The sequence below is a fragment of the Sorangium sp. So ce406 genome (assembly GCF_051474675.1).
Taxonomy (GTDB): Bacteria; Myxococcota_A; Polyangia; order Polyangiales; family Polyangiaceae; genus Sorangium; species Sorangium cellulosum_G.
This window is the reverse complement of the sequence record NZ_CP150340.1, coordinates 10,305,172-10,362,842: the sequence shown is the minus strand read 5'-3', so window position 1 is coordinate 10,362,842 and position 57,671 is coordinate 10,305,172. Positions and strand designations below refer to the sequence as shown.

The 57,671-nt window shown below is 73.6% G+C and carries 36 protein-coding genes (2 of these 36 only partly in view); 21 read left to right on the top strand and 15 right to left on the bottom strand.

The genetic code is table 11. The features are described 5' to 3' along the window. Nucleotides 1-169: the 3' end of a peptide-methionine (R)-S-oxide reductase MsrB gene (msrB, locus tag WME96_RS38805; RefSeq protein WP_437286599.1), read on the top strand. 230 nt of this gene lie to the left of the window's left edge; only the last 169 of its 399 coding nucleotides appear in the window; its start codon lies beyond the left edge, outside the window; it ends in the stop codon at nt 167-169. 204 nt (nt 170-373) lie between these two features. Here the strand turns inward: msrB and WME96_RS38800 are convergent, their stop codons facing one another. Both WME96_RS38800 and WME96_RS38795 read right to left on the bottom strand, forming a co-directional pair. Further along, nucleotides 374-967, bottom strand: a complete 594-nt coding sequence (locus WME96_RS38800; RefSeq protein ID WP_437286598.1) for an HdeD family acid-resistance protein — start codon at nt 965-967, stop codon at nt 374-376. Nucleotides 968-1,147: 180 nt separating this feature from the next. After that, entirely contained in the window at nt 1,148-1,834 is a 687-nt protein-coding gene (locus tag WME96_RS38795) for a hypothetical protein (protein WP_437286597.1), read from the bottom strand. Nucleotides 1,835-2,222: 388 nt separating this feature from the next. On the opposite strand from WME96_RS38795, the gene WME96_RS38790 reads away from it, so the two are divergent. Next, the gene (locus tag WME96_RS38790; RefSeq protein ID WP_437286596.1) at nt 2,223-3,773 is read left to right on the top strand and encodes a DUF4832 domain-containing protein; all 1,551 of its coding nucleotides are present in this window, start codon (nt 2,223-2,225) and stop codon (nt 3,771-3,773) included. 24 nt (nt 3,774-3,797) lie between these two features. On the opposite strand, the gene WME96_RS38785 is transcribed toward WME96_RS38790, so the two are convergent. Then, nucleotides 3,798-6,245 carry a hypothetical protein gene (locus tag WME96_RS38785; protein WP_437286595.1) on the bottom strand — a complete coding sequence of 816 codons (2,448 nt, stop codon included), beginning with the start codon at nt 6,243-6,245 and terminating at the stop codon, nt 3,798-3,800. A 544-nt stretch (nt 6,246-6,789) separates the two neighbouring features. On the opposite strand from WME96_RS38785, the gene WME96_RS38780 reads away from it, so the two are divergent. The 3 genes from WME96_RS38780 to WME96_RS38770 all read left to right on the top strand — a co-directional run bounded on the left by WME96_RS38780 (nt 6,790) and on the right by WME96_RS38770 (nt 14,918). After that, nucleotides 6,790-8,535, top strand: a complete 1,746-nt coding sequence (locus tag WME96_RS38780) for a S53 family peptidase (protein WP_437286594.1) — start codon at nt 6,790-6,792, stop codon at nt 8,533-8,535. Nucleotides 8,536-8,625: 90 nt separating this feature from the next. Then, entirely contained in the window at nt 8,626-12,186 is a 3,561-nt protein-coding gene (locus tag WME96_RS38775) for a poly-gamma-glutamate biosynthesis protein PgsC/CapC (RefSeq protein ID WP_437286593.1), read from the top strand. Further along, entirely contained in the window at nt 12,183-14,918 is a 2,736-nt protein-coding gene (locus WME96_RS38770) for a hypothetical protein (protein ID WP_437286592.1), read from the top strand. The genes WME96_RS38775 and WME96_RS38770 overlap by 4 nt, the downstream gene beginning before the upstream one ends. A gap of 42 nt (nt 14,919-14,960) precedes the next feature. Here the strand turns inward: WME96_RS38770 and WME96_RS38765 are convergent, their stop codons facing one another. Beyond that, nucleotides 14,961-20,333: a trifunctional serine/threonine-protein kinase/ATP-binding protein/sensor histidine kinase gene (locus tag WME96_RS38765; protein ID WP_437286591.1), complete on the bottom strand. Its 5,373-nt coding sequence runs from the start codon at nt 20,331-20,333 to the stop codon at nt 14,961-14,963. A gap of 481 nt (nt 20,334-20,814) precedes the next feature. Here WME96_RS38765 and WME96_RS38760 point away from each other — a divergent pair, with 481 nt between their 5' ends. From WME96_RS38760 to WME96_RS38745, 4 genes are all read left to right on the top strand, one after another. After that, nucleotides 20,815-22,104, top strand: coding sequence for a PAS domain-containing protein (locus WME96_RS38760; RefSeq protein ID WP_437286590.1), 1,290 nt, complete (start codon nt 20,815-20,817; stop codon nt 22,102-22,104). A gap of 265 nt (nt 22,105-22,369) precedes the next feature. Then, a complete protein-coding gene (locus tag WME96_RS38755; RefSeq protein WP_437286589.1) occupies nt 22,370-23,374 on the top strand; it encodes a PEGA domain-containing protein in 1,005 nt (334 codons plus the stop codon). 17 nt (nt 23,375-23,391) lie between these two features. After that, a complete protein-coding gene (locus WME96_RS38750; protein WP_437286588.1) occupies nt 23,392-24,321 on the top strand; it encodes a formylglycine-generating enzyme family protein in 930 nt (309 codons plus the stop codon). 116 nt (nt 24,322-24,437) lie between these two features. Continuing rightward, nucleotides 24,438-25,997 carry a protein kinase domain-containing protein gene (locus tag WME96_RS38745; protein ID WP_437286587.1) on the top strand — a complete coding sequence of 520 codons (1,560 nt, stop codon included), beginning with the start codon at nt 24,438-24,440 and terminating at the stop codon, nt 25,995-25,997. A 150-nt stretch (nt 25,998-26,147) separates the two neighbouring features. Here WME96_RS38745 and WME96_RS38740 read toward each other — a convergent pair whose 3' ends face one another. Beyond that, nucleotides 26,148-26,585 carry a type II toxin-antitoxin system death-on-curing family toxin gene (locus tag WME96_RS38740; RefSeq protein ID WP_437286586.1) on the bottom strand — a complete coding sequence of 146 codons (438 nt, stop codon included), beginning with the start codon at nt 26,583-26,585 and terminating at the stop codon, nt 26,148-26,150. Continuing rightward, the gene (locus tag WME96_RS38735; RefSeq protein ID WP_437286585.1) at nt 26,582-27,385 is read right to left on the bottom strand and encodes a hypothetical protein; all 804 of its coding nucleotides are present in this window, start codon (nt 27,383-27,385) and stop codon (nt 26,582-26,584) included. The genes WME96_RS38740 and WME96_RS38735 overlap by 4 nt, the downstream gene beginning before the upstream one ends. Before the next feature lie 692 nt (nt 27,386-28,077). On the opposite strand from WME96_RS38735, the gene WME96_RS38730 reads away from it, so the two are divergent. Both WME96_RS38730 and WME96_RS38725 read left to right on the top strand, forming a co-directional pair. Continuing rightward, nucleotides 28,078-28,983 (top strand): hypothetical protein, encoded by a 906-nt coding sequence (locus tag WME96_RS38730; protein ID WP_437286584.1) that lies wholly within the window; start codon nt 28,078-28,080, stop codon nt 28,981-28,983. Nucleotides 28,984-29,147: 164 nt separating this feature from the next. Beyond that, on the top strand, nt 29,148-34,571 hold the full coding sequence (locus WME96_RS38725) for a hypothetical protein (protein ID WP_437286583.1): 5,424 nt from the start codon (nt 29,148-29,150) through the stop codon (nt 34,569-34,571). Between the two features lie 273 nt (nt 34,572-34,844). Here the strand turns inward: WME96_RS38725 and WME96_RS38720 are convergent, their stop codons facing one another. Continuing rightward, nucleotides 34,845-35,993, bottom strand: coding sequence for a serine hydrolase domain-containing protein (locus WME96_RS38720; RefSeq protein WP_437286582.1), 1,149 nt, complete (start codon nt 35,991-35,993; stop codon nt 34,845-34,847). A gap of 104 nt (nt 35,994-36,097) precedes the next feature. Between WME96_RS38720 and WME96_RS38715 the strand changes: the two genes are divergently transcribed. Next, nucleotides 36,098-37,105, top strand: a complete 1,008-nt coding sequence (locus WME96_RS38715; protein ID WP_437286581.1) for a LysR family transcriptional regulator — start codon at nt 36,098-36,100, stop codon at nt 37,103-37,105. Nucleotides 37,106-37,181: 76 nt separating this feature from the next. Further along, on the top strand, nt 37,182-37,643 hold the full coding sequence (locus WME96_RS38710) for a macro domain-containing protein (protein WP_437286580.1): 462 nt from the start codon (nt 37,182-37,184) through the stop codon (nt 37,641-37,643). Here WME96_RS38710 and WME96_RS38705 read toward each other — a convergent pair. Further along, nucleotides 37,610-38,536, bottom strand: coding sequence for a LysR family transcriptional regulator (locus WME96_RS38705; RefSeq protein ID WP_437286579.1), 927 nt, complete (start codon nt 38,534-38,536; stop codon nt 37,610-37,612). The genes WME96_RS38710 and WME96_RS38705 overlap by 34 nt on opposite strands. A gap of 95 nt (nt 38,537-38,631) precedes the next feature. Here WME96_RS38705 and WME96_RS38700 point away from each other — a divergent pair, with 95 nt between their 5' ends. Then, nucleotides 38,632-39,513: an aldo/keto reductase family oxidoreductase gene (locus WME96_RS38700; RefSeq protein WP_437286578.1), complete on the top strand. Its 882-nt coding sequence runs from the start codon at nt 38,632-38,634 to the stop codon at nt 39,511-39,513. Nucleotides 39,514-39,590: 77 nt separating this feature from the next. On the opposite strand, the gene WME96_RS38695 is transcribed toward WME96_RS38700, so the two are convergent. Both WME96_RS38695 and WME96_RS38690 read right to left on the bottom strand, forming a co-directional pair. After that, nucleotides 39,591-39,956, bottom strand: coding sequence for a hypothetical protein (locus WME96_RS38695; protein WP_433929923.1), 366 nt, complete (start codon nt 39,954-39,956; stop codon nt 39,591-39,593). A gap of 360 nt (nt 39,957-40,316) precedes the next feature. Then, nucleotides 40,317-42,497 carry a hypothetical protein gene (locus WME96_RS38690; RefSeq protein ID WP_437286577.1) on the bottom strand — a complete coding sequence of 727 codons (2,181 nt, stop codon included), beginning with the start codon at nt 42,495-42,497 and terminating at the stop codon, nt 40,317-40,319. Nucleotides 42,498-42,634: 137 nt separating this feature from the next. On the opposite strand from WME96_RS38690, the gene WME96_RS38685 reads away from it, so the two are divergent. Beyond that, a complete protein-coding gene (locus WME96_RS38685) occupies nt 42,635-43,336 on the top strand; it encodes a tRNA-uridine aminocarboxypropyltransferase (RefSeq protein WP_437286576.1) in 702 nt (233 codons plus the stop codon). A gap of 16 nt (nt 43,337-43,352) precedes the next feature. Here the strand turns inward: WME96_RS38685 and WME96_RS38680 are convergent, their stop codons facing one another. The 4 genes from WME96_RS38680 to WME96_RS38665 form a co-directional block, all read right to left on the bottom strand. Next, the gene (locus WME96_RS38680; protein WP_437286575.1) at nt 43,353-44,207 is read right to left on the bottom strand and encodes a CAP domain-containing protein; all 855 of its coding nucleotides are present in this window, start codon (nt 44,205-44,207) and stop codon (nt 43,353-43,355) included. A 594-nt stretch (nt 44,208-44,801) separates the two neighbouring features. Continuing rightward, on the bottom strand, nt 44,802-45,242 hold the full coding sequence (locus WME96_RS38675; protein ID WP_437286574.1) for a hypothetical protein: 441 nt from the start codon (nt 45,240-45,242) through the stop codon (nt 44,802-44,804). 196 nt (nt 45,243-45,438) lie between these two features. Further along, a complete protein-coding gene (locus tag WME96_RS38670; RefSeq protein ID WP_437286573.1) occupies nt 45,439-45,954 on the bottom strand; it encodes a hemerythrin domain-containing protein in 516 nt (171 codons plus the stop codon). 219 nt (nt 45,955-46,173) lie between these two features. After that, nucleotides 46,174-46,383 (bottom strand): hypothetical protein, encoded by a 210-nt coding sequence (locus WME96_RS38665; protein WP_437286572.1) that lies wholly within the window; start codon nt 46,381-46,383, stop codon nt 46,174-46,176. A gap of 340 nt (nt 46,384-46,723) precedes the next feature. Here WME96_RS38665 and WME96_RS38660 point away from each other — a divergent pair, with 340 nt between their 5' ends. Next, a complete protein-coding gene (locus tag WME96_RS38660; RefSeq protein ID WP_437286571.1) occupies nt 46,724-48,010 on the top strand; it encodes a hypothetical protein in 1,287 nt (428 codons plus the stop codon). Between the two features lie 264 nt (nt 48,011-48,274). Then, nucleotides 48,275-49,240: a hypothetical protein gene (locus WME96_RS38655; protein WP_437286570.1), complete on the top strand. Its 966-nt coding sequence runs from the start codon at nt 48,275-48,277 to the stop codon at nt 49,238-49,240. A gap of 135 nt (nt 49,241-49,375) precedes the next feature. On the opposite strand, the gene WME96_RS38650 is transcribed toward WME96_RS38655, so the two are convergent. Further along, the gene (locus tag WME96_RS38650) at nt 49,376-52,156 is read right to left on the bottom strand and encodes a hypothetical protein (protein WP_437286569.1); all 2,781 of its coding nucleotides are present in this window, start codon (nt 52,154-52,156) and stop codon (nt 49,376-49,378) included. 305 nt (nt 52,157-52,461) lie between these two features. Here WME96_RS38650 and WME96_RS38645 point away from each other — a divergent pair, with 305 nt between their 5' ends. The 4 genes from WME96_RS38645 to WME96_RS38630 all read left to right on the top strand — a co-directional run. Continuing rightward, complete coding sequence (locus WME96_RS38645; RefSeq protein ID WP_437286568.1) at nt 52,462-54,300, top strand: SLC13 family permease; 1,839 nt, start codon at nt 52,462-52,464, stop codon at nt 54,298-54,300. A 310-nt stretch (nt 54,301-54,610) separates the two neighbouring features. Beyond that, nucleotides 54,611-56,137, top strand: a complete 1,527-nt coding sequence (locus tag WME96_RS38640; RefSeq protein ID WP_437286567.1) for a cation:proton antiporter — start codon at nt 54,611-54,613, stop codon at nt 56,135-56,137. Then, nucleotides 56,121-56,843: a potassium channel family protein gene (locus WME96_RS38635; RefSeq protein WP_437286566.1), complete on the top strand. Its 723-nt coding sequence runs from the start codon at nt 56,121-56,123 to the stop codon at nt 56,841-56,843. The genes WME96_RS38640 and WME96_RS38635 overlap by 17 nt, the downstream gene beginning before the upstream one ends. 78 nt (nt 56,844-56,921) lie before the next feature. Continuing rightward, a protein-coding gene (locus tag WME96_RS38630) for a monooxygenase (RefSeq protein ID WP_437286565.1) crosses the window boundary here: on the top strand, nt 56,922-57,671 show its 5' portion. It continues 582 nt past the right edge of the window; the window shows 750 of its 1,332 coding nt (coding positions 1-750); it begins with the start codon at nt 56,922-56,924; its stop codon lies beyond the right edge, outside the window.

The window sequence follows — 57,671 nt, the reverse complement described above, 5'->3', positions numbered from 1 at the left end:
CGAGAATCGGATCGGGCGTCGGGCCGACCGGAAGCATGGTCTCGATCGGGTGGAGGTCGTATGCGCCCGCTGTGACGGACATCTGGGGCACGTCTTCGACGACGGTCCAGAGCCGACGGGCCAGCGCTTCTGCATCAATTCCGCCTGCCTCGAGTTCGAGAGCGAATGACGCGCGAGGCGGAGAACGTCACGTCGACTGACGGGTTCTGACCGGCGGCGTCCCGCCGGAAAGCCTTGCCGCCCAAAGAGGGATTGCAGCGGGGGGCGCCCTCGCGTGCGCTCGGCAGTCCACCGCTCAATCCAGGCCGTTGGGCGGCGGCCGCAGCCGCGTGCTCTACAGGGGGCGGGGGCGCGCCCGCGGACGCCGCCTCCTTCACGGTCGCATGTGGAGCACGCGAGCGGCGCCCAGCGCGATCAGGATCATCGACATGCCGCCGGTCACAAGGCTGATCCCGACGAGCAAGCCGAGCACCTTCGCGGCGGCGGTGACGCCGCCCGTGACGATAAGAATCCCGAGCGCCAGCGTCAGGATGCCGTCGATCACGAGCCATCCCGCGCCCGGCAGCCCGCGGTGCTGAGAGGCGCGGACGAGCTTGAGCGCGCCCTCGGCGGCGAAGTACGCCGAGGCCATCACCATCAGCGCGAGCTTGCCGGTCAGCGGGAAGACCACAAGGAGAAGCCCGAACGCCACCTGCACCAGGGCGCTCACGAGCTCCCAGCCGGCACCGGCCCAGCCGCGGCTCTGGATGGCGTGCCACCCCTCGGCCACGCCGGCGAGCACGATCAACCAGCCGAGGACGATGGCCGTGACCCGGGAGGCGACGAAGGGCAGGACGATCGCGACCACCCCGAGCACCATCGAGACCACGCCGATCGCGAGGAACCGACCGCGCTTGTCCCGCACGGTGTCGATGTCGACCGGCGTGAAGCGCAGAGGCTTCGGGGACTCTTCGAGCGGATCGACCATGGGCACCCCTCCGGTTCGTGGAGCACGCGTGTCCCGCCCGTCACCCGCCGCGCGCGGACGGGGTGGCCGGGACCACGTCCGCTTTCAGGCATCGTCCGTACCAGCGCGCCGGCGGGAACATCGTGCCTGGCGCTCATGGGAGGCGTCACGGCCGAGGGCGGTCAGCAGCGCACCGCCTGATCAGCGGGCGGTCGCCTTCGCGGCCCTGGTGCTCGGAGCGGTCGCCTGCCGGACCTCGCGTCGCCGGAGCTTCGAGTCCTGCTTCGCGCGATTGGCGCTCTTGCGCGTCGACTTGCGCGACGGGCGGTCGCGCGCCGAGTCCTCCAGCGTCGCCGTGGCCTTCCGTGTCCTCCGCATCGTGTTGCGCCGCGCCGTCGAGCCGCCGCCCGCCTTCCGGTCGGTCGCGCTCCGCCCCGGAGCGGCCGTGTCGACAGGAAAGTCGCGCCGCGACTTCTCGGGCCGCTCCAGCGCGCGCTCGAGGTTCTCCTTGCTGCGCCCCACGCGCCGCCCGATGAGGCTGCCCTCGGGCGACGGATGTTCGAGCCGCGCCGGAGCCGCCGCGCCGCGCTTCACCGCCCGCGCCGTGCGCTTCGGGGCGCGCGCCGGCGCGCGAGATGCGGCGCGCGGCGCGCGCGCGAGGGCGCTCTGCACCGCCCGTACGATCCCCGGGACGGCTCTGTCGATCGCCTCGCGCGGCTCTCGACCTTGCATCTGGTAGACGACGCTGGGGCGCCCGCTCAGGACGACCTTCACGTCGCACGCGACGTCGACGCCGCCGCGTGGCCCGTTCACGTCCGTGAAGCGCACCGTGAGCCGCTCGATGCGCGGCGCGAACCGCCCGAGCTTCGCCGCGAGGGTCGTGCGCACGTGCGCCCTCGTCGCCTCGTCGACCCCGACGCCGAAGGTCCGCACAGCCAGCGGAGTCCGCTCCGTCGGTGTGCGCCCGGCGCGCGCCCGGACCGGTCGTGGCACGGTGGAGGGGAACTGCGGACGTCGCCCGGTGGATGGTCGCCCCATGGGCGCTACATCGAGACCGGCCCCCCATCGTCAAGCGCCGCGGCCCCCGGCCAGGTCGCGCCGCTGTACCCCGCCGAGGTCCTGGGCGAGGCCACCGACCGGCCGCGGCGTCGACGTGGGCGGGCACCGCACGGCGCGTGAGGTCGTCCTCGCCTGCGTATCATCGTACAACGGACGACGCGCCGGCGAGCGCGGGCAGCCCAGCTTCATGGATCCACGAAGGGATAGGAAATTGCTCATGCTTCACGAGAGCAGCCGGTCGTTGCGCCATGTCCCGTCACGCCTCCTGCACGGCGGCGGCGTTTGCTGCCTCTCCTTGGCGCTCGTGTTGGCGCTCGTGGCGGCGTGCGGCACCGAGGGCAGCGACGACAGCCCGGGCGACTCGCTCGCGTCCAGCGTCGGCGGCGGCGGCAGCAACGGTGGCGGCAACAGCAGCACCGGCGGCACCGGCGGCGATGGCAGCGGCGGCAGCACGGGCCTCCCGCCCGGCAGCTGCGGATGGCGCGGCGCCACGGTGGAGCGCTCCTACGCGCCCAGGCTGTTCGCCGCGGGCGACGATCCCTCGGGAGATGTCGAGTGCCGGGGCGTGCTCAACCCCGAGCGCGGCATCTTTCGCTTCACGGATCTCCGGAGCCTCGACCCGGTCTCGGACCTCCGGGACGAGGGATACACGCTGATCTACGGCAAGGTGCTCATCGACGACTACCGGGCGCAGGACATCGATCAGAGCCTCATCGATCAGCTCGACGAGAGCTTCTCCGCCGCGCGCTCGGCCGGGCTGAAGGTGCTCCCCCGGATCTACTACGCGACGGACATCGGCGAGCCGGACGCGCCGCTCAGCCGCGTGCTGGCCCACATCGAGCAGCTCAGGCCCGTGCTCGAGGACAACGCCGACGTCATCGCCGTGCTGAACCCCGGCTTCGTCGGCGCCTGGGGAGAATGGCACTCCTCGACGAACGATCTCACCGAGCCGAGCAACCGCGAGCAGATCCTCGACGCGCTGCTCGAGGCGCTGCCGAGCAGCCGGATGACCCTCGTGCGCCGCCCCTCTCACAAGCAGGAGGCGTACGGCGGCCCGCTCACCGAGGAGACGGCGTTCTCCGGGGCGCCGCTGGCGCGCGTCGGCCACCAGAACGACTGCTTCCTCGCGAGCGACGACGACGCCGGCACCTACCTGCTCCCCGGCGAGAGGGAGTACGCCATCGAGGACTCCGCGTTCGTGCCCGTCGGGGGCGAGACGTGCGCCGTCAACCCGCCACGCAGCCAGTGCGCCTCGGCGCTCGCCGAGCTCTCCCTGCATCACTGGAGCTTCCTCCACACCGACTATCACCCCGACGTGATCGCGGACTGGAAGGCCGAGGGCTGCTTCGAGACCGTCGCCTGCCGCCTCGGCTACCGGTTCGTCGTGATGGGTCACGAGTCCCCCGAGCAGGTCGCCCGCGGGCAGTCGCTGCCCCTCCGGCTACATGTGTTCAACGACGGGTATGCCCGGGCCTACAATCCGCGCCCGGTCCACCTCGTGCTCCAGCAGGGCACCACGCGGCGCGTCCTCGAGGTCGACGCCGATCCGCGCCGCTGGGCGCCGGGCGCCGAGAGCGATCTCTGCCTGCAAGCGCAGATCCCGGCCGATCTCCCCCCGGGCGACTATCAGCTGGGCCTGTGGCTCCCGGACGGGTCCGAGCGCCTGCGCGACGATCCCCGCTACGCGATCCGGCTCTCGAGCGGCGCGACGTGGGACAGCGCGAGCGGCGTCAACCTGCTCGACGCCACGGTCCAGGTGGTCGAGTGACCTCTCTGCCCGCGGGGCGCACGTCTACTTCGGGCTCGCCCGCCCGATCGCGATGACGTTCTGCTGCGCGGCCGGCTTGCCGCCCTCGTGCGGGGCCACGCCGACGCGCGGGTGCGCCTTGAGGAGCGTCACCGTGAGCGTGATCCCCCAGCCGTCGTTCGTCTTGAGCTCCGCGTGGCCATGGCTGTCCTCCACGGCCAGGATCAGCCGGCCGAGCGGCTCGAGCCCGGCCGGGGCCGCGCCGGGCGCTGTCAGCACGCGCTGGAGCGCCGACTCCGGCAGCCCGAGCCCGAAGCCGACGTCCAGGATCGAGAGCTGCACGCCGTGCGTCGCCTCGCGCACCGAGACCACCGGGCCGTGGCCAGGCAGCCCGCGGCCCGCGACGTCGGTCAGGAACGCCTCGAGCACCTGCGCGAGCTCGCCGCGGTGCCCGAGCGCGTGCGTCGCGCCGCGGATCGGCTCGAGCCGCACCGCGCGGCCCGTCGCGCGCGCGGCGCTCGCGACGGCGTCGGCCACGACGTCGCCGAGCTGGAAGGCGCAGAGCGGATCGGTCGCGTCCCGCGCGGCGAGCGGCCGCACGTTGCCGGACACGGGGGCCGGCTGCTTCACCGGGATGAGCGCGGCGACGTAGCCCGCGATCCACGACGAGCCGTCGGACTCGCGGCGCAGCGGGCGCACCGAGAGCACCGCGGGCTCGGGCGCGCTGACGCTGAGCTCGATGCCGTCGTCGCTCGCCATCACGCTGGAGAGCGACACCGCGGCGCTGCCCGCCGACGTGGCGCCGAGCACGTCGCCGAGCGTGAGCGAGCCGGGCGGGAGCGCCGAGCTCGCGCTCTCCGCCGGGACCGTGACGTCGCGCGCGCGCAGCCACCGCGCGAACTCCGGCGCGACGAAGCGGACGTCGCCGAACGCGTCCGCGTAGAGGAGCCCGACCGGCGCGTTGCGCAGCATCGACCCGAAGAGCTGGAGGTCGTCGAGCGCGACGCGCGCGCCCTCGACCAGATCGTCCGTCGGCGCGTGCCCGGCGCGCGACTCGCCGCCGCTCGCCTCCGCGGTGCGCGCGAGGCGCTTCCTGCGCAGGAGCAGCGCGAGCTCGCGGCCGACGTGCTCGGCCCGCTCCGGCTCGCGCGAGTACGTCGCCTCCGCGACAGGGCCGCAGAAGAACACGTAGCCCTCGATCTCGCCGAACGCGATGAGCGGGACGACGACCGCCGGCATGTCCTGCTTCGTGAGGAAGCGGCGCGCCAGGCGGATCGCCGGCACGCCCTGCTCGCTGCTGTACGGCGGGCGGCGGACGTCGTGGCGCCGCTCGGCGACGAGGCCCTCGCCGCCGCGGTGATCGTTCCAGAACCTGAGGTGCCAGCTCCCCGCGGGCAGCTCCGCCACGAGCACGAGATCGGCCGGGTGCGCCTGCTCCGCGAGGCGCGCCACGCGCGGCCAGAACTCCTCGTCCGGCAGCGTGTGCACCCCCTGCATGCGGAACAGCGCGGCGCGCTGGATGAGCTCGGCGGCGCGATCCACGGCGCGCTGGACGCCGATGCCGCGGAGGATCATGACGCCCGCGAACGCGACGGCGAGGCCGAACAGGGTGCTCGGCAGCGGCAGGAGGCTCGCCTCCGCGCGCGCGGCGAGCGCGCTCTGGCCCGCGGCGAGCGCGAACGTGGCGAGGAAGAGCGCGGCGGTGGCGACAAGGCTGCCGTGACGGCGGCGCGCGGCCCACACGAACCCGCCCGCGAGCAGGACGAACAGCGCCGGCACCCAGGCCGGGGCCGAGGCGCGCCGCCCGCCGTCGAGCAGCCCGCCGAGCACCGCGGCGACGCCCTTCGCGGGCGGCAGCGCCGACGTCGCGACGGCCTGCGGCGGGACGCCGCCCGAGCCCACCCCGACGACCGCGACGCGGCCCGCGAGCGCGCTCGCGGGGACCTCTCCCTCGGCGAGGGCGCTCAGGCTGACCGCGGGCACGCTCTGCGGCGCCTTCTTGATGACCCACGGCGCCGCCGAGACGCCGAGCGCGGCGAGCTCCGCCGCGCGCTCCTCGCCGGCCAGCGGCGAGAAGCCGACGACCTCGCCCGCGCTCAGGCGCAGCAGCCCGGGCGGCATGCGGACGCGGGGCGCGGCGCGCTCACCGTCGAGCGCGCGGTCACCGTTGAGCGCGCGCTCGACGGCGACCGCGGGGCCGGCGCAGAACGCGTCCGCGGGCGGGATCAGCAGCGCGCCGCGCGCGCGGCCGCGCTCGAGCAGGCCGGGGAGCGCGCGCTCGCACAGCCCGTCGCGCAGCGCCTCGGGCGAGGCGGTGACGAGCAGCACCTGCGCGGAGGGCGCGGCGTCGGCGAGCGACGACGCGGTGAGGCCGCGCGCGACGTAGTCGAACCGCTCGAGCGGCGCGACGGCGGCGAGCAGCGCGCCCGCGGCGATCGCGAGCGCGTCGGGCCTGAGCCACCCGAAGCGCGCCGCCTCGCCGGGCGAGGTCATCGGTCGCGGGATGCGAAAGGGCTTGGGGATCCGCGGACGGTAAGTCTTCGCCATAATCGCTGAAGAACGCAGCGCACCAGGGGTCGCGAAACGCCCAGGGAGACCGAGCGTCGCATCGAGGTCGCTCCAATACAATTGTCTACCGGGGCGCGCCGCGCCAAAAACATGTGTCTTCGAAGAAGAAGGACGCGCCCTACAGCCGCTCGCTCAGCGCTGCCGCCCGCGCTCATCTCGTCCCGCGCGGAGCCTCCAGCGCGAGGCGAGCGGCTCCGCCGCGGCGCAGCAGCGGATTCTGTTCGAGACAAGGTGCGACGTGGTGCTCCGCACGCCCCGCGGAGGCACGTTGTGTTGCGGGCGGCGTGCGTGTCATGCGACGTCGGCGGGCGGTGACGATTGGGCTGGATCGGCCTGTCGGAAGGGGTTTGAATCGCTCTTGCGTATGCGTCGTACTTCATCGGTTCTTCGGGTCGCTCCGGTCCTCGGGTTGTTCGTTCTGGCGAACAGCGTCGCCTTCTCGGCCTCGAGCTGTGGCTGCGAGTCGGATGTGCAGCTCGCAAATCCGACCGGCAGCGGCGGCGCGGGCGGCGCCGGCGGCGGCGGCGGCGGCGGCGCCACCGCGAGCGGCGGCGCCGGGGGCGCGGCGGAGGGCGGCGGCGGCGCCGGGGGCGCGGCGGAGGGCGGCGGCGGCGCCGGCGGGGAGGCGCCGGAGGCGCTGCCGGACGAGCTGCCCGACTTCACCGAGGAGGAGCTCGAGCCCACCGAGGCGACCGACGGCATCCCGAGCCCGCTGCCGGGCGTGTACACCGACAAGGGCACCGCGGAGGACGACGCGGTGGTCCGCGCGCTGATGGGCTTCCCCATCCGCAACTCGGGGCGCCTCGCGCCGCTCATTGAGGAGATGTACGACCCGGCGAGCCCGCGGTTCCGCCAGTACCTCACCGCGGAGCAGTGGATCGCGCAGTTCGCGCCGCGGGAGCTCGACGTGCACCTCGTGAAGCTCTGGCTCGAGGATCAGGGGTTCCAGGTGAACTTCACGGCCGCGAACCGGCTGCTCGTCCAGTTCACCGGCACGGTCGCCCAGTTCAACGCGGCCTTCCAGACGGAGCTCAGGGTCTTCGAGCGGGAGAACCCGCAGGCGGGGAACCCGCCGTTCGACGTCTTCGGCTCGCTCGAGCAGCTCACCGTGCCGACGTGGGTGGACGATCGGACGACCGGCATCATCACCGCGGATCTCGCGGCGAGCACCAAGCCGCTGCCCGCCGAGGGCGGGGCGATCGACGAGGAGGGGCCGGCCGACGTCAGCGACGGGATCACCCTCGCGCAGATCGCGGGCGCGTACGATCTCGACGAGCTCTACGCGCTCGGGTTCACGGGCCAGGGCGGGAAGCTCGGCGTCACGGTCGGCGCGGCCTTCAAGGTCAAGGACCTCCAGTCGTTCTGGCGGTCGCTCGGCGTGCAGCGGTCGAACCCGCGGGTCATCCAGACCATGGAGCCGCCCGCGACGCGCTACGTGGAGTCGACGCTCGACGTCCAGTGGTCCGGGGGCCTCGCCCCGGGCGCGGAGCTCGTCGTGTACCAGGGGCCCGACGCGCGGAACACGTCGATGGTCTACACCTTCAACGAGGCGATCGGCCGCGGCGAGGTGTCGATCATCACGGACTCGTTCGCGCACCGCGAGGACTCCGAGCCGACGGCCGTGCGGCTCCAGTACCACTACGCGGCGCAGATGGCCGCGGCGCTCGGGATCACGGTGGTCGCGGCGACCGGCGACTCCGCGCAGACCGACACGCCCTCGGCGAGCCCGTACGTCACCGGGGTCGGCGGCACGTCGCTCTGGGTCACCGAGGACGGCGAGGTCGAGAGCGAGACCGCCTGGTCGCGCTCCGGCTCCGGCCCGACGCTCTCGTTCGACATCCCCTCGTGGCAGGTCGGGATCGTGGAGGGATCGGGCGGCAAGCGCGCGGTCGCGGACGTCGCGATGCACGCCTCGACCTCGCCGGTCCCGTACTGGGTCTACTACCTCGGCGAGTGGCAGCGCTACGGCGGGACGTCGTTCTCCGCGCCCGCGTTCGCGGGGATCGTCGCCGCGGTGAACAGCTACCGCGCCGCGCAGGGGCTGCCGCGCGTCGGGTTCCTCAACTCGATCCTCTACACGACCCCGGCCGTGCAGGCGACGTTCCGCGACGTCGTGAGCGGCTCGACGGAGTTCTTTGCCGCCGGGCCGGGCTGGGATTACCCGACGGGCTGGGGCGCGCCGAGCGCGATCGGCCTGGCCACCACGCTGCCGTAGCGGCGCGGGCTCGCCGGGCCGGGCGTCGGCGCGCGCCGCCCCGATCCGGCGGACCCGTGCCGTCCCACCGCCGCCCCGCCGCACCGTCGCATGCTCGAGAACCTGCCGCTCTTCCCACCGAACGGGCTGGATCGCAGCCTCCACACCGCGGTCCTGATCGGGCTCGTCTTCGGGACGCTGTTCACCGAGACGCTCGGCTGGACGTACGCGGGGCTCGTCGTGCCCGGCTACCTCGCGACGGTGTTCTTCGCGGCGCCGGTCACCGCGGTGTTCATCATCGCCGAGTCGGTGGTGACGTACCTGTTCGTCGCGCTGATCGGCCGCTGGATCACCCGGACGGGCGCGTGGTCGACGGCGTTCGGGCGCGAGCGGTTCTACCTGTTCATCGTCGGCGCGGTGATCGTGCGGCTGTTCGTCGAGGGCTTCGTCGTCCCCGAGGTCTCGGCGCGCTACGACTTCGCGCACTCGCGGGAGCTCTACAGCATCGGGCTCGTGCTCGTCCCGCTCATCGCCAACGCGTTCTGGAACAGCGGCTTCTTGCGGGCGGCGCCGCGGCTCGCGGTCGTCACGGCGCTGACGGCGCTCGTGCTCGGCGTGCTGCTCCGCACGACGAACCTCTCGGTCTCGCGCTTCCAGGTCCTCAACGAGAGCCTGTCGCTCGAGTTCCTCGAGCTGCCGAAGGCCCACATCATCCTCGTCATCGGCGCGCTGCTCGGCGCCCGCAACAACGTCCGCTACGGGTGGGACTACAACGGCATCCTCGTGCCCGGCCTGCTCGCGGTGGCCTGGTACGAGCCGACGAAGCTGCTCACGACCACGATCGAGGCGCTGGTCGTCTTCTACCTGTCGCGCTGGATCACCTCGGTCCGCCCGTTCTCGCGGATGCTGCTCGTCGGGCCGCGGCGCATGATCTTCGTGTACGTGCTCGGCTTCATCGTGAAGATGGCGATCGGCTTCGCCATGGTGCGGTTCGCGCCGGGGCTGCAGATGATCGACTACTTCGGCTTCGGGTACCTCTTGCCGAGCCTCCTCGCCGTGAAGATGTGGAACAAGGAGCACGTCGGCATCGTGATCATGCCGACGCTCCAGGTGTCGCTCACGGCGTTCCTCGCGGGCAACGCGGTCGGCTACGCGCTCGTCGCGCTCGGCTGGGGGAGCGCGCCGCCGACGCCGGCGGCCGAGGCGAGGCCGCCGCCGCGGGTCGAGAGCGCGGCGCTGTCGCTCGTGCTCGCGGACACGGTGCCGCGGCCGGGCCCGCGCCCGAGGGCGGCCGCGATCGCCGCCGACATCGAGGCGCGGCGCGTCGCCTACCGGCTCGCGCGGAGCGTGCTGCGCGACGGCCGGCCGGCGGGCGAGCTGCTCGGCGTGGCGGAGCGCGCGCGGCTGTCGGTGGTGCAGGAGGGCGACGGGGACCGGCCCTGGTACGTGATGACCGCGCGGTTCGAGGACCCGGAGGACGCGCCGAGCGCGCCGCGGGCGGCGTTCCGCAAGCGCCTCGGCCGCAGCCCGACGTCCGCGCCCGAGTGGCTGGTGCTGGCGGCGCCCGCGCAGATCGGCTCGGCGCTGCCCGCGGTGGCGCTCCGGGCGGCGGAGATCCTCGACGCGGCGGCCGTCGTGCTGCTGTCGCGCCACGGCGCGATCCGGCGCCACGACGAGGCGTTCGCGGCCGCGATGATCGAGGCGATGGAGGACCCCCACGTGCTGATCGTCGAGCCGGGCGGCGGCGACGGGCCGGAGCTCAGCGTGGTGGGCTCGCCGGCGGGGCTGCCGGTCGTGTCGATCGGCCAGGGGCTCGGCGCCGAGGCGACGATGACGTTCCGCCCGGCGGCCGAGCCGTCGACGCTCCTCGCCGACGCGCCGCGCCTCCGGGTGCCGCTCCACGTCGCGGAGGCGGTGGGCGCGCGCATGCTCGGGGTGCCCGAGATCGTGCGCTGGACCGGGACGCTGGAGGAGGAGCTCTCGAAGCGGATGGTGACGCTGACCGAGGTCCAGCCGGGCCGGTTCCGGCCGCCGTCGATCGAGGAGCTGCGGCTGTTCGACAGCGTCGTTGCGCCGCGGCTGATCGTGGCGGCGACGCGGCCCGGCGGCGCGGCCGGCGCGCCGCCGCCGACCGCGTGGGAGCGGGCGATCCTCGGGCGGCTCGGCTTCCGCGAGGTGCGCATCGGCGGCACCGACGCGGCGCCGGCGGCGTGGGGCATCGCGGAGCCGGGGCCATCCGAGGGCGGCCCGGAGCGCCGCGGGAACCCGGCGTGGCTCGTGCTGTCGCACCCGCCCGCGCCGCCGCCGGCCGCGCCGGCGCAGCGCCGCGCGGGGCCCGCGGCGTCCATCACCGGGATCTTGCCGTCGCCGTCGCCCGAGCCGATGCGGTCGGCGCTCACGGGGGCGATGCTCGTCGAGGTGCCGGCGCCGCGGTGGCAGATCGGGGTGTTCGGCGCGGGGCTCGCGCTCGCCGACGCGCTCTCGGCGCAGTCGCTGCTGCTCGCGGGGGCCGTGCCCACGGCGGAGCCGAGCGGCGCGGCCGACGTGCGGCGCGCCGAGGGGCTGCGCAGCTTCTTCCAGCGGACGCACGAGGTCTGGGTCGGCGACGGCGGGAGCGCGCTGTCGGTGCAGGCGATCGAGGCGGAGCGGAGCCACGAGCGGGACGCGGTGATCTCGTTCGGCTACGAGGTCGTGCGGCCGGAGCACGTGCCCACCTTCGCGGGGCCGCTGCTGGAGACGCTGCGCGATCTCGAGCTGCGCGTCGGGATCTTCGACGGCACGCGGGAGCAGGTGTCGTTCAGCGGGGCGACGGACATGGCGATGGCCTACGCGAAGCGGTTCGCCGAGGGGCGGTTCGCGATCGTCTACCTGGGCAGCGCGATCCGGCGCTTCTTCGAGCTGCGGCGCTTCGCGGCGCCGGGGCAGGGGGAGACGCGCCTGGAGGCGCGGCTCACGCGGCTCGGCGTGGCGCCCGAGCCGATCGACGTGGCCGAGCGCGCGCGGGCGCTCGCGTCGTGCGCGACGGCGGGCGCGGGCGCGAGCGGGGACGTGGCGTGCCCGACCCGGGGCGTGCCGGCGGAGTGCGACCTCGCGGCGGCGATGGAGGTGTTCCGGCGCTACACGACGGAGCGGAACCCGTACTACCTGAAGGCGCATTTCGCGGCGCAGGCGGCTGCGGCGGGGAGCGCGCAGGCGGCGGCGGCGGGGGGCGCGCGGGCGGCGCCAGGCGGCGTCCAGGCGGCAGGGGGAGCGCAGGCGGGCGCGCCGCGCGCCGGGGCCGCGGCGGCGCCGCGGGCCGAGGTGGCGCCGCGGCCCGAGGCGCGGTGCCACGTGGAGCTCGGGCGCGACGTGATCACGGGGCGCCCGTGGGTCATCGCGGCCCGGCCGGGCGAGGCGCAGATCCTGCCGATCGACGGCGCGCTCGTCGCGATCCCGGGCGCGGCCGTGCCCGGCGAGCTGCGGCTGCGGCGCGCGGTCACCGTCGGCACGAGCGCGCTCAGGTTCCAGGCGGCCGCCGCGGGCGCGCCGGGGTCCGCGTCGCCCGGCGCGGCGCCTGTGCCGGGGTCCGCGTCGCCCGGCGCGGCGCCTGCGCCCGGGTCCGCGTCGCCCGGCGCGGCGCCTGCGCCCGGGTCCGCGTCGCCCGGCGCGGCCCCGCAGGAGGCGGCCCCGTGAGCGCCCCGGCGAAGCGCCGCGAGCCGTCGATCCACGAGGCGCCCGCGCCGCAGCGCCCCGCGCGGCCGCGCCAGTCGACGCGGGCGCGCCAGGCGACGGGGGGCTTCGTCGCGCGGCCGAGCGCGCCGCGCAAGGGGCTGAACCCGCGCTGGCTGATCGCGATGTCGCTGCTCGGGCTGACGGCGTTCGCGCTGTCGCTCCTGCCGAGCGCGCCGCCGCTCGGCAGCTCGCTGCCCGCCGAGGACGAGATCCTCGCCTACCACATCGAGCCGCAGCGGGACCTCGTGATCAAGATCCCGGCAGAGATCGACGCCGTCGAGGTGACCACCTGGGGCAGCGTGAAGGCCGAGGCCTGCGACTCGGCGCGGCGCTATCCGTACGGGTTCGTCGCGGCGTTCGTGAACGAGCGGGGCGCGGAGGTCGCGCGGCACGTCTACGACCTGGAGAGCCGCGTGAGCTGCGATCCGGATCGCCCGCTCGGCGAGGGCGAGTACGCGGCGCGGCTCGCCGGCGGCGGGGGCGCGGTGACGGATCCGCGCTCGACGCTGCTCATCACGCACGACGTGCTCCCGCAGGGCGGGCAGGTGCGGCTCCGCGCGAAGCCCGCGGTGGGGGCCGACGGCGTCCCGATCGACCTGACGATCCTGTCGCGCCTGGAAGGGCGCTACGAGCGCAGCGAGACGTCGCGCGCGCTGTTCGAGCAGAGCCTCGACGCGGAGGAGCGGCGGCAGATGGGGCGCCGGGTGTCGGCGCTCGGGTTCGCCGACCTGCCGGAGCCGGCGCGGAAGGAGCTCCTCCAGGGCTGGGCGCGGCGGCTCGAGGCCGGGGGCCGCCAGGGGCTCGACTACGAGATGTCGCGGCTCTTGCTGCGCCGGTTCCGGATGCCGTACCCGCGGGCCGAGGGCCGCGGCGCGTCCGAGTTCGTGGTCGGCGAGCGCCACGCGGCCGCGTTGAACTTCCGCGGCCCGCTGTCGCTCGACATCGAGGGCCCGCCGGGCCGCACGGTGCGGGTCGCGGACGGCGCGGGCGCGGCCGCGGGCGTGGAGCTCGGCCCGCTCGGGCGGGCGACGGTGCGGCTGTCGCGCGAGGACATCCGGACGGTGGTGATCGACGGCGTCGGCCCCGATTTCGGCGTGCGTTTCGGCGCGCCGGAGGCGCAGGCGATGCAGCAGGTCGGCGAGATCGTCCACCCGGCGATGCCGCCGTCCGCGGCCGCGGAGGGCCCCGGCGCGGGGCCGGCGGCGGCCCCCGGCGCCACGGCACCGGCCGCCGACGCCCCCGGCGCAGCCGCGGCGCCGGCCGCGCCGGTGCGGCTCCAGACGCCGCCGGACGTGCGCATCGTGCGCTACCTCGCGCTGGATCCGGCCGACCCGGTGATCGCGCGGATGGCGCCCGGGCAGGAGCTCCTCGGGCTGCTGATCCGCGCCGAGATCGAGGCGACCGGCGGCGCGAACCAGGGCGACGCGACGGTGGTGGCGCGGTGGGGCCCGGGGCCGTCCGATCGGGCGGAGCTCAAGGTGACGCTCCCGCGATCGCGCTTCGAGTGGTGGAACGACGGGTTCGACGCGTCCGAGCCGCGGCTCGCGATCCTCCGTCCGCCGCCGGGGGTGGAGCGGATCGAGATCACGGGCGACGCGAGGACGCGCGTGCGGCTGCGCACGATCGAGCCCGGCGTGAACGAGACGCTGTACCGGCTGCCGTACCGGGTCGAGCTGGCCGAGGACGAGACGTGGCGCTACGCGCCGTTCGACGTGAGCACGTGGACCGACGTGCGCCCGGTCAACCTCGACGATCTCGAGCGCAAGGAGCGCTTCTCGGACCTGCGCGAGCAGGTGCGGATCGAGCGCGCGGGCGAGGGCGCGAGGTCGGACGCGGATCGGCCGGAGCGCATCCTCGTCCCCGAGCACGCGCCGGTGCGCCGGCGGCTCTTGATGCCGGCGTGGCAGTCGGCGGGGGAGCCGTCGCCGGGCGACGCGTGGACGCCGCTGCTCGTGGCGAAGGACGTGCGCGTGGACGCCGAGGGGGCCGGCGCGGGCCGGCTTTCGGTCGTCTACCGGGCCGCGCGCGCGTCGCTCGGCAAGGAGGTCGCGGTGCGCGTGGACGGCGAGGTGGCGCTGCGCGAGCCGATCGTGGCGCTGTCGGGCGCGCTGCGCGTGGCGGCGCCGCCGGGCGTGCGTCGCGTCGAGGTCGAGGGGCTCGGCGAGGCGGGGGTCGCGTACACGGAGGCGCCGCCGGCGAACGGCGGGGCGATCGTGCGCCGGCGCGACGTGTTCGAGCTGACGCGCGGCCGGCCGATGACGTACCGGTTCCGGCAGGAGGCGGGCGAGACGCTGCACCTCGTGCTGTTCGTGGTGACGCCCGGGGAGAACGCAGACTACCGCGTCCGTTACCGGGTCGAGGGGGCGAAGCCCGCGTCGCGCGAGGCGGCGTTCTTCCGGCGGGTGACGATCCCGGACGGCGTGCTGGCGGGCCGGGGCGGCGATCTCACGCGCGCGACGCTGTGGGAAGCGGCGACCGACAGGCGCGGCGCGGACGGGGTAGGGCGCTCGGTGATCCGGCTGGGCGACGACCTCGCGCCGGGCGAGCGCGTGGTGCGGCTGTCGCTGCTCGGGCCGCAGGCGGGCGACGCGGGGGAGACGGCGAAGGAGGTCTGGGTGGGCGCGGTGCTGGTCGGGCAGAAGGCGCCGGGGCGGGACAACGGGCCGAGGCTGTGGGTGGAGGACGATCCGTGAGGGGGGCCGAGCGCATCGAGGCTCGGAACCCCGGCCCCCGCGTCACGGCGCCAGCTCGCTCGTGCGGCTCCTGGTCTCCGCTCCCCTGGTCGGCTCGACCGCCGGTCCCGCGATCGGGATCTCCAGCGTGGCCGTCGCTCCCTTGCCGGGTCCCTCGCTCTTCAGCGTGAGCGAGCCCCCGAGGACCCTGGCGGCCAGCGCGCTCGAGTGCAGGCCGAAGCCGTTTCCGCCCTTGCGCGTGGTGTAGCCGTGCGCGAAGAGCCGGGGCAGCACCTCCTGCGCGATCCCCACGCCGCTGTCGACCACCTGGATGCGCGCCGCCTGCCCCTCGCGCCGGAGCCGCACGACGAGGCGCCGATCGCCCTCGGGCATCCCGGCCACGGCCTCCGCCGCGTTCGCCAGCAGGTTCACCAGGATCTGCAGCACCTTGTGCCTGTCCACCGGCAGCGCCGGCAGCGCGTCGAGCTCACGCGTCACGGCGACGCGGTGGCGGCGGAGCGCTGTCTCCTGGATGCGCAGCGCGTTCTCGACCACCTCGCCGAGGGAGCACTCCTCCACGAAGAGCGCGCTCTTCGCGTAGAGCTGCTGCACCTGGATGATCGTGCGGATGTGCTCGATGTGCTGCTGCATGTAGCTCAGGCTGCCGAGCAGCGCCTCCTGCTGTCCGGCGAGCTCGCCCGCGACGGCGTGCAGGTACTCGGCCAGCCGGCTCCCCCGCGGGTCGCTGGTGAGGAAGCTGGCGAGATCCCCGCGGTGTTCCTGGAGCATCGCCGCGATCTGCTTCACCCGGCCGACGCGCGAGCCGGCCAGCGACTCCTGCATCATCTGCGCGTCCGCGGTGATGCTCGTCAGGACGTTGCCCACGTTGTGCAGCACGTTCGCCGCGACCTCGGCCATGCCCGCCGCGCGCGCCGACTCCGCGATCTGGGACTGCGCCTGCTTGAGCTCCCGCGTCCGCTCCTCCACGCGCTTCTCGAGCTCGTCGTTGGCGTGGCGCAAGGCGACCTCGGCCCGCTGGACCTCCGCGTAGAGCCGCGCGTTCTCGATCGAGATGGCCGCCTGAGAGGCGATGTGCTCGAGCAGCGCGATGCGGTCCGGCGTGAACGCCTGGGAGGCGAGCCCGTTCTCCAGGTACAGCACCCCGTGGAACTCCCCCTTGCGGAGGAGCGGCAAACACAGCACCGATTTCGCCCGGCCGCTCGCGAGGTAGGCGTCCGACGAGAACGGGTGGGGCTCGAGCGCATCGCCGATGAGCACGTGCTCGTGCGTGCGCCTGATATAAGCGACGATGCTCCACGGCAGCTCCTGGCCGGCGTCGCCCGAGGCGACGACCACGTCCCCTTGCCCTCGATGGGCGTCGGCCACGGCCTCGACGACGAGCTTGTCGCCCTTCGGGAGCAGCAGGGCGCCGCGCTGCGCCCCCGCGTTCTCGATGGCGACCTTCATCAGCGTGCTCACCAGCCGCTCGATCACGATCTCACCGGAGACGGCCTGCTGCGCCTTCACCACGGCGAGCGCGTCGATGTGCGTCACGCTCGTGTCGCACGTGGCGTCCGCGGCCAGGGGGACCGCGGGTGAGGCGAGCTGAGGCCACTGGGCCGCGAGGTGCCTCACCTTGCCGTCGGCCCCCCACTGCCGGTACGCGTCCTGCGCCTCGCGCGCATACGCGGCGGAGATGAACGGGAGCTTCCGCTCGCGCCAGAAGCGCGCCGCGAGCTCGTTCGCCAGGCCGACGTACTGGATGAAGCCGTCCTCGCGCGCCGCCTGGATCGCCTCGTCGTACAGGTGCATCGCCTCGTCCGGCCTGCCGCTGACGCGCGCGATCTCCGCGCCCACCATCCGCGCGGCCGCGCGGAAGTTCTCCGGACAGTGGCTCGCCCACTCCTCGAGCTGCCGCTGGCTCTGCCGCATCGCCTCGAGGTGCTCCCGCTGCTCCTCGGGCGCCCTGTCGTGGAAGCACGCCGCGAGGGTCAGGGGACGATAGAGGTGGTAATCCAGGAGCTGGATGTGGCTGAGAGAAGCCCAGATGAGCTCCGTCGCCCTCGCCTCCGCGCGCAGCGCCTCCTCGTGAGCGCCGGCCATGTACCTCGATTGCATCTTGAGGATCCAGTACCAGCACCGCATGGTGCTCATCCGGTCCGGCGTCAGCGCGGCCTCGAACGCCGCCTCATCGAAGCCGTCGCCGTCCAGCGTGTCGCCGTCCAGCGTGTCAAACGCCCGCGTGAGCCCGCGCATCTGCTGCACGAACCGCTGCGCCGGGAGCGTGATGTCCTGCACGTCCCGGAACCCGGCCTTGCGCTGGAAATCGAGGCGCGCCACCGACTCGCGGTACACGTCGGCCAGGTCGTGCCCGAGGCTGATGCGGTCCGTGATGATGTGATTGCAGCAGTAACAGGCGACCTGGAAATCGCCGGACAGGACCGCGTGGTGGAAGGCGCTCCGGGCCAGATCGAGCGAGATAGAGATGGGCCGAGTCCAGTAATTGATGATCTCCATGCTGTAGAGGACCTTGCCCCGGCACGCGGAGAAGTTGTATCGCTCGACGAGATCGCAGGCGAGCTTGCCGAAGGCATAGCCCTGCTGGTAATTCCGGAAGACGGCGCCGGCCATGACGCCGTACCAGACGTATCCCTGCGCGGCTGCGTCGGTGTTCCCGTGGCGGAGGGCGAGAGAGACCATCCGGCAGAGGTGGAGCACGAGCAGGTTGCCGTCCGTGAAGAACGCCGGCGCGAAGAGCGCCGCGAGGAGGTCCATCGCCGCCTTCTCGTCGGTGTCGGCCATGAGCGGCAGATCGACGAGGCTCTCGACGGGGCGGTCGCCGAGGAGCGCCATCACCTCCTCGTTCGCTGCCGCGACGTCGTCCCACGAGGGGCGGGGCGGCATGTGCATGCCAAACAGGTCGAGGCCCGCCAGGATGCTCGCGACGGCCGCCTCGTTCTCGCTGGAGGCCACGTGGATGTCGCTCTTGAGGCGGTACACCGCGGCCTTGTCCACGCGCGTGCGCGCCCGCTCGAGGAGCTCGTCGGCGAGCCGGCGCGCCTCGGCGGCGCGGCCGAGCATGAACTCGCTGCTCGCGCGATCGAGGCGCAGCTTGAAGGCGAGCTCGTGGTCCGTCTCCCAGGGGTCGCCGCTGATGAGCGAGAAGGCCGCGGTGAGGTAGGAGATGGCCGAGCGGTGCGCCGCCGACGCCTTGGCCTTCCAGCCCGCCTCGGCGTTCAGGCGCGCCGCGCGGCGGCGCTCGGCGCCGTCGTCCATCAGCTCGGCCGCTGCGTTGAGCTGATTCACCACGTCGAACAGCCGCTCCCGGACCTCCTCCGGCGTCAGGCTCTCGAGCAGCAGGCGGCCGATGCGCAGGTGCGCGGCCTTGCGCTCGTCCTCCGGGGTGAGGACGTAAGCCGCCTGGTGGATGCGGTCGTGGAGGAACCGGTACTGGTCCGCCGCGCTGCGCACGAGCATCCCTTCCTGGAGCGCGGGATCGAGGTGCCGCTCCACCTCGCCCAGGTCCTGGCCAGAGATGATGGCCAGCGTCTGCAGCGAGAACGTGTTGGCCACGCACGCCGCGAGCCGCAGGAGGTGCAGCGTCTCGACCGGCAGCAGGCGCAACCTCCCCGCCATGAAGTCGACGACGTTGTCGGAGTAGTCCTTTGCCTTCACCCCCTCTGCGTCCCATCGCCAACCCCCGTCGGGCGCGCGGCGGAGGAGCCCATCCCGGTGGAGCGTGGGCAGCATCTGGACGAGGAAGAACGGGTTACCGCCGGTCTTCTCGTGCACGAGCGTCGAGAGCGGGGCGACCACGGCCCGGTCCGCGCCCGGGAGCGCGTCGGCGACGAGCTCCCGGGTCTGCGCGGGGCTCAGCGGGCCGAGCTGCACCTCGCTCACCCGCGCGCCCGCCTTGCGTATCTCGTCGAGCGCCAGCATGAGCGGGTGTGACGGCCCGACCTCGTTGTCGCGGTAGGCGCCGATCAGCAGCACCGGCGGGCTGTCCGGGTGGGTGGTGAGGTGCTGGACGAGCTTGAGGGTGGCCAGGTCGCTCCACTGGAGGTCGTCGAGGAAGATGACGAGCGGGTGCTCGGTGGTGGCGAAGACGCCGAGGAACCGCTGGAACACCAGGTTGAAGCGGTTCTGGGCCTCGGCGGCCGGCAGCTCCTGGACCTTCGGCTGCTCGCCCACGACGAGCGCGAGCTGCGGCACCAGGTCCACCATGACCTGCCCGTTGTCTCCCCACGCCTCGCGCAGGCGCTGGCGAAAGCGGCCGAGCTTCTCGTCGGTCTCCGCCAGGAGGTGCTGCACGAGCTCGCGGATGGCCTGCGCCATCGTGGCGTAGGGGACATCTCGCTGGAACTGGTCGAACTTGCCGCTCAGGAAGAACCCGCGCCGCTCCAGGACCGGCCGGTGCAGCTCGTGGACGACAGAGGACTTCCCGATGCCCGAATAGCCGCTGACCAGGAGGAGCTCCGGCCGTCCGCCGCGCGCCGTGCGGCCCCACGCCTCCAGCAGGGTGGCGACCGTGGACTCGCGCCCGTAGAGCCGCTGCGGCATCTGCAGGCAGGTGGAGACGTCGCGCGCGCCGGGCTGAAAATCCTCGATGGCCCCGCGGCGCAGGCCTTCCCGGCACCGCTCCAGGTCCGCCTTCAGGCCCTCGGCGCTCTGGTAGCGCTCGTCGGCGGTCTTGGAGAGGAGCTTCATCACGATGGCGGAGAGCGCGGGCGCGAGGCCGGGCACGAGCTCGTGCGGGGGCCTCGGGACCTGCGCCATGTGGGCGTGGAACCACTCCAGGGCGTCGCGCCCCTGGTAGGGCAAGGTGCCAGTCAGGAGCTCATAGAGGGTGACGCCCAGCGAGTAGAGGTCCGTGCGGTAGTCGATGACGCGGTTCATGCGCCCGGTCTGCTCGGGGGACATGTACGCCGGCGTGCCCTCGATGATGTGGGTCGGCATCGCGTCCACGTGTTCCACCTTCTGGGAGGCAGCGATGCGGAAATCGATGAGCCAGGGCTCGCCCGACGGCGAGACAACGATGTTGCCCGGCTTGATGTCCTTGTGGATCACGCCGTGGCAATGAATCTCCGCCACGGTCGCGGTCAGAGAGATGGCCAGATCGAGGAACCGACCGACGTCGAGCGGCGCGCCCGCGCGCTCTTGCAGGGGCCGCCCCTCGACGCGCTCCAGGACGAGCGCCGGGCGCTCCTGCGCTAGCTCGCACGCGAGCACGCCGATCACCCCGCGCGCGCCGCGGAGCCGCTGCAACGTGCTGTGCTCCCGGCGGTAGCGCTCGCGCTCGCGCGGCCCGGGGTGCAGCGCCGCCGGCGTCTTGACGAGGACGGGCAGCCCATCCGCGCGGCGCACTGCCCTGTACACCACGTCGGCGTCGGTCGCCTTGATGGCGTCGAGAAGCGTGTATCCATGAATCTCGAGCATGGCGCTGGTCTCGTTCTCTGTTGGCCGGAACACGTGCTGTGGATCGGCGCGTCGCCACCGCATCGGGCGGCCGCGTCAGGGCGAGCGGACGACGCGCGCACCGGCCGGCTCGGCGCTCTGCCGCGGCGTGCCGCATCGAGCTCATTGGAGCCAGTTCGTGGGTGCCTTGCAACAGCAAACCGAGTTGTCAGGGTGCGAGCACGGCGGGCCGGAGGCGCCGCGTCGCTCGTTCACAGTCGCCTACCTGGCGGCGCGCGGACCCATCGAGGAGGCGGGCGCCGGTCGCTCGCGCGCAGTTTCCCCGCTGCGCGCGCGGCATGTTGTAGGGTAGGCTCCCTCCGAGCTGGCGAGCGGGCTGGCGCCAGCCCGACATGGGGTTTCAGGTACTCTCAGGGGCGCGTCGGTGGGAGCCTGCCACGGTGGAAGAACATTGAGCACAGAGGTCGATGATGTGTGGTCGCTCGCAGGGGGCCCTGAGCCGATGAACGGAGCCAGCGCGAAGAACAGGAGAGTCCTCGTCGTCGACGACACCGAGAGCATCCACAGGACATTTCGAGACGTCCTGGCCCCCGCCGGGAGCTCCGCCGGGCTCGACGCGCTGGACGAGCTGCTCTTCGGCGGTCAGGGCGGAGCGCCTCGGGGGCCGAGCTTCGAGCTGACGTCTGCCTACCAGGGCGAGGTGGCGCTGGAGGCGGTGCGCAGGTCCGTGCAGGTCGGCGCCCCGTTCGCCGTGGCGTTCGTGGACGTCCGCATGCCGCCGGGGTGGGACGGCGTGGAGACGCTCTCTCGGCTGTGGGAGGAAGATCCTCTCCTTCAGGGCGTGATCTGCACCGCCTACTCGGATTGCTGCTGGGAAGACGTGATGGCGCGGTTCGGCCAGACCGATCGCCTGCTCATCCTCAAGAAGCCGTTCGATGTCGTCGAGGTCCGGCAGATCGCCTGTGCGCTCACGGAGAAGTGGAACCGTGAGCGCGAGCTCGAGGAGGCGGTCGCCCGGAGCTCGGCTCAGGACGAGAAGCACCGCCGGCTGATTCAGTCGCTGCCGGACATGGTGCTCCGCGTGGACAGGGACGGCAGGTGCCTGGAGGTCAAGCCGCCGCGCGGGCTCGCGCTGGCCCTCCAGCCCGGGTTCTCGCGAGACATGCCTGTCGGCGACGCCTTGCCGGACGACGTCGCACGGCGCCTCCTGGACGACCTCCGCCGGGTCCTCGCCGACGACACGACGCAGGTCCTCGAGTTCGAGCTGCTGGTAGGTGGGGAGCTTCGCCACCACGAGGCCCGGATCGTCGGGCTCGACGCGGCCGAGGCGCTGGTGTTGATCCGCGATATCACCGAGCGCCGGCGGGCCGAGGCGGCGGCTGCCGAGCAGCGGGCGCAGCAGGAGATCATCCGGGAGCAGGCGCGGGCGCTCGAGGCGCTCTCCATGCCGCTCATCCCGATCACCGACGACATCACCGTGATGCCGCTCATCGGGCACATGGATCGGTATCGGATGCAGCAGGTACAGACCACCCTGACCGCGGGTATCTCTGCCCGGAATACCCGTGTCGCGATCGTCGACCTCACGGGCGTTCCGAGCCTGGGTCCGGACGCCGCCGACGAGATCGTCAAGCTGGCGCAGGCCGCGCGGCTGCTCGGTACGGAGGTCGTCCTGACCGGGATCGGTCCCCACATCGCGCAGGAGCTCACGCGCGTTGGACGCGACCTGGGCGGCGTGACGACGCGCCTGACGCTGCAGAGCGGTGTCGCCTTCGCGATGATGAAGCGATGAGCGCCGGGCGGCGCGCGTTCCTGCGCTCAGCACGTCAGACAGGGGAGGGGGCTCTCGCTGTCGAGCGCGGCTCGCGCGATCGTCGACAGGCTGGTCGTCCGGATGTTTTTGTGTAGAGTTCCCCCGCGCGCCCCTCGGGCTCGCCGCAGCGGAACGAGCACCCATGGTGGAATCGACAACGAGCCCGCTCGGGAAACACCTTCCTCGCGCGGCGCCGCGCATTCACCTCGCCCGCGCCCGCCGCGGCGCTGCTTCCATGCCGGGCATGCGCGCCACGCTCGCGCTCGCGGCGGGGGCGGCGATCGCGCTCGGCGGCGCGACGGGGCGCGCGCAGCAGCCCGCGCGCGACCCGGTGGCCGCGGAGGCGCTGTTCAAGGCCGCGCGCGCGCTCGTCGACAAGGGCGACCACGCCGCGGGGTGCCCGAAGTTCGAGGCCAGCCTCGAGCTGAACCCCTCCGCGAGCACCATGATCAACATCGCGCGGTGCCACGAGCACGAGGGCAAGCTCGCGACCGCCTGGCACGATTACCATCGGGCCCTCGTCCTGAACCGCGAGACGGCGGGGGAGCAGCGGCGGCGGGGCCTCGAGGAGCTCGCGCAGAAGGGGATCGCGGCGCTCGAGCCGCGCGTGCCGAAGCTCCGCGTCGTGGTCGAGGCCGCGCCCCCCGGCGTGGAGGTGCAGCGCGACGGCACGCCGCTCCCGGCGGCGGCGCTGGGCGACGCGCTGCCGATCGATCCGGGCCCGCACGAGATCCGCGCGAGCGCCCCCGGGCACCAGGCGGAGACCCGCTCGGTCACGCTCAAGGAGGGCGAGACGGCGACCGTCGAGCTCTCGTTGCGACCCGCGGCCGCCGCGCCTTCCGCGAGCGCGCCCGCGGCGGCGGCGGAGGCGAAGGGAGCGCCGGGCGGGGGCGTCCCGACCTGGGCGTGGATCTCGGGGGCCGCCGGCATCGCCCTCGTCGGCGCGTCGGTCGGGTTCCTGGTCGACGACCTGTCCGCGATCGACGCCCTGAGAGAGAATTGCCGTGATGCCCCGGGCGGGACGTACTGCAACCCCGGATACGACTTCGCGGCGGACAACGCGCGCAAGAACCGCGATCTGCCGCTCTTCATCGGCCTCGGCGGCGCAGGGCTCGTCGCGCTCGGGGTGGCCACCTTCGGGATCGTCCGAGCGGGCAGCGAGGATCGGGCTGCGCCGGCGCAGGCGGCTGTCGTGACGCCCTGGATCGCGCCTTCCCTCGCCGGCGCCAGCATCTCCGGGAGCTTCTGATGCGCACAGGTGATCGCGTGTCCCTGCATTCCCTCGGAGCGCTCGCCGCGCTCGCGCTCTTGCCGGCGTTCGGGAGCGCGTGCATCCCCGACGTCGAGCCCGACGTCTTCTCGCTGCCGCGCTGCGATCAGGTGGCGCCGACCTGCGGCCCGGCGTCCAATGAGAGCTGCTGCGCGGCGGAAGAGGTGGTGGGCGGCACGTTCAATCGCCTCAACAACGCGGCGTATCCGGCGACGGTCGCCGATTTTCACCTCGATCGCTTCGAGGTCACGGTGGGTCGTTTCCGGCAGTTCGTCGCGAGCTATCCGGCGATCAAGCCGGCGGCGGGCGCGGGCGCGCACCCGCTCATCGACGGCAGCGGCTGGGACGCGGCCTGGGACTCCGAGCTGCCCGCGAGCCGGGACGAGCTGATCGATGAGCTGCAGTGCGACGCGAACTTCAGGACGTGGACCGACGAGCCGTCCGGCAATGAAACGGCGCCCATCAACTGCGTGAGCTGGTATGTCGCGTCCGCCTTCTGCGCCTGGGACGGGGGCCGGCTGCCCACCGACGCCGAGTGGAACTACGCGGCTGCCGGCGGGAACGAGCACCGCGCGTACCCGTGGGGCGCAGAGGCCCCGAGCGACGAGCTGGCCGTGTTCGGCTGCGAGACCACGACCACGGTGTGTCCGGTCCCGAGCGTCGGATCGCGATCCCCGGCCGGCGACGGCAAGTGGAAGCAGGCCGACCTGGCCGGCAGCCTGTATGAGTGGGTCTTCGATTATCACAACGAGCCCGTCCCGCCCTGCGACAACTGCGCGTCCCTGATCGAGGGGGAGTTCGGCAGGGCGGCCCACGGCGGAGCGTTCTCCCACGGTGAAGAGACGCTGAGCACGACCGAGCGCATCGGCGAGCAGCCCGAGCTGCGCTATTCGTTCTTCGGGTTCCGCTGCGCGCGCGACGAGTAGAGGGCGCGGGCCGAGACGGCTGCCGGGCCTGGGCGTCGCGCCGCGCCGCCGGCCGTTGTCCCCGGTGATCTGCCTCGCCGGTGGACCGGGCACGACGCCTCCACTATGCTCTCCCTGTGCTCGAGATCGCGCCAGGCATCACCATTGCAGGCCGTTACCGTGTCGAGCGCGAGCTGGCGCGGGGCGCCATGGGCAGCGTGTGGGTGGGCCGGCACCTGCAGCTCGGCGTGGATATCGCGATCAAGTTCATGGCGCCGCAATTCGCCACGTCCGCCGAGCTGCGGGCGCGCTTCGAGCGCGAGGCGAGGGCCGCGGCCGTGCTCAAGAGCGCGCACGCCGTGCAGATCTACGATTACGGCATCGAGGACGAGACGCCCTACATCGTGATGGAGCTGCTCGAGGGCGAGGACCTCGCGGCGCGCCTCGCGCGGGAGCGGCGCCTCGGGCTCCCGGTCACGCTGGCCATTCTCGATCACGTCGGCAGGGCCCTGCGCCGGGCGCACGAGCTCGGCCTGGTCCACCGCGATCTCAAGCCCAGCAACATCTTCCTTTCCCTCCAGGACGGCGAGCTGGTCGCCAAGGTCGTCGATTTCGGCGTCGCGAAGGTGACCGTCGTCGAGAGCGCCGGGGCGACGCGCTCGGGATCGCTGCTCGGCTCGCCGAGCTACATGAGCCCGGAGCAGGTGCGGAGCAGCAGCAAGGTCGATCACCGCTCCGATCTCTGGTCTCTCGGGGTGATCGCGTTCCAGTGCGTCACCGGCCAGCTCCCGTTTCCGGGCCAGGAGCTCGGCGACGTGCTCGTCGAGATCTGCACGGCGCCCATCCCGCTCCCCTCGGAGGTGGCGCCCGGCCTCGGCCCGGAGGTGGACGCCTTCTGCAAGCGCGCGCTCGAGCGCGATCCGGCGCGGCGGTTCCAGAGCGCGACCGAGCTCGTCGAGGCCTTCGCGGCGCTGCCCGGGGCGCGCGATCCCGGGGCGGGCGCGCCGTGGGGCGCTGTGCATGCAGCCGCGGCGCAGCCGGCAGCCGCGGCGGAGACGGCGAGGCTCTCCGCGGCGGAGGCGGCGAGGATCGCCGCAGGGCAGGCGGCGGCGATGTCGTCGACGGAGCCGGTGCCGGCGCGGATCTCCGCGACGGAGCCGGCGAGGATCTCGGCGACGGAGCCGGCGCGGGTCTCCGCGACGGAGCCGGCGATCCCCCCGGCCGGTCTGCTCCAGCCGACAGCCACGTTCTCCCCCTCGTCGCAGACCCAGGCTGATGTGACGCTGCCACAGAGGCGAGGGCGCACAGGGATCGTGATCGGGGCGGCGGTGGGGCTCGCGGTGGTGCTCGGCGGGGTTTTGCTCGTGCGCTCTGTGATCTCCGGTCCCCCGGACGTCGCCGACGCGGCGGCGCCGGCGGCGAGCCCCGTCGACGTGGCGCCGGCGGCGAGCCTTGGTGGATCGGCGCCGGCGGCGAGCACCGGCGGAGCGGCGCCGGACGCGTCGTCGGCCGGAGCGACGCCTGCTGACTCCGCGTCCGACCGCAGCGCGGCGCCACTGCTGGATGCGGGGCCGTCCGCGGATGTGCCGCCGAGCGACTCGGCGGCCCCCACGCCGCCTTCCAGAACGCGCGCTCCAGGGAAGTCCGGCGGCAGAGCACCCTTGAACAAGGGTGATGATCTTCTGAAGGACATGTGACATCCGCCGCCGCTCTGGCCTCTATCCGGGCGTGGGCATGTGTAGGAAGTTATGGCTTCGGGCCCCCTGCGCGTCTGCGGCACGACGCCATCCAACTCTGGAGACCAGAGTTCGCCACGCAGCATTCGCAATATCCCGCTGATGAACGGCTCAGATGGTATTTGCCCACCCAGGAGCGGCCGTGATCCGGTTCGGTGACGATAGCCAGTTCAAGACCCCGTGCGCATCGACGACGCCGCTGGCTACGTCGTTGACCAGCTTCGCTGCGTCATCCTGCTCCGCTACGATTCGGATGCCGTTGGCATCCAAGACACGTAACAAGGCGCTCCAGGCGACACGCTTATTCCCATCGGTAAAACAGTGGTTTTTGGCGAGGTACACGAGCAGATAGGCCACAGCTACGAGTAGATCGGGCTCTCCGTCTTCCGCTACGTACATGGAAGCGGTAACTGCGCTTCCGATGCTTCCTTCAACACATCCAGCCTTGGGGACCAGGGATTGGTCTCCGCCGTACTGGCTGACGGCGGCCGCGTGCAACTGAAGCACGTCTTCGATTTCAACGAAGGCCCAGCTCAAATCCTCGTTCATTGGGCGAGGATCCCCATTGTCTCCGCCCAGTCCGTGCGCAGATAGTCTATGGTGCTCTCGATCGGGACGCGAGGCGGTGGGGTCGCCGCATCGAGGATCCAGACCAGGGACGGCTTCTGCCCGTCGAGCACAGCGGCGACCACTTCCTTGTGACGCAGCGGAAGCGCGCGCTCCACCTGCTCGGATGATGCTGCGCACCGCACAGTTCGGCTGCTCGTCCTGATGGCGACGTAGCTCGACCCAGGGTCGAACCCGGCGCTGACGATCCGGCCACGCAGCCTGACGAGCCGAGCCACTGGGACTGGAGCCGACGGCAGCGCGAGTTCACCGAACTGCACGTCGGCGATCAGGTTGCCGTCAGCATACGCGCTGTAGCGCTGGACGCGCACCCCGGCCGGCAGCGACCGGAGGTACTTCCGCGCGGATCCGTTCACCGGCTTGCCTTGGCGCTCAGCGTCCAGATCTTGGACTAAACGCAATACAGCCTGTTCGCCGAGAACGTCGAAGTCAGGGATGCGCAGTTGCGGTCCAGGTCGCGCCGTGCAGACGAAGGTAGGCGCAGCGGAACCTGTCTCGAGCGAAGCGAGCTCAAGGTCCAGCAGCTTGGCGTCCGAGGCCAGTCTACCCCCTTGGGTGCCGTAATCCGCATCGTCCAGCGCGGAAGCAAGGATACCCGACGCGGTCCGCTGCAGCGCGTCCAGCAGGAGCTTGAGCGGCTCCCCGAACGACGAGAGGCTCAGGCGGTGCTGTGCCAGCCCGGGCTCGTCCCCCTCGAAGGTGACCTTCAGCTCGACGCCCATAGGATGTACGCTGGTCGAGCGTGCACCGGGCGTCAAGCCGGGCGTCCCTTCGGGCTGGGCGTGGCGACGTGCCCTTGCGGCCGAACTTGCGCGGCGAGGTTCCTCGTAGCCACGCAGCGCAGGCCAGATTGAGCACTGCGGTTACAAGTCTAGCATTTATCGGACGGACCGTTCTTCGGGGCCGGTTCGGTGTCTGGAAGCCGGTCGAACCGGGACTACTGACACTGTATCCGGTGCGCAGAAGGTGATCGGGCTGTCCCTCGAGACCGTTTCCGGTGTTTGGAGGCAGGTTGAAGCGGTACCCTTACGCCGTTTCCGGTCTGCTGAGGGCCGCCGGACCGGTAGCTCGGGACGTCGAACCGACCCCTTGGCACCGCATCCGGTGCGCAGAGGGCGGTCGAACCGGCCCTCGGCACCGTTTCCGATGCGCGGAGGGCGGTCGAACCGGTCCCTCGGCACCGTTTCCGATGCGTAGAGGGCGGTCGAACCGGTCGCTCGGCACCGTTTCCGATGCGCAGAGGGCGGTCGAACCGGTCGCTCGGCACCGTTTCCGATGTGCAGAGGGCGGTCGAACCGGTCCCGAGAGGACCGAGCCGCGGCGGGCGAAATCCCTCCACGGCCGCCAGCACGCCGCCGATCCCACCCGACGGCGAATCCGTGACCAGGCTTCCTGCGCGCCCGGAATCCACTGCATGCGACCCAGATACCCCGTGCAGGCTCCAGAGCTCCTCGTCTCTCCAACCGACCCCGCACCGATTCCGGCCCCCGCGCCGGACCATCCCGATCCCGCGCCCGCCACATCGCCTCCGCCTCTCCCGGACGCCACCCCGGCCAGCCACCTCGACCCCGACCAGCGCGGGCCCTTCCGCGCCGATCAGGCCCGGCCAGGCGACCCGTACGAGCTGTCCCACGGGCACCCGATCGTCTGCCTGCCCCTCGGCGGGCGCGCTTCGGCCGCCCTCCTCCTCGGCGGCGCCGTCGTCGCGTGGGATCCCGCCGTCTCCGAGGCCGGCGTCGGCACGGGCTACACCCCCGCGCCGGGGCTGCTGCGCGCGCCGCACGTGGCCGTCGGCAACGCGCCCGACTCCCCGGGCTGGGTGCCGGGCGCCCCGGCGCTGGCCATCGAGTACGCCGACGTCGGCGAGGACGAGGCGCGCCTCTCCCGGAAGATCGACGATCTGCTCGGCGCAGGGACGCGATGGGTCTGGGTCGTGCGCCTCGCAGCGCCGCCGCACGTCGAGGTGCACGCGCCCGGCGAGCCGCGACGGCTCGCGCTCCCGGGAGAGCTGCTGCGCGCGCCCGGCGTGCTGCAGAACCCGGTGCAGGTCGAGGCGCTCCACGATCGCGCCGCCGCGCAGCGGGCCCTCCTCACCAATCTGCTCCAGCGCGAAGGGCACTCCAGCCTCGAGTCCCTCCGCGACAGAGGGCTCCGCGAGGGACGCAACGAGGGTCTCCAGCAGGCCGTGCGGGACGTGTGCGACGCGCTCGAGCTCGCGCTGTCGCCCGAGGACGATGCGTCGCTCGTCGAGATGGACGGGACGGCGCTCGCCGCGCTGCTCGAGCGGCTGAAGCGCGAGCGGCGCTGGCCGCTCCCGTAAGCGCTGACGATCCGCCCCTACAGCGGCTGCGGCGCGCCCTGTCCTCGCGAGGGACGCGGCGCGCCATCGCCGATCGCGCGCTTGCGCTCGCTACCGGAAATCGGATAGCCCGATAGCTCACGGCGCACGGGGCGCAGGATGGCCATGGGAGAAGGGTAATCGCCGTGGATGTCGACGCCTTCGCCTCGTCCGCTGCCCGCCGCGCGCTGCTCGGCGCGGCGCTCGCGCTCGCCCTCGGCGTGACCCCGGGCCTGCCGGGCGCGCGCGAGGCGAGCGCCGCAGAGCCGCTCGCCTGGGTCGCCCCCGACAGCGCGCGCATCATCGCGTGGAGCCACGGCGCGCAGCAGGGCGCGCCTGCGCCGGGCGGGGCGCCGCGCGCGAGCGCCGCGCCCATCGCAGCCGACCCGACCGGGCCCGTCGCGCTCACCGCGGAGCAGCTCCTCCTCGTGCCGGTGGAGCCCGGCGATCGGCTGGAGGTGCGCGGCGAGGTCGCGGGCGTCGGCCTCGGCTCCGGCGTCGGCGACGCGCCCGACGTGATCACCTGGATCCCGCTGCCGCCGCTCAAGGGGGGCGCGCGCGACGTCGCGGTGCCGGCCTGGTCCAGCGCGCGCTTCGTCGCCGTGCGCGCGGCCGTCCCGCGCGGCGCCGAGAGCTCGCCGGTCGCGGTGCGGGTCGCCGCGCGGGAGAGCGCGCCGCTCGCCTGGTACCGCCTCGACGAGGACGTCGCCGCGTGGCTCGGCGGCCGCGCGCCCGCGCCGGCCACCGCGCCGGCCGAGGCGGGCGCGCTGCTCCGGTGGGTCGACGCCGCGCGCGGCGCGCTGTCTGCGCAAGGCGCCGCCGGCGCTCCCCCCGCGCCGCCCGCCGCGCGCCTCGAGCCCGCCGCGGCCGCTTGGCTCACCGCGCGCTACCTCGAGGAGTCGCTGCTCCTCCGGCCGCTCGTCGAGCCGTATTTCACCCCGCGCGCGGTCGAGGTGCGCGGCGGCCGCGAGGGGCCCGACCTCCCGGCCGTCGAGCGCGCAACGCCCTGGCGATCGCTCGGGGCCGGGGCGCGGCTCGACCTCCGCGCGCCCGGCGCCGACGTGCTGCGCATCGCCCTCCGGCCGCGCGCCTACGGGGCCACGCGCGTCGTGGTCCGCGCCGGCGGCGCCGTCGTCCGGGAGATCGCCTGGCGCACCGGGCCGCGGCTCGCGGACGCCGCGCGCTGGCGCGAGGCGCGCTGGATCCGGGTGCCGCTGCCCGTTGACTCGCGCGCGGCGACCGTCGACGTCGTCGAGGGCGAGATCGCCGTCGCCGCCAGCGGCCACCGGCAGCGCGCCGGCGTCGCCGAGCTCGTCGCGCCGCAGCGCGACCGCGCCGCGCTGCTCGACCGCGCGGCGCAGCGCGAGCCCGCTGGCGACAGCGCGCTCCGCGCGCCCCCCCACGCCGAGGCGCCGCGGCTCCTCGCCGCCGCGGACCGCGCCGCCGCCCCCGCGGCCGCGAAGGCCGCGCTCGACCTCGCCGCGCGGCCGGCCGTGCCGCCGCCGCTCCGGGCGCTCGTCCTCGCCGAGTCGGTGCGCTGGGCGCCGTCCCCCGGCGTCGCGTTCGCGCGCGCGGCGCAGGCCTACGCGGCGGCGCAGGGCGGGGCGCCCGCGAGCGCCGCGCCCCTCCAGCGCGCCGCCCTCACGCGGCTCGCCGCCGCGCACGTGGACCCCGGCGCCGCGGCCGCGCCCTGGTCCGCGCCCGCGGCGGCACCGCCGCGCGAGCCGGCCGCGCCGCCGCGCGCGCCCGCCGCGCCGCCGCGCGCGCCCGCCGCGCCGCCGCGCGAGCCCGCCGCGCCGCCGCGCGGGCCCGCCGGCGGCCGCGCGCACCCGGACGACCTCGCCGCGGTGTCCGCGCTCGGCGCGGCCCTGTCGCCGCCTGTCGACGGCCGCCGGCCGGTCGGGGCGCCTCTCGCCGAGCGGTATGCGCTCGCCCACGGCGATGTAGAGAGCGCGGCGCCCCTCGCGCGGATCGCCTGGGCGCGCGAGGCACCCTGGGACGCGCTCGACATCCCCGACGGCGTGACCGCGTGGAGCTCGGTCTCGCCGCCGCGCGACGAGCCGCCGGCCCCGGCAGGCAGCGCAGCCCAGCGCGGCGCCGCGGGCGCGCTGTGCGACGTGAACGCGGAGTCCGGGCTCCGCTGGACGCTCCTCGACGCCCCGCGCGCGGAGCTCACCGTCGAGGCGCCGCCGGGCGCCCACGCGCGGGTGCTCCTCCGGAGCGCCTCGAGCGAGGTGGTCCCCGAGTCATCGGTGCTCATCGACGGCGCGCCGGCCGCGGTGCACGGCGGCGCCGGGCTCACGTCGGTCGTCGCCGTGGCGCCCGGCCCGCGCACCTTCGAGCGAGCGGCGGGCGCCCCGCCGGTGCTGGCGCGCGTCCCGCGCAGCGGGCGCGCGCCGTGCGCGTCGCTGCGCGAGATCATGCAGTGGGCCTGGGTCGACGGCGCCGTGACCTTCGCGCTCCCCGACCCCGAGCGCGCCACGGTGGCGCGCGTCGTCCTCGCGCCGCCCGCGGTGCTGGGCGAGGCGGCGCGCGCGCCGGAGGCCCCCGGCGGCGCGGCCAGCGCTCCTCGGCCCTCGGGCGCGCCGCCCGCCGCGCGCGTGCTCCGCGTGCGCGCCGGCGCCGCCGTCCACGAGGCCTGGGTGACCGCGGGCGCCACGGGGTCGATCGAGATCCCGGTCCCCGCCGGCGCAGGCGAGCTGCGCGTCGAGACCTCCGCGCCGACGCTGCTCCGCGCCGCCGTGCGGCTCCACCCCGCCGCGCCCGCCGCGCCGCGCGTCGTCACGCCGGCGCGCCCGCCGTCCGGCGCGCCCGTCGACGGCACGCTCGAGCAGATCCGGGGCGCCACGCGCGCCCTCCGCGCCGCGCCCGCCCCGGACCGCGCGGCGCTCCGCGCGCAGCGGGCCGCCGCGCTCGAGGGCCTCGGCTTCCCGGCGCTCGCCTCGCTCGACCGCGCCGCCGCCGACGACGTTGAAGCCGGGCAGCTCCCGGGCGCGTCGGGCGCGGGCGCGCCGCCGTCGACGGTCTTCTCCCTGCCGCCGGGCAGCCCGCCGGCTGTCCCGCTCGGACTGCCCGCGCGCGTGCCGCCGCTGCCGTTGCCCGAGGACCGCGCGCCCCTCGCCGCCGCACGCGACGCCCGCATTGCCGGCGACCCGCGCCGCGGCGTCGCGCTGCTCGCCGGCCCAGCGGGCGACAGCGCGGGCGCGGACGCGCTGCTGCTCGGCCTCCTCGCCGAGCGCGCCGGCGACGCGCGGATCGCCGCCGACGCCTTCACCCGGATCGGGCTCGCCCACCGCTCCGCCGCGGCGCTCGCCCGCGCCGCGAACCTCGCCACCGACGTGGCTGCCGGCGCCCCGGCGTTCGACAGGCTGCTCACCCTGCGCGCCCTCGCGCTCGCCGAGCTCGCCGTGCAGACGGCCGACCGGGAGGCTGCCGGCGGCGGCCATGGCGCCGCGGCGGCATCTCCCTCGGCCGGCGCGCCGGCGTCTCCCTCGGCCAGCGCGCCGGCGTCTCCCGCGGCCGGCGCGCCGGCCGGAGCTGCGTCGCCGGTCCAGCTCCCGCCGGCCGCCCTCGCGCGGCTCGCGCCGGTGACCGGCTGGGCCGTGCCGCCGCGCGCCGACGCCACGGCCGGCTCGGCGACGCTCGAGATCCGGGCCAGGGCCGACCGCGACCTGCCGCTCCGCGTCCGCGTGCGCCGCGCGCTCGTCGACGCGCCGGAGCCGGCGCTGCTCATCACCGACGGCGCGCGCGCCGAGTTCCGGCTCGACCGCGCCGCGCCGGGCGCCATCGTGCTCGACGGCGTCTGCCGGGCGCTCGATCGCGACGAGACCCCCTGCGCGTTCTCCGTCGCGCTCGACGGCGCCCCGGTCGCGTGCTCCGCCGCGGCCGCGCCCATGACCGACCGCTGCGTCGTGCAGGTGCCGCGGGGCAGCCACCGCGTCGAGGTGCGGCCTCCGGCGGACCAGAGCGTCCTCGGCTGGATCCGCGCGACCGCCGCCGGCTCGGCGCAGCCGTTCTCGGGCCGCGTCCTCTCGACCTGGCACGACATCGATCCCGCCCGCCCCCTGGAGCTCGCGTTCGTCGGTCCGACCGTGGTGCGCATCCGCGCCCGCGCCGCCTACGAGTGCGCCGCGTCGCCCAGCGGCCGCGCCGCGCCCGCGAACGGCGGCGATCCCGCCTGCCGCCCCGAGATCACCGCCGCCACGCCGGCCGGCCTGCTGCGCTACGCGGTGTCCCCGCTCGACGGCGCGCCCGCCGCTCCTGGCGCGCCCGCCGCGCCCGCCGCGGGCGCTCCCGGCCCGGGCGCGCCCGCCGCGGTGGACGAGGGGACCATCGCGCTCGACACCGCCGAGGACGCCGCCGCGCGCCGCCTCGGCGTCACGCGCGAGCCGTTCTTCTGGCTCGGCGGCGAGGTCGAGGCCCGCGTCGCCGTCCTCCCGGAGGGCCCTCACGTGCTGCGCGTCGCCTCGCCCGCCGGCAGGGCGCTGCTCCGCGTCGAGCTCGCCGTCGCCACGGGCGCGCCCCGCCCGCGCGTGCCGCCGCCCGTGCCGCCTCCGCCCGCGCCCCTCGCGCCGGCGGAGGAGCCGCTCCGGCCCGCGCCCCCGGTGGGCGAGGACCCGGACGCCGGGCCGCTCTCGGTCGGCGCGTACGCGCGCGCCGTCGACAGCGAGCTCACCGAGGAGGACCTCCGCCTGCCGCTCCGCTTCCTCGAGCTCGGCGTCGACGTGCACCGCGAGCTCGTCGAGCGGCGCGCCTGGATCTCCGCTGCCGGGTTCGGGCGGCTGCGCGACGGGCCGGAGAGCTTCGGCGCCGAGGCGCGCTTCGACCTGAGCTCGCGCGGCTGGGTCCCCGGCGTGGCGCTGAGCGGCCGCGTCGTGTTCCAGCCGGGCGCCAGCGACGCCGTGGGCGGCAGGGCGAGCGCGAGCGCGTTCTGGTCGATCCCGATCGGCGAGCTCACGCTCTCACCGTGGGCGGGCTTCACGTACCTCGCTGTCGACGACTCGCTGCGCGGCTTCCCCGGCGCCGACAAGGACATCTTCACGCCGTACGCCGACGAGCACCGCACCCAGGCCTCCCTCGGCGCGCGCCTGCGGCACCGGCCGTTCGTCGACGCCCTCGTCACGGCGGGCACGGCGCTGCGGCTCAGCCCGGTGCCGTCGACGCTCGACCGCGTCGACGCGACGCTCGACCTCGACCTGCTCCCGGGCCGCGGGCTGTGGCCGTGGATCCAGCTCGGCTGGCTCGCGAGCTACAGGCCCGAGAACGAGACGCGCGACGAGGCCTTCCTGCGCAACGCGTTCACCGCCGGGCTCACGTTCTGGAGCTGGCTCTCGCGCGGACACCGCGTCTCGCTCGGCGCGGAAGGGACGTTCCTTTTCGACATCCCGAGCCCGGCCGAGACCTCTCCGCGCCTCTCGGCGCTGCTCTTCGCCCGCTACGACTTCACCGCCGGCCGCGGCCTCCGCGACTTCCCGCCGCAGGCGACGCCGTTCCGCGACCGGCAGGAGGAGGGGAGCGGGATGATCGAGCGCGAGCGGCCCGCGGTCGAGCCCTCGTGGGAAGATCCCTAGTTCCGCGGCGCAGAAATCCTGCCAGGGATCTGCCACGAGAGAGGAGAGAGATTTCGACGCAAAGGCGCAAAGAGCGCAAAGACGCAAAAATGAGAAATGTGTTATAATTGCTTCTTCTTGCGCCTTTGCGTCTTTGCGTTGAAATCTCCCTCCGGATCCCTGGACGGACTCCTGGCGGGCGGAACTAGAACACCGACGATGGGGCAGCCCCGAGGAAATCAACAGAAGGGCAGAGCAACCGCAAGGGGAAGACAAGAACCATCTCGCCCCTGCTCAAACGCCATACACCGCGCGCGTCACGTCCCTCGTGATCGCCCCCGCCATGCCCTCGAACGCGGTGTTCGTCAGCAGCACGGCGGATATCCGCGCGACCGGATCGATCCACCAGAAGTGACCGTAGGCCCCGCCCCAGCGCACGCTGCCGGGGTTCATCGGCGAGCCCGCGGCGCGCGGATCCCGGAGCACGGCCGCACCGAAGCCGTAGCCCCACCCGTCGCCGAGGATCGGCGACTCGATCGGCGCGATCTGATCGCGGAGCATCTCGTCGATCCAGCGCCTCGGGGCGAAGGCGGCGCGCGTGCGCAGCGCCTCGAGGAAGCGGTGGTAATCCTCGGCGTTGCCGACCATCCCCGCGCCGCCCGACGGGTAGGATCGGGGATCGAACGCCCGCGACGGCGCGAAGAGGGCGCCGGCCCCGGCGAAGGGGACGTAGATCCCGTCCACCATGCGGACCGGCTCCGGCGCGCCGTCGGCGTACGCCGCGGCGAGCGCCGAGGGATCGCGCGGCGTGAAGGACGCGCTCGCCATCTCCAGCGGGCCCGTCACCGCCCGCGCCACCGCCTCGGGCAGCGGCTCGCCCGTGACGCGCGCGACGATCGCGCCGAGCACGTCGTGCGACAGCGAGTAGAGGAACCGCGTCCCCGGCGCGAAGGCGAGCGGCAGGCCGGCGAGGCGGCGCAGGTTCTCCTCGATCGAGAGCCCGGGCTGATCGAGCCCGTCGGAGACGCCTGCCGCGTGGTACGGCCCGTCGCGCGGCTCGAGGAACGCGTACGCGAGGCCGCTCGTGTGCGTGAGGAGCTGGCGCACCGTGATGGGCACGGCCCGCCCCGCGAAGCGCGGCGCGAACTCGGGGAGCCAGCGGGTGACCGGATCCTCCAGCGACAGGAGGCCGCGATCGACGAGCCCGAGCACCACGACGCTCACGATCGGCTTGGTCAGCGACGCGTAGCGGAACGGCGTGTCCTCCCGCATCGGGACGCCGGCTTCCCGATCCGCGAGCCCCACCGCGCGGCGCGCCACGAGCACGCCGTCGCGCGCGACGCGGAGGACGGCGCCGACGATCCGGCGGTCCGCGAGCGCGGCGCGGAGCGCCTCGTCGACCCGCGCAGTGAGCTCTTCATCCTGACGTTCAATCCAGCCCATGTTGACCTCCGCGCCTGAATCTAGGCGCCCCCCGCGCGAGGACCAAGGCGCCGGCGCGCACGGCTCTGTTGCTGCTTCGTCAACAATCGGCGAGCCTGGCCCGCGTGGATGCGTTCACCGAGATCGGCGTCTTCGTGCGGGTCGTCGACGCGCGCAGCTTCACCCGCGCCGGCAGGATGGTCGGGCTCACCGCGTCGGGCGTGAGCCGCGTCGTCACGCGCCTCGAGTCGCGCCTCGGCGTCCGCCTGCTCGAGCGGACCACCCGCAGCGTGGGCCTCACCGCCGAAGGCGCCGCCTACTACGAGCGCTGCGCCCGGATCCTCCGCGATCTCGAGGACGCCGACGGCGCGCTCGCCCGCGGGCGCGGCGCCCCGCGGGGCCGGCTCCGGGTCGACGCGCCGACGGTGCTCGGCCGCTTCGTCCTCGGGCCTTCCATCCCCCGCTTCCTCGACGCCTGCCCGGAGGTCTCGCTCGAGCTGAGCCTCCGCGACCACGTCATCGATCCGATCGCGGAGGGCGTCGACGTCGTCCTCCGGATGGCGCACCTCCGCGAGAGCGAGCTCGTCCACAAGAAGCTCGGGACGGCGCGCTTCCTCGTGGTCGCCTCGCCCGCGTACCTCGCGCGCCGCGGCCGGCCGAGCGCGCCCGCCGATCTCCGGCGGCACGACACCCTCGGCTTCCTCGCGGGCGCCGCGCCGCTGCCCTGGCGCCTCCGCAGCCACGGCCGCGACATCGTCTTCTCGCCGAGCGGCCGCCTCCACACGAACAGCGTCGACGCCATCCGCCACGCCGCGGTCGCCGGTCACGGGCTGGCGCAGCTCCTCGAGCTGCACGTGCGCGAGGAGCTCGACGGCGGGGCGCTCGAGGTCGTCCTCAGCGCCCACGAGCACCGGGAGGTGCCCATCCACGCCCTCTACACGCGCGACAAGGCCTCTCTCCCCAAGGTGCGCGCCTTCCTCGACTTCATCGCCGAGTGCCTGAGCGCGACGCCGGGCGGCGCGAAGGCGGCCCCCTCGAGCGCGAAGGCCGTCGCGCCCGGAGCGAGGTCGCTGCCAGCAACGTCCAGGACCGCGCGCCGGCGGGGCGAGCCGACGTCGCGGGCGGCGCGGTGAGGCGAGAGAGGCGCCTCGAGCTCACGGGCCCGTCGGCACCTCACGAAGCGGACCGCGGCGGTGCTAGGGTGCCCGCGTGCCGACGATCTTCACCAAGGGCGATCTCCTCAACACCCCGGATCTCCACGCGTACGCGCACGGCGTGAGCTGCGTGGGCAACATGGACACGGGGATCTCCGTGGCGTTCAAGAAGCGCTGGCCGGGCCTGCTCCCGGCGTTCGAGCAGCGGAGCGCCGAGCGGAAGCTCCAGCTCGGGGAGGCCTTCATCTGGAGCGAGGGCGGCGACACGGTGTACAGCCTCGCGATCCAGGAGAACGCGACGAAGAGGCCCTCGCTCGCCGCGCTCGAGCGCTCGCTCGCCGCGATGGTGACGCACGCGGTCGGGGCGGGGATCACGCGGATCGGCGTGCCGCGCGTGGGCGCCGGCAAGACCGGCCTCGAATGGCTGCGCGTCAAGAGCATCCTCGTGAAGGTCGGCAACGACAAGCCCGTCACGCTCGTGGTCTACGAGCAGTTCGTGCGCGCCCCGGGCGCCTGACTTGTCCTCACGAAATCGATGAAGGCGCGCAGCGGCGCGGGGACGAGCCGACGTCCCGGATAATAGAGGAACGGCCCCGAGAAGCTCTGCCACCAGGGCTCGAGCACCGGCTCCAGCGCGCCGCTGTCCAGGTGCGGGCGCAGCCAATCCTCGAACAGCTGGATGACGCCGACCCCGGCGATCGCCGCGTCCACCGCCAGGTCGATGGCGGCGCCGGCGCTGACCAGCAGCGGTCCCGCCGGGTCGACCCGCACCACCTCGCCGTCGCGCTCGAACTCCCAGGTGATCATCTGGCCGCTGCTGAAGCGGCCGCGCATGCAGGCGTGCTCCAGCAGATCGCGCGGGTGTTCCGGGCGGCCGCGCCGATCCAGGTAGGCGGGCGCCGCGGCGGTCGCGAAGCGCTGGACGCGCGGGCCGATCGGGACGGCGATCATGTCCTGCTCCAGCCGCTCGTCGTAGCGGATGCCGGCGTCGCAACCGGCCGCCAGCACGTCGATGAAGGCGTCGTCCGCGATCACCTCCAGCTGGACCTCCGGATAGGCGGCGAGGAACGCCGGGATGATGTCCGGCAGCACCAGGCGGGCGGCGCTGATCGGCACGTTCAGCCGCAGCGTGCCCGCCGGCCGGTCACGGAAGCCGTTCACCACGTCCACCGCGGCGGCCACCTCGCCCAGCGCCGGCACCAGGCGGTCGAGCAGCCGCGCCCCGGCTTCCGTCGGCGCGACGCTGCGCGTCGTGCGGTGGAGCAGCCGGACGCCGAGCTGCTCCTCGAGCCGGCGCACCGCCTCGCTGACCGCCGAGGCGCTGCGGCCAGCCGCCCGCGCCGCGTCCCGGAAGCTCCTGGCGCGAGCGACGGCGACGAAGGTGTCGAGGTCGCCGAGGTCCAGGTTCATTGTTCGGTATTCCGCACAGCCCGTGCGGATTGTGCGCCGTTAACGCGCCCCTCGCCAGGGCCTACCTTGGGCGGGCCTGCCAAGGAGACCATGATATGTCCAAGCTCAACGCCGCCGGGACCCTGAAGCTCGGCCACCGCCACGTGAAGCGCCTCGGTTACGGCGCGATGCAGCTCGCCGGGCCGGGCGTGTTCGGCCCCCCGAAGGACCGCGACGGCGCGCTCGCGGTGCTGCGCGAGGCGGTCGCCGCGGGGGTCGACCACATCGACACCAGCGACTTCTACGGCCCGCACGTCACCAACCAGCTCATCCGCGAGGCCCTGGCGCCTTATCCGGACGATCTGGTCATCGTCACCAAGATCGGCGCCCGTCGCGACGAAGCCGGCGCCTGGCTCCCGGCCTCCTCGCCCGAGGCGCTGACCGCAGCGGTGCACGACAACCTGCGCAACCTCGGGCTGGAGGCGCTGGAGGTCGTGAATCTGCGCGTCATGTTCAGCGTGCACGGTCCCGCCGAGGGCTCGATCGAGGCGCCGCTCAGCGCCCTGGCCGAGCTCCAGCGTCGGGGGCTCGTGCGCCACATCGGGCTCAGCAACGTCACGCCCGCCCAGGTCGCGGAGGGGCGGCGGATCTGCGACATCGTCTGCGTGCAGAACCAGTACAACCTGGCGCACCGGGCCGACGACGCTCTGATCGACGACCTCGCCAGGGAGGGCGTCGCCTATGTCCCCTTCTTCCCGCTCGGCGGCTTCACGCCGCTGCAGTCGTCCCGCCTCTCCGACGTGGCCCGCGGCCTGGGCGCCACGCCCATGCAGGTCGCCCTCGCGTGGCTGCTGCGGCGCGCGCCCAACATCCTGCTGATCCCCGGCACCTCGTCGGTGGCTCACCTGCGCGAGAACCTCGCCGCCGCCGAGCTGGAGCTGCCGGACGAGGCGATGGCGGCCCTGGACGGCGTGGGAGCGAGCGCGGACGGGGCCTGAAGCCCGCCGGCGGGCTCAGGCCCACAGCAGCTCGACGTCCTGTCCAGGGTCACGCGGTCTCCGAGGAGCGCCGACGCTCACCACCAGCCGATGTCCTGGATGACGGTGCCGATGTCGCCGTGGCGCACGAACGCCCGGTTCTGCCGGATCTCGTACGATTTCGGCGAGCCGTCGACGATGCCCTGATCGAAATGGTGGCACTCGAGCTTGTGGACGCCCTCGCCGTGCATCAAGGCGCCCTTGAGCTTGATGTAGGTGGCGTTGTGGCGCATCTGGAGCACGCGGATCGCCTCGTTGCTCGCGTCGATGAGCAGCTCGAGGTGGACCGATTTCACCTCCTTCGGGTGGGAGGCGTCGAACGCGAGACTCACGGCGATGCCGGCGTCGAGCAGCGCCTCGATGTCCGATGTTGAGAACGTCTCGTACACGGTGATCTTCGCCATCGCGCGCTCCTTTCGAGGGGTGTGCTCGGGGCCGTGCCACGCACGGAGCGACGAGCAGGGGATCCCCGGCGCAGCGTGGCCGGAGACCCGGTCTGGAGGTATCGACGGCATACCCCCCATGAAGCCTCGCTACTGCAAGGCTCCTCGGGATGCAAGCGACCGGCACGTGTCGTTCGCGCGCGTGTCGTTCGCGCGCGTCCGTGTGTCCGGTCACAGGACGTCACGCGATCAGGCCATCAGGTCATCGGGCCATCAGGCGATCTGGCTATCAGGCGATCTGGCCATCTGGCCATGGATCCGTGAGGCCATCGGTTCGTCGGTTCATCGGGTCGCCGGTTCATCGGTTGACCGCCGGTACCGTCAACGGAGGCGCTCGAGCTCGCCCTTCACGGCCGCGAGGCGCGCCTCGCGCTGCGCTTCGAGCTGCTCGAGGCGGCGGCGGGCGCCGGACAGCTCGTCCTCGAGCGCCAGGATGCGGACGACCAGCGGGTTCGCGCCGGCCGGCGATCCGCTCTTGTCGCCGAGCGCCTCGAGGTGCTCGCGCAGCCGCGCGAGGTCCTTCTCGATGCGGTCGACGCTCGAGCTCTCGGCCGCCTTCTCCCGATCGGTCTTCTCCACCTCCTCGAACAGCCTCGCCGCGGCGCCCAGCGCGGCGCGGTCCGCGGCGGGCAGCGCGGCGACGTCGGCCGCCGACCGCAGCGCGCGCGACGAGAGCGAGCGCACGTCGTGGGAGCGCTGGAGCGCCTCGTCGATCGTCACCTCGCGCTCCAGCTTGCTCCGCGGCCCGATCCGCAGGACGCCGAGAGGCCTCCCGCTCGCCTCGTCGAAGTCCACCGCGTCGAAGCCCCGGGCGCTGGCGTTCTTCACGATGTCGAGCGCCACGTGGACGCGCCGCCCCTCACCGCCGCGGTTCTCGACCGCGTAGGTGCGCCGGTGCTTGCGGACGAAGTGCTCCGTGAGGCGCCCGCCCTCGAAGACGAGCCGCTGCGTCGCGTCCTCCGGGCGCCGCGCGGTGGTCCGCAGCGAGACGTCGAGATCGGCGCCGAACAGGAGGAACGCGCGCTCGCCCGGCTTGAGGCGCGGCAGCCCCGTCTCGCCCGCGAAGCCGCTCGCCTCGTAGACGGCGACGGGCCCCGCGGGCAGCGTCTGCGCGGTGGTGTTCGCGAGGCGCGCGCCGCTGCGGCCCCGCTCCTGCTCGCCCTCGAACCACGTGAGCCGCTGCGCCTCGACGTCCTGCTGCGTGAAGGGGATGAGCGCCGAGCCGTGGGCGCGCAGGCGGAGCCCCCCGGGCAGCCGGTACGTGAACAGCGCGCCGTTCTCGACGCCGGTCGCCTGCGCGACCTCGGCGAGGTTGCCGATGCTGAGCGCCTCGCTCTCCTCGGTGCGCCCGTCGGGGAGGGTCATCCCGCGGCCCGTCCCCGAGAGCCCCATGCCGTGGCTGCCTCCCAGCCGGCCTTCGCCGCTGCCGAAGCCCATGGAGGTGATCGACCCGTCGGCGTTGTCGCCCCAGATCTGGTCGGGGGTCTTGTCGGCGAGCTGCGGGATGGTCGAGAGGCTCTCGTCCGGATGGGCGAGCTCCCTGCGCGCGTAGCGCGGGGCGCTCAGCGGGAACAGGAACGAGTCCGGCCGGCCGTTGACGAGCTCCACGCTGACGCCGGCCCAGGGCTCGTCGGTGTCGTTGTGGACGAGCGCCCAGCCCTGCAGCCGCGCGTGCCCGCCCCCGAGGAGCAGCCGGTACGTGGAACGCCACACCGGCGTCTCGGCGATGTAGCCGAGGCGCACCGGCGCAGCGCTCTCCGCGAGGACGCGCAGGCTGCGGCGGATCTGCGCCGCGCGCCCCGACAGCGCGCCCACGGCGGCGCCGAGCCGGCCCGCGACGATGGGGTCGACGGGGCGCACCTGGTCGACGCGCGAGGCGCGCAGGCGCCGGATCGCGCCGCCCTGCTGGATCAGGGTGAGGTACAGGTCCTCCTGGGTGTCCGGCGCGGCGGCGGCGCGCTCCTCCGGCCCGGCCTTGGCCGAAGCGGCCTTCGCGCCGGCCCCCGCGGCGGCGGCCGAGGCGGCCGGCGGCGAGAGCGGTATCGGCGGGGCGTCCGTCACCTCGGCGAGCTGGCCGATCCACGTCTCCGCGCCGGCCGTGATCTCGACCTCGATGCCGCGCAGGCTCTCCAGCACCTCGCGGTACGTCACCGGCGCGTCCGACTCGAGCGGCAGGGCGGCGAGCGAGCGGCTCAGCCCGCCGCTCAGCACGCTGTCGAACTCGATGCCTGTCACGCGCGCTTCTCCGCTGGAGAGCACGATCAACGTCTTGAGCGCGTCATCGACGTGCGAGGCCGGCACGGGCAATGAATCGCTGCTCGGCGAGATGGTTCCGCTGCGCTCGAAGTATCCGACGCCGGTCTCGTACAGCCGCAGCTTCTTCAGGGGAAGCGCCGACGCGACGGCCGGCGAGGCCGCGGGGGGCGCGTGGCACCCGGCGATCAGGACAAGCGTGCTCAGCGCGACGGCTCGACGGCAGACCCGCGCCAGTGGGGCAAGCATGGGTGTCACGACACCGGGGCTCCCGCGAGGTTCCCGGGCGCCGCGCCGGAGCGTCTCTGCGCCGTCCGTGCTAGGGTCCGCCGGCGTGCCAGAGACCGAGATCGCGCGGATCCGTCGGGCCGCCCGGTCCTGACCTGATGACGTTCATCCCGCTGCAACCGCCCGATCTGCCCTCCATCCGCGCGCGGGGGACGCCGCGGTGCCGCGGCTGCGGCCTGCCGGAGGCGATGTGCCTCTGCGGCGCGCTGCCCCGGCTCCCGGTGCGCACGCGCGTCGTGCTGCTCACGCACCGGATCGAGCGCACCCGGAGCACCAACACGGGTCGGCTCGTCGCGCGCCTGCTCGAGGGCGCGGAGGTGCGCGTGCGGGGCGAGATCGAGCCGCGGCCGCGCCCGCCGTTGCCGGAGGGGCGCCGGCTCATGCTCTTTCCGTCGCCGGGCGCGCGCGCCCTCTCGCCCGACGACGGGGGCGGCGAGCCGGTGGTGCTGCTCGTCCCCGACGGCAACTGGAACCAGGCGCGCCGGGCCTTCCACCGCGATCCCGACGCGCGCGGCGCCGAGCCGGTCACCCTGCCGGAGGGCGCGCCGAGCCGCTATGGCCTGCGGCGCGCGCCGCACGAGGGCGCCCTGTCGACGCTGGAGGCCGTCGCGCGCGCGCTCGGGTTGCTGGAGGGCGCGGCGGTCGAGCGACGGATGATGGAGGCGTTTGACGTGTGGGTGCACCGCGCGACGTGCGTGCGGCTCACCGGAAAGCTCGAGGAGGGGGAGGCGGGTTGCGGCGACGAGGACGGCGACGAGGCCGTCCCGGGCCGGGATCTTCACGGACCCGGGGACCCGTGAACGTCTGACGCGCCTGTCACCGGAAGTTCTGCACCGCCCAGACGCTGCCGTCCGGGAAGGTGTGGAACCCGCAAGCCACCTCGGTGAACTCGGGGTTGCTCATGTTGATGTAATGGCCGTGCTTCTCGAAATCCTCGCCGGGCCCCTCGTCCCACATGACCTGCAGGCACGAGGCGATCATGGATTGCGGGGGACCAGGCCACCCGGGGCATTCGTTCTGCGCCCTCTCCTTGCAAGCGCCGAACGCGCCGTGCGCCGTGCCGGTGTTCCCGTCGGACTCGCACTCTTCATCGGAGCACGACTCGGCCTCGGTCCAGCGCCCGAGGGGCGGCAAGCCGAGCGTGGCGCGGTGCTGGTTGATCGTATCGACGCAGAGCTGCGCCGCGCTCGTCGCGCCGTCGCTGCCGCCGGTTCCGGCGGCGCCGCCGGTCGGGGCGCCGCCGGAGCCGTCGCTGCCGCCCGCGCCGCCGGCAGGTGAGCCGCCGCTGCCGCCGGAGCCGCCGGCCGGTGAGCCGGAGCCGTCGCTGCCGCCGGAGCCGCCGGCCGGTGAGCCGGAGCCGTCGCTGCCGCCGGTGCTGCCGGAGCTCACGGTGGTCGAGCCGTCGTTGCCCCCGGTGGTCACCCCGGTGGTCGGGCCGCCCGAGCCGTCGCTGCCCCCGCTGGCCGCGGTGGTCGTCGCGCCGGCGCCGCCGGTGCTCGCCCCGCTGCCAGGCGCGCCGCTGGAGCTGCCGTCGCCGGCGCCGCTCGACGGCCCGCTGTCCTCGCTCTCGCTCGACGCGCCACCCAGCTCGCCAACGCAGCCCGACAGCACGGAAGCAATGAACGTCGCGGTGAGCACAATGGCTCGTGAGTGAATCCAAGAGTGAAGCATGGGTCGAGTCTATGGCACTTCCGACTCATGCTCAAATTTGACCGATCTCGCTGGAACTTTGCATGAGTGATCGGCTCGCGCGCAATCTGTGGGCTTGCGATGTCTCCTGTGTGAAGGGGCGCGCGTATGTCGTACAGAAAGTCGTTCTGTCGGTTCTTGTTTCAGCTGGGCGAGACAAATATTGAAAGAGGCAATTCGTCAGGAGGAGGGAGGGATGTTGTTTACCTCTCTTGGGACGCTCCTCTCCTCTTTGGTGCATCTATCCAGCTGACGCTGGTTGCCTGCGCCGCCAGCCCTGAACCCCGAGAAAACGAACCACAGAGGGCACAGAGGGCACAGAGTTTTTTTTGTTTGGTGGCTGTTCCTCTGTGTCCTCTGTGCCTCTGTGGTTCAAATCTCTTCATTCCTGGGTGTTTCAAGCTCATCGGCGCTCTATCGGCACGATCGAGGACGGGAACGCGCACGCGCACGCCAGACGAGGACGATAGGTGTGAGACAGGGGACGGGGGCGCGGGACGGGGACGGGGGCGCGAGGCGGAGACGATGGACGACGCGCCTCTCCGCGCCGGGGCTCACAGCGCCCCGCGAGGACCGCTACGACGCCGGAACCGGCGACTTGCGCAGCCTTCCCCCGCGCCCGGCACCGCTGCGCGACCGGATCGACGACGCGAGGATCCGCACCCCGCGCGCTCGACGTGCCGCTGCGCCCCCGCGGACCGAGGCCCCGTGGAGCTTCAAGGCGCGCCGCGGCCTCGCCCCATCCCCCTCCGCCCGCTGCGCGCCGCGCCTCCGCTGGACATAGACGATCACCGCGCCGGCGACCGCGTTCGCCACCATGAGGAGGTTCGTCGCCACGAAGACCCAGTTGTGGACCAGCCAGCTATAGACGACGAACCCGACCGAGGCAGCGAGCTGGCCCAGGAACAGCCACTTCGAGACTCCCTCGCTCGTCTTGCTCTTCCACTGCTTGTAGACCTGCTTGCCGACCGTCAGGACGAGGATGATGGAGCTGACCCAGCCGATTGCTTCTGCCATGGTCGACCGCCGAACCGCCGCGCGCGTGCTCCAGGCTGGCGCGCTCCCGGCGGCGCGTCGCGCGCCATCACGAACAGAAAATGAAAACACGGAGGCGGCGAGGGCACCGAGCGTCCGCTGTCGCCGTGCCCTCGTCGCCTCCGTGGCTCAACCACCGCGATCGTGCTGCTGCGGCGCGCTCGGCGCCGACCCCTCGTCAGGCCGGGTTGGCCCCGTTCGCGTGCTTCGCGTGGCTCGTCTTGTCCGCGGACGTCTTCTTGTAGCCCGCCGGCAGGAGCGCCTCGTAGCCCTCGGCCAGCCGCTGCTCGAACTCCGCCTTCAGCTCCTTGCCGAGCTCGGCGAGGCGCTTCTCGTCGATGGCCTCCTCGACCTTGGGGAAGAGCTCCTCTTCCTCCTCCTCGACGTGGTGCTGGATCAGCTCCTTCAGCGTCGTCACCCGCGCCTTGAACGAGATGTCCTCCGGGTCGGTCGCGAGCAGCCGCTTCAGGGCCAGCTCGGCGATCGCGTGCTCCTCGTAGCTCTCGAGGATCAGGTCCTCCTTGATCTGCCGCACGGCGGGATAGAAGCTCTCCTGCTCGATCGCCATGTGCGCGACGAGCTCGTTCGCGAGCTCCGCGAGCAGCGGCGCCGGCTCCGATTTGCCGCTCTCGAGCTGCTTGAAGAGGGACTCTACCTTGCGGTGCTGCTTCTCGAGCAATGAGGTCGCTTTCATCGTTCTTCCTCCAACGTGCGAGCCGCGCCTCGGCACGGCTGGGGTCCTTCGTGTGTCATCGCCGACCGCGGAGCACCTCACGTGCAGACCCTCCGGCCAGCTCTCCAGGCGCGCCGAGCCTGGGCACGAGCGCCCGGGCTCGCCCCCAGGCTCGGGCAGCCTGAGCGTTTCAGAGCGTCGCGCCGCGCTGCAGGCGCGCCGGCGCCAGCGCGCTCGGCGCTAGTCCGTCTTGTCCTCGACCTTGTCCCCCACGTCCTCGGCTGCGTCGCCCGTCGACTCGGCCGCGTCCTTCGCCTCGTCCTTGACGTCGCGCGCAGCGTCGTCCACGGCCTCGCCAGCCTTCTCGGCCGGACCCTCCGGCTGAGGCTTGCTGCCGCCGCAACCGATGACCATGCCGCCCACGAGCAGCGACAGATACAATGTTCTCACGGTACCCTTCCTCCCATGCGCCCGACGGGTCTGACCCCGGGGCGCGTTCAACGTCACTCGACGACTCTTCGCTTCAGCCCCCCACGTCCAGCAACGCCCGGGCCAAGCGACGCGATGAGCCCGCGCGTCTTCCTCTCCGTCGCTCCTCCGCTCCAGGCCCGCGCGCTCCTGAGACATATCGCCTCGACCGTGGCGTCCTGCGACGCGCAACGTCCGCCTGCCCGCGCCGCGCGGCGCGCGTGCCCGCTGCGCGGACAATCCGCCGGGCGGCGCCGCAATGCCGTCGCATTCGCTTGGCCCCGGTGCTGATCGGCGCAAGAATCCGCCCGGGAACCGCGACATGATTCACGATATTGCCCGGGCGCTCGGCGCCATCTTCACTGGCGAGCGGGCCTGCCTGCTGCACGCCGTCGTCCCGGCGCATGTCCATGGCCACACGCTCGCGCTGCTGCGGGCCCTGGGCGAGGCGGGCCCCTCGCCCCGCCCGGTGTGGGTCCTCGCCGACCCGGTCTACGGGCCCAGCCGCGGCTGGGCGGCCCGCGAGCGCTCGCTGGCGCGTGAGCTCGGCCCCCTGCCGGCGCCTTCACCGGGGACGCTCGAGCCAGGTCCCCCGGTCGAGCCGCTGAGCGCGTTCGCGCGCGCCGTCGCGGCGTACCTCGCCGACCGCGCGCCGGGCGGCCCCGTCGTGGTGCTCGCGCCGCAGCACGTCGACGACCCCCCGGCGTACGCCCGGGACCTCCTCTGGCTCACCCAGCGCGCCGAGCTCGCGCCCGCGCGCTGGGTCCTGGTGGACGCGGTCCACTCGAGCGTGGGCGACCTCCTGGCGCGCGTCGGCGAGGGCGCGTCGCGCGTCCTGTGGCCCGAGGCGGACGGCGCGGCGGTCGTCGAGCTCGAGCGCCTGCTCACCGATCTCTCGGCCCGCGGGCAGCGCCTCCCCGCCGACCTGGAGATGCGCATCGGGCCAGGCTCGCCGCTCCGCGCGCCCGAGCTCCTCCCGCAGCGGCGCCTCCTTCACGAGGCGGACCGATGCTTCCACGCGGGACGGCACGCCGAGGCGGCGCAGCTCCAGAAGCAGGCCGAGGAGATGCTGGCGGGCCGCGGGCTGGGTGAGGAGGCCGTTCACGTGGGCATGCAGCGTGCGCGCTCGCTGATCGCGGCGGGGGTGGTGGACGAGGGGCATCGGGTGTTCGTCGCGGCGCTGAAGGAGGCCGAGCGGCGCGGCCTGCTGGGCATCGTCCCCGAGGCCTACGCCTCGCTCGGCAGCCTCCACAGCAAGCAGCGCCGCTTCCTGGACGCGTCGGAGGCCTACGCCCGTGCCGGAGAGCTCGCCGACCGCCGTGGCAGCCACGAGTTCGCGGCGGACATGCACCGCTGCGCCGGGCACGCGGCGCTCAACGCCGACATGCCCGACGCCGCCGCGAGGGCGTGGCGGCGGGCCTTCGAGCTGCTCGGCTCGGCGGCCCCGACGGTCGGCGCGCTGGAGAAGCCGCAGCAGATCGTCATCCTCGGGCTCGCCCTCGCCGACGTCTTCGAGACGCACGGCAACCTCCCCGCCGCTCGTGGCCTGAGGGGGCACGCGGAGGCGATCGAGACGCGCAATCCGCGGCGCGCGGAGACGTGGAGTTGAGACGCCCGGTTCGATGACGGGAAAGAGGAGGAACCACAGAGCGCACAGAGGGATGCAGAGGCACAGAATTGTTCTCTATCTCTCCCCTCTGTGCCCTCTGTGCCTCTGTGGTTCGTTCTCTCCGGCATGACACCAGGGCGGAGCCCATGCGCGACGCCGTCCCCGCCATGGCGGCGCCACCCGCGCGGCGCACGTCGCACGCCCGAAATCGCTTGATTCAAGCCTCGTAGCCGCCTGGTACGCGATCTGCCGTGGGCGCCGCCCATGGGAGACGCCGACATCACCTTGCGCCACCTCGCCCGGAGACGCCCCGACGACCTGGCGCGCGCCTTTGTCTCCGAGGGCCGCCCCGTCGAGGTCCTCGGCTGGATCGACAGTCAGGTCACGAACATCGAGCGCCGCCTCGACAAGGCCCTGCGCCTGCGGGTCGACGGCGAGCCGCGGGTGCTGCACGTCGAGTTCTGCTTCGCGCTCCGCGACGACGTTCCGGATCGCGTCTTCGAGTATCTCGGCTTCCTGTTCGCCGCGTTGCGCATCGAGGCCCCCGGCGAGCCGGTGCCGCCGATCGAGAGCGTCGCCGTGGTCCTCTCGGGCCGCAGACGGCGCTTGCCGGCGACGGGCCAGCGCCGCACCGCCTGGCCGGGGCGGCCGTTCAGCGGCACGCACTTCCGCGTCGACGCCGTCTACCAGCGCACGGTCGGCGAGCTGCGGGCGCGCGGCAGCGTGCTCTGGCTGGTATTCGCCCCGCTTGCACGTAATGCGACCGCGGACGCGCTGCGGGAGGTCGTCGCGGAGATCCACGCGAGGGCGGCGAGCGCCGAGGAGCGGGCCGAGCTGTACGCGGCGCTCCTGGTGATGGCGACCGTCGATCCCTGGGGCCATAATCTGCGGAAGGAGCTCGTCATGATGGTGGAGGACAAGGAAGAGGGGCTGCTCCGGCGCACGCCGATCATCGGGGAGCTGATCATCGAGGCGGAGCGACGAGGAGAGGAGCGGGGGGAGCAGCGGGGGGAGCAACGGGGAGAGCGGCGCGGGGAGGAGAAGGCGATCGCGGAGCTGCTCGGCCGCCTCTTCGCGCGTCGGATCGGGCGACGGCCGACAGCCGAAGAAGAGCGCTCGATCGTGGAGCGCGCCCGCGCGATCGGTCCGGGCGAGGTCGAGGACGCGTTGCTCGACCTCGAAGGCGAGGCGCTGATCCGGTGGCTCGCGGAGCCGACGCGCCGATCCTGAATCCTCCAGCCGGATGAAGCGCCGGGCCCGCGGTCACCGCTGCGCGGGCGCGGGGCGCGCCGCCCGGATCGGATGCTCTCCCGCCACGCCGCCCGCGCGAGGCGCCCACGCGAGGCGCCCGCGCGCGGCGCTCTCTCACCCGGGGCTCGACGGATCCGCCGGATCCGTGCCGGCGTCGCGCTCATCGCCGTCGCGGAGTCCATCGCTGTCGCGGTCGACGCCGCTCCGCACGCCCGAGCCAGGCGGCATGCAGGTGTACGTCACCGGGCGCCCGGTGAGGAGGGACAGCCAGCGCAGCCCGAGATCGCCGACCGGCGGGGCCGCGCTCCGATCCGTGGTGAACTGACCACCTCCCGCGTAGAGGAGACCGACCTCCTCCAGGAAGAGCGGGAGCTTCGCCACGAGATCGCACTCCCCGGCCTCCGCGCGCGCGACGAGCAGATCGATCCGCGGCCAGGCCGCCCCCGCGTTGTGCGCGCCGAGCGTGACCTGCTGTCCGACGATCGGCGCCAGGTTCGTGTCGAAGGCGAGCATGAACTCCACCGCCTGCTCGCGCAGGATCACCCCGGAGGCGTCGAGCGGGAAGCCGTTCGGCGTGAAGACGCCCTCCTCGAACCCGATCGCCTGGTGAAAGCGGAAGAGCGTGTCCATGACGCCGTCATGCATGAACCCGAAGCCGCGGATCTGGTCGCCCATGAAATCGTTGTCTCCCGGGTGGAAGAGGCTCGGGACAGGGGCCATGCCGAACATGCCAATCTTCTGGTACAGGTTGCGCAGGTGAGGGTTCTTGAAGCTCTGGCCGTTCTCCTGCCCGACGCTCGCGCCGTCCGTCCCGAAGAAGCCGGGGAAAGGCTCGCTCGTGCCGGCGTTCCCGTCCGGGTCCAGGCTGTGGCACGACGCGCAGGAGAAGGTCCCGTCGACGCCCTCGCGGACGAAGTGATCGCGCCCGGCCTGCTGATCGGGCGTGAGGGAGTTGTCGAGGCTCCGGATCGGATTGGGCGGATACGTCACCTGGAGGATGAAGTCGGTGAACGCCTCCATGTCGTCGTCGGGAATGGGCGCGTGCCGGCCGAGCAGGTTCGTGAAGCCGGCCTGGAACCGCCGGAACGCCGCGCGCTCGTCGAACGCCCCGCTGTCCGGCTGCGCGCTGGGCTCGTCGAGGCCGCCCGTGCGGTCGCCGCGCCAGTGCATCGGCCCGTGGTTGGCGAGCCCGCGCAGGCTCTGGGTCGTCATCGGCCCCTTCATCGGCTTCAGCGTGGTATCGGCGGGGAAGGGCGGGTTGATGCTCGTGAACGGCCCAGGGTTCGCCTGGGTGACCTCGTCCGGGTTGCCGAGATCCCACGCCAGGCTGTCGAGATCGCCGAAGACATGGCAGCTCGCGCACGACGAGTCGCCGTGGCTCGACGTGAAGCTCGCGTCATACAGGAACGCCCGCCCGCGGACCACGCTGGGCGGCTCGGGGTTGTGGAGCGGGACGTGCGCGATCTCGACGCCGCCGGCGGTGTCGATGATCGAGATGGAGTTGTCGAAGCGCGTGAGCACGTACAGCCGGCCGCGCGGCTGATCGAGCGCGAGCCCGCTCGGCCCGCCCCCGCTCACCGGGATCTGGCGCGCGAGGCTCGGCACGAAGGTGTCGCCCTCCAGCTCGGCCGTCATGAAGACCCCGACCTTGCTCGAGCTGAACGCGGCGACATAGAGCTTCGCGCCGTCATCGGTCACCGCCATGTCGAGCGGCGTGGCCAGGCTCTTCGCGTTCTCCGGGTTGGGCACGGGAGCGCAGCACGTCGAATAATCGATGTGCTTGTTGAGGTGCCGCGGCGCGGCCGAGCCGCCGCCCAGCACGGTGATCCGGCTCTCGTGCAGGTGTCCCCGGACGCTCGAGCCGGCGAAGGTGCCCGGGCCCTCGAAGCGCTCGAGGTTGAACGCCTCGGTGTTGGAGACATACACCTTTCCGTTCACCGGATTGACGGCCATGTTGTAGAGGATGGTCCCCACGCCGGTGAAGAAGCCGGCGCTGCCGGGGCGCTGCTGCGGGGGGTTGGCCGTCGCGTCGATGACGAAGACGTCCTTGTCGGGCAGCGAGAACCGGACCTCGTCGTCCCAGGTGCGCCCCGCGATGTCGACCCAGCTCGCGCCGTCGTGGCGGACGATGAGCGATGTCTGCGGCTGCGGCTCGCCGAGGAAGTTCGTGTGCGGCGGCGGCAGCCCGCCGCCCTCCTCCACGAGCACGCGGTGCACGGCCGTCGTGCGGTTGCCGGTGTGGAAGCCGGCGGCGTACACCGAGGCCCCGTCCGGGCTGACCGCGAGCGCCCTCGGGGTGTCGGTGAACAGGGTGAGGATCGTGAGCGGCGCACCGCCGAGCGACGCGTCGGCGGCGACGGCGCCCGCGTCGAACACCCAGACGTCCGCGCGGCCGACCCCGGGCGTCGTGAGCTGCGGATCGAACGGCGCGTTCTGGCCGCGGTGGGCGGCCGTGATGAACGCGCGCGAGCGCCCGGGGCCCCCGAAGACGATGTCGCGCGGCTCGTCCCCGACGAGGAGCGTGCGCACGACCCGCGGGCGCGAGGGGGACGAGACGTCGACGACGCTGACGCTGTCGGAGAGGTGATTGACGACCCAGACCTCGCCGCCATTGCGCGCGGCGACGGCGACGGGCTCCAGGCCCACGCTCACGGAGGAGAGGCGCACGAGGCCGCCCGGCGTGACGCGGAAGATCTCGAGACGATTGTCGGGTGTATTGACCGCGAAGAGCAGCGCGCGGCTCGGCGAGAGCGCGATCGGACGCACTTGGCCGCTCTCGAAGAGGGTATACGAAGGCGCCGCCCTCGCCCGGCGCGCTGCCATTAGCAGGCACACGAGGACGGCGGCGGCGACGAACAGCGAGTCGAGGGCGCGTGAATGACGGCGCGCGAGCATCCAGATCTCCTTGCAAGGGGGTAAAATGAAGTATCCCCTCAGCGTAGGACCGCACGGCGGCGCCCTGGAATCAAGTGAATCGTGGATTCGTCGCGTTCGTCGCATTGGTCGCGTTGGTCGCGTCGCGCGGCTCTCGCGGCGCGTATACGGCGCCTGAGGCGCGCGCGCCGCCCGGCCAGCCCTGGTGCCGCCCGGCCGCCTCGCCGCGTGCAGCGCGGCCAGGAACGCGCGCGAGCGCGAGCGGAGAGCGCGCCGGAACGCGAAGTGAGCCGCCGCGCGAGAGTCCCGCTAGGCTCCGCCGCCCCATGACCTCGGAGGCCCTCCTCGCGTTCGCCATCCTCGGGCTCACGATCGTCCTCTTCGTGAGCGATCGCCTGCGGCTCGACGTGGTGGCGATGATGTCGTTGCTCGCCCTGACGATCTCCGGTGTGACCACGGTCCCGGACGCGCTCGCCGGGTTCTCGAACCCGGCAGTGCTCATGATCGCCGGCCTGTTCGTCGTCGGCGCCGCGCTGACCGACACGGGGGTCGCCGACTGGCTGGGCCAGCGCCTCGAGCGCTTCGCCGGCGGCGGGGAGGCCAAGGTGATCGCGGTGGTGATGGGGGCGACCGCGCTCGTGTCCGCCTTCATGAGCTCCACGGGCACCGTGGCGATCCTCCTGCCGGTCGTCGGGACGCTCGCGCTCCGCCGCGGGATCGCGCCGGCGCGGCTCTTCATGCCCGTCGCGTTCGCGGCCCACCTCGGGAGCAACCTCACGCTCATCAGCACGCCGCCCAACCTGCTCGTGAGCGAGGCGCTCCGCGCGGCCGGCCGCGAGCCGTTCCGCTTCTTCAGCTTCACCATCCCCGGCGTCGTCGTGCTCGCGGTCGGCGTGGCGTACATGATCTCGCTCGGCCGCCGCGCGCTGCCCAGCAAGGAAGACGGGGCGGACGCGGGCGCGCCGCGGTCGCTCTCGCTCGACGACCTCTCGATGGAGTACGGGCTCGGCAGCGCCCTGCGCGCCGTGCGCGTCCCGCCCGGCGCGAGGCTCGCCGGCCTCACGCTCGGCCAGGCGAACGTGCGCGCCGACTTCGGCGTGACCGTGGTCGGCATCGCGCGCCCCGGGCCCCGCGGCCTCGAGGCGCAGCGCGTGGTGCCGCAGGCGGTGTTCGCCCCCGGCGACGAGCTGCGCTTGCTCGGGAGCGACGAGAAGATCGCGGCGCTCACCGAGCGCTTCGGGCTCGAGGCGCTCCAGACGCGCCCCATCTTCTCGCTGCCCCCCGAGGAGTCCCTCGCCGAGGTCGTGCTGCCACGGCGCTCCAGCCTGGCCGGGCAGACCCTGAGGGACGCCAGGTTCCGCGACCGCTACCGCGCCAGCGTGCTCTCGATCCGGCGCGGCGAGGGCTGGCTCCCGGTGTTCCACGCCACGCCCGAGCTGCGCGATCTCAAGCTCCGCGCCGGCGACACGCTGCTCGTGAAGGGGCGGCTCAAGCACCTCCGGAACCTGCGGGACGAGCGGCGGGACCTCGTGCTGGTCGCCGAGCCCGACGCGCAGGGCGACGTCCTCGTCGATCGCGAGCGCGCCACCGTCGCCGTGTGCATCACCCTGGGCATGCTCGTCTGCATGGCGCTCGGGTGGCTGCCCAACGTCGTCGCCGTGCTGCTCGCCGCGGTCCTGCTCGTGCTCGCGCGGTGCGTGCGCCCGGCGGACGTCTACCGCGCCGTGAACTGGGAGAGCGTCGTGCTCATCGCCGGCATGGTCCCCCTCGCCACCGCGCTCGAGCGCACCGGCGCGATGGGCGCCGCCGTCTCCGCCGTCGAGGGGCTCCTCGCGGGGGCGCGCCCCGCGGTGGTCCTCGGCCTGCTCGTGCTCGCCACGTCGGCGATCGGCATGGTCCTCTCGAACACCGCGACGGCCGTGCTCATGGCCCCCCTCGCGGTCCGCCTGGCCGGCGCGCTGGGCCTCGCGCCGGAGCCGCTGCTCCTCGGGGTCGCTTTCGCGTCCTCGGCGGCCTTCGCCACGCCGATCGCGTCTCCGGTGAACATCCTCGTCATGGGGCCCGGCGGCTATCATTTCAAAGACTTCACCCGCGTCGGGCTGCCCCTGCAGCTCCTCGTGCTGGCGACCGCGGTGATCGTCATCCCGCTCGTCTGGCCCTTCTGAGCGCGCGCAAACGCGCCTCCGCTCCATGTCGGCTATCGCCGATGTCGAGGACGGGAGAGCGCCGCCGATGTCGTGTCATGTCATCTCGGACGCCGGCTCGCTCGCCGGAACAGGCGTGCTCCCGTCTGACCGGCTCCGGCGCGGGCGTCCCGGCGGCGCCCCGGAGCCACGTCTTGCGAATCGCGGAGCGATCCTGTAGCGGAGGATCTACGGTGATCGCCCTCGTGGACCTCACGCATCCCGCGACGCGCCCGACGCGCGCGCCGACCGCCAGCGTGCCTGTCTCGCCGCCTCCGCCGCGGGGCGACGCATGAGGGAGCGGCTCGAGAGCCTGCTCCTCGTCCTCGCCGTCGGCTCCGTCGTCGCGATCGGCGCCAAGCGCGTCGGGGTCCCTTACAACGCCGCGCTCGTCCTGATCGGGCTCCTCCTTGTCGTCCTCGACGTGCTGCCGAACGCGCCGATGGACCCGGACCTCATCCTCATCGCGTTCCTCCCGGTGCTCGTCTTCGAGGGCGCCCTGGCCGCCGACGCGGACAGCCTGCGCGCCGCGAGCCGGCCCATCCTCGCGCTCGCCGTGCCGGGGGTGCTCATCTCGCTGCTCGGCACCGCCGCGGTGGCGACGCTGGTGCTCGACCTCCCGTTCTCGGCGGCGCTCCTCCTCGGCGCGCTGCTCGCCATCACCGACACGGTGAGCGTGCTGCTCGCCTTCCGGAGCGTCCGCGTACCGCACCGGCTGGCCGCGATCATGGAGGGAGAGAGCCTCTTCAACGACGGAACGGCGCTCGTGCTCGTGATGCTCGCCTCGCGCGTCCTCGCGAGCGGCACGTTCGACGCGGTCGAGACCTTCCGCGCCCTCTCGATGGCGATGCTCGGCGGCGCCGTCCTCGGCGGCGCGTTCGGCTCCCTCGGCGCGGTCCTGCTGCGCCGCACGCCGGATCACCTGACCGCGATCCTCGCCTCGCTGGTGCTCGTGTTCGCCACGGCCCTGCTCACCGAGCGGCTCCACGCTTCGCCGGTCATCGCCGTCGTGGTCGCCGGCGTTGTCGTCGGCAAGGCCGCGCGCCGCCACCTCGAGCCCTCGCGCGTGCTCGCGCTCGAGGGGTTCTGGGAGACGACGGGCTTCTTCCTCAACGTGCTGCTCTTCCTGCTCGTCGGCATGCAGATCCAGGCGGAGATGCTCGTGCGCGAGGCGGCCTCCATCGGCCTCGCGCTCATCGCCCTGCACGCGGGCCGGGCGGTGGCCGTCTACGGCTGCTTCGGCGCGCTCCGGGCCATGACGCGGGAGGTCGTGCCGTTCCGCTGGCAGCACGTGATGCTGGTCGGCAACATCAAGGGCGCGCTCTCGATGGCAGCCGTCCTCAGCCTCCCGAAGGACATGCCGTTCCGCGAGCGGCTGATCACGATCGTCTTCGGCGTCACCTTCGTGACCCTCGTCGCGCAGGCGCTGCCGTTCGCGCGGCTGCTCAAGTTCCTCAATGTCGCGGCCCCGAGCACCGACGCCGCGCTCGACGCCGCCAAGGCGACGCTCATCGCCGCGCGGCGCGGCCACGCCGAGCTCGACGACCTGCTCGCCGCGGGCCTCGTGTCCCGCAAGGAGCACGCGGAGCGCCGGGCCGCGTTCCAGCGCCAGGTGATCGCGGCGGAGGTCGCGCTCCAGTCGCCGCAGGGCGAGGCGGTGCGCGACCACCTCACGGACCTCGCGCTGCTCACGGCGCAGAAGGCGGCGGTGCTCGACGCGGCGAGGCGAGGGCTCATCGCCGACGAGACGGCGAACGCTCACGTGGGCGAGATCGACCGAGAGATGATGAAGCTGCACGAGCATGAAGGAGGCGGCTGAGATGCGCGTGCTCATCGTGGGCGCCGGGCGCGCAGGGCTGAGCGTGGCGGTCCACCTCGCGCAGATGGGCCACGAGGTGACCATCGTCGACCGCGATGATTCGATCGCCACGAGCGCCTTCGAGCGCCACGGCCTCGTCTCGCTCGTGGGCGACGCGACCGACGCCGGGCTCCTCAAGGAGGCCGAGGTGGGGCGCGCCGACGTGGTCGTGGCCATGCTCCGCCGCGACGCGGACAACCTCGCCGTCGCGCTGCTCGCCCAGGCCGCGGGCGCCAAGCGCGTGATGGTGCGCATGCGGGACCCCGACTACCGCAGCGTGTACGTGCGCGCGGGCGTGCACCGGATCCTCTCCGAGATCGACGTCTTCATCGGCGCGATGGCCACCGCGATCGAGCACCCGGGCGTCCGCCACGCGATGGTGCTCGGGACCGGCGAGTCCGTGGCGTTCGAGCTCGACGTCCCCGTCGACTCGATGGTCGCCGGCCGCACCGTGAGCGTCATCGCGGGCAGCGCCGACTTCCCGACGTCGTGCGTCTTCGCCGGCGTCTACCGCCCGGATGGCCGCGTCGAGGCGCCGCGCGGCTCGTCCATCGTCGCGGGGGGCGCCACGGTGCTCCTCGTGGCCGCGCGCGACGAGCTCGCGACCGTCATCGCGTTCTTCCTCCGGCGCGATCCGGCGATGGGGGGACATCATGATCGCCGCTGAGCGCGGCTGAGCGTCATCGAACGTCGCCGGGCGCCGTTGCGCGTCGCCCGCCGGCGCTGGCACAAGGCAGGTGTTTCCATGTCGAGGTGCGCGGGGTTCACGGGATCACGGGCGTGGATGGGCGTCGCGCTGGCCGTCGCCACGGCGGCGTGCGGCGGCGACGATGAGGCCGGGGGCGCGGCGGGCGGCGGGGTCCAGGCCGCCGTGTCGTATTACCGGGACGTGAAGCCGATCTTCGACGCGAGGTGCGCGGGGTGCCACAGCGGCAGCGGCATCGCGCCGTTCTCGCTCGAGAGCCACGAGGTGGCGGCGGCGTGGGCCCCGCACATCAAGCGGGCCGTCGTCGAACGCACGATGCCCCCCTGGCCGGCGGACAGCGGCTGCGCCGATTACGTGGGCAATCGCTCCCTGTCCGAGCCGCAGATCCAGACGATCGCCGCCTGGGTCGACGGCGGCGCGGCCGCGGGCGACCCGGCCGATGAGGGCCCGCCGCTCGATCCGCCGAAGACCAGCGAGCTCGCGCGGGTGGACCTCACCGTCGAGATGCCTGTCGAGTACACCCCGCAGGCGGCGCCCGACGATTACCGCTGCTTCGTGATCGACTGGCCGGAGGAGAGCACGCGCTACGTCACCGGCTTCCAGGTCAGGCCCGGCGAGGAGCGCGTCGTCCACCACGTGATCGCCTTCATGGCCGGGCCGGAGCAGGTCGAGGAGGTCGAGGCGCTCGACGCCGCCGACCCCGGCCCCGGCTATCCCTGCTTCGGAGGCCCGGGGATCAGGCCGCGCTGGCTCGGGGCCTGGGTCCCCGGCGCCGGCAGCGTGAACTTC

Bases quoted from the DNA above. Each gene is read 5' to 3' on its own strand.
- WME96_RS38800 (WP_437286598.1), bottom strand. From the start codon at position 967: ATGGTCGATCCGCTCGAAGAGTCCCCGAAGCCTCTGCGCTTCACGCCG.
- WME96_RS38790 (WP_437286596.1), top strand. From the start codon at position 2,223: ATGCTTCACGAGAGCAGCCGGTCGTTGCGCCATGTCCCGTCACGCCTC.
- WME96_RS38785 (WP_437286595.1), bottom strand. From the start codon at position 6,245: ATGACCTCGCCCGGCGAGGCGGCGCGCTTCGGGTGGCTCAGGCCCGAC.
- WME96_RS38775 (WP_437286593.1), top strand. From the start codon at position 8,626: ATGCTCGAGAACCTGCCGCTCTTCCCACCGAACGGGCTGGATCGCAGC.
- WME96_RS38765 (WP_437286591.1), bottom strand. From the start codon at position 20,333: ATGCTCGAGATTCATGGATACACGCTTCTCGACGCCATCAAGGCGACC.
- WME96_RS38760 (WP_437286590.1), top strand. From the start codon at position 20,815: ATGAACGGAGCCAGCGCGAAGAACAGGAGAGTCCTCGTCGTCGACGAC.
- WME96_RS38755 (WP_437286589.1), top strand. From the start codon at position 22,370: ATGCGCGCCACGCTCGCGCTCGCGGCGGGGGCGGCGATCGCGCTCGGC.
- WME96_RS38740 (WP_437286586.1), bottom strand. From the start codon at position 26,585: ATGAACGAGGATTTGAGCTGGGCCTTCGTTGAAATCGAAGACGTGCTT.
- WME96_RS38735 (WP_437286585.1), bottom strand. From the start codon at position 27,385: ATGGGCGTCGAGCTGAAGGTCACCTTCGAGGGGGACGAGCCCGGGCTG.
- WME96_RS38730 (WP_437286584.1), top strand. From the start codon at position 28,078: ATGCGACCCAGATACCCCGTGCAGGCTCCAGAGCTCCTCGTCTCTCCA.
- WME96_RS38720 (WP_437286582.1), bottom strand. From the start codon at position 35,993: ATGGGCTGGATTGAACGTCAGGATGAAGAGCTCACTGCGCGGGTCGAC.
- WME96_RS38705 (WP_437286579.1), bottom strand. From the start codon at position 38,536: ATGAACCTGGACCTCGGCGACCTCGACACCTTCGTCGCCGTCGCTCGC.
- WME96_RS38700 (WP_437286578.1), top strand. From the start codon at position 38,632: ATGTCCAAGCTCAACGCCGCCGGGACCCTGAAGCTCGGCCACCGCCAC.
- WME96_RS38695 (WP_433929923.1), bottom strand. From the start codon at position 39,956: ATGGCGAAGATCACCGTGTACGAGACGTTCTCAACATCGGACATCGAG.
- WME96_RS38690 (WP_437286577.1), bottom strand. From the start codon at position 42,497: ATGCTTGCCCCACTGGCGCGGGTCTGCCGTCGAGCCGTCGCGCTGAGC.
- WME96_RS38685 (WP_437286576.1), top strand. From the start codon at position 42,635: ATGACGTTCATCCCGCTGCAACCGCCCGATCTGCCCTCCATCCGCGCG.
- WME96_RS38680 (WP_437286575.1), bottom strand. From the start codon at position 44,207: ATGCTTCACTCTTGGATTCACTCACGAGCCATTGTGCTCACCGCGACG.
- WME96_RS38675 (WP_437286574.1), bottom strand. From the start codon at position 45,242: ATGGCAGAAGCAATCGGCTGGGTCAGCTCCATCATCCTCGTCCTGACG.
- WME96_RS38670 (WP_437286573.1), bottom strand. From the start codon at position 45,954: ATGAAAGCGACCTCATTGCTCGAGAAGCAGCACCGCAAGGTAGAGTCC.
- WME96_RS38660 (WP_437286571.1), top strand. From the start codon at position 46,724: ATGATTCACGATATTGCCCGGGCGCTCGGCGCCATCTTCACTGGCGAG.
- WME96_RS38655 (WP_437286570.1), top strand. From the start codon at position 48,275: ATGGGAGACGCCGACATCACCTTGCGCCACCTCGCCCGGAGACGCCCC.
- WME96_RS38650 (WP_437286569.1), bottom strand. From the start codon at position 52,156: ATGCTCGCGCGCCGTCATTCACGCGCCCTCGACTCGCTGTTCGTCGCC.
- WME96_RS38645 (WP_437286568.1), top strand. From the start codon at position 52,462: ATGACCTCGGAGGCCCTCCTCGCGTTCGCCATCCTCGGGCTCACGATC.
- WME96_RS38640 (WP_437286567.1), top strand. From the start codon at position 54,611: ATGAGGGAGCGGCTCGAGAGCCTGCTCCTCGTCCTCGCCGTCGGCTCC.
- WME96_RS38635 (WP_437286566.1), top strand. From the start codon at position 56,121: ATGAAGGAGGCGGCTGAGATGCGCGTGCTCATCGTGGGCGCCGGGCGC.